This window comes from Finegoldia sp. P3-F-LR, from assembly GCF_052932165.1.
Genome location: NZ_JBRFJE010000008.1, coordinates 1 through 57,671 on the forward strand (window position 1 = coordinate 1; position 57,671 = coordinate 57,671).

General features: G+C 44.5%; 62 protein-coding genes and 1 tRNA gene (1 of these 63 running past the window's edge). 22 read left to right on the forward strand and 41 right to left on the reverse strand.

What is annotated here, in order from left to right; genetic code table 11:
• Positions 1-219 precede the first annotated feature (219 nt).
• A complete protein-coding gene (locus ACU68U_RS04270) occupies positions 220-1,131 on the forward strand; it encodes a DMT family transporter (protein WP_316524282.1) in 912 nt (303 codons plus the stop codon).
• A 62-nt stretch (positions 1,132-1,193) separates the two neighbouring features.
• On the opposite strand, the gene ACU68U_RS04275 is transcribed toward ACU68U_RS04270, so the two are convergent.
• Positions 1,194-1,283 (reverse strand) — tRNA-Ser (locus ACU68U_RS04275).
• 98 nt (positions 1,284-1,381) lie between these two features.
• Between ACU68U_RS04275 and ACU68U_RS04280 the strand changes: the two genes are divergently transcribed.
• Entirely contained in the window at positions 1,382-2,071 is a 690-nt protein-coding gene (locus ACU68U_RS04280; protein ID WP_446762816.1) for a gamma-glutamyl-gamma-aminobutyrate hydrolase family protein, read from the forward strand.
• Positions 2,072-2,143: 72 nt separating this feature from the next.
• Here the strand turns inward: ACU68U_RS04280 and ACU68U_RS04285 are convergent, their stop codons facing one another.
• Positions 2,144-2,482, reverse strand: a complete 339-nt coding sequence (locus tag ACU68U_RS04285; RefSeq protein ID WP_094206668.1) for an arsenic metallochaperone ArsD family protein — start codon at positions 2,480-2,482, stop codon at positions 2,144-2,146.
• Between the two features lie 83 nt (positions 2,483-2,565).
• Between ACU68U_RS04285 and ACU68U_RS04290 the strand changes: the two genes are divergently transcribed.
• Both ACU68U_RS04290 and ACU68U_RS04295 read left to right on the forward strand, forming a co-directional pair.
• Entirely contained in the window at positions 2,566-3,342 is a 777-nt protein-coding gene (locus ACU68U_RS04290; RefSeq protein WP_446762817.1) for a TraX family protein, read from the forward strand.
• Positions 3,343-3,401: 59 nt separating this feature from the next.
• Positions 3,402-4,550 (forward strand): CD0519/CD1768 family membrane protein, encoded by a 1,149-nt coding sequence (locus ACU68U_RS04295; protein WP_446762818.1) that lies wholly within the window; start codon positions 3,402-3,404, stop codon positions 4,548-4,550.
• A 43-nt stretch (positions 4,551-4,593) separates the two neighbouring features.
• Here the strand turns inward: ACU68U_RS04295 and ACU68U_RS04300 are convergent, their stop codons facing one another.
• From ACU68U_RS04300 to brnQ, 3 genes are all read right to left on the reverse strand, one after another.
• Positions 4,594-5,133, reverse strand: coding sequence for an isochorismatase family protein (locus tag ACU68U_RS04300; protein WP_094205123.1), 540 nt, complete (start codon positions 5,131-5,133; stop codon positions 4,594-4,596).
• Positions 5,134-5,209: 76 nt separating this feature from the next.
• Positions 5,210-5,563, reverse strand: coding sequence for a YkvA family protein (locus ACU68U_RS04305; protein WP_094205120.1), 354 nt, complete (start codon positions 5,561-5,563; stop codon positions 5,210-5,212).
• A gap of 65 nt (positions 5,564-5,628) precedes the next feature.
• Positions 5,629-6,906, reverse strand: coding sequence for a branched-chain amino acid transport system II carrier protein (gene brnQ / locus ACU68U_RS04310; protein ID WP_446762819.1), 1,278 nt, complete (start codon positions 6,904-6,906; stop codon positions 5,629-5,631).
• A gap of 138 nt (positions 6,907-7,044) precedes the next feature.
• Between brnQ and ACU68U_RS04315 the strand changes: the two genes are divergently transcribed.
• Both ACU68U_RS04315 and ACU68U_RS04320 read left to right on the forward strand, forming a co-directional pair.
• Positions 7,045-8,280, forward strand: coding sequence for a putative DNA modification/repair radical SAM protein (locus tag ACU68U_RS04315; RefSeq protein WP_446762820.1), 1,236 nt, complete (start codon positions 7,045-7,047; stop codon positions 8,278-8,280).
• Between the two features lie 2 nt (positions 8,281-8,282).
• Positions 8,283-9,026 (forward strand): TIGR03915 family putative DNA repair protein, encoded by a 744-nt coding sequence (locus ACU68U_RS04320; protein ID WP_446762821.1) that lies wholly within the window; start codon positions 8,283-8,285, stop codon positions 9,024-9,026.
• Positions 9,027-9,680: 654 nt separating this feature from the next.
• Here the strand turns inward: ACU68U_RS04320 and ACU68U_RS04325 are convergent.
• The 8 genes from ACU68U_RS04325 to ACU68U_RS04360 form a co-directional block, all read right to left on the reverse strand.
• Complete coding sequence (locus ACU68U_RS04325) at positions 9,681-9,986, reverse strand: hypothetical protein (RefSeq protein WP_002304425.1); 306 nt, start codon at positions 9,984-9,986, stop codon at positions 9,681-9,683.
• A gap of 85 nt (positions 9,987-10,071) precedes the next feature.
• On the reverse strand, positions 10,072-11,445 hold the full coding sequence (locus ACU68U_RS04330) for a site-specific integrase (protein WP_002304423.1): 1,374 nt from the start codon (positions 11,443-11,445) through the stop codon (positions 10,072-10,074).
• Between the two features lie 4 nt (positions 11,446-11,449).
• Positions 11,450-12,073, reverse strand: a complete 624-nt coding sequence (locus ACU68U_RS04335; RefSeq protein WP_002304420.1) for a helix-turn-helix domain-containing protein — start codon at positions 12,071-12,073, stop codon at positions 11,450-11,452.
• A 117-nt stretch (positions 12,074-12,190) separates the two neighbouring features.
• Entirely contained in the window at positions 12,191-12,427 is a 237-nt protein-coding gene (locus ACU68U_RS04340) for a helix-turn-helix domain-containing protein (protein WP_002304418.1), read from the reverse strand.
• 6 nt (positions 12,428-12,433) lie between these two features.
• Positions 12,434-12,841 carry a type II toxin-antitoxin system PemK/MazF family toxin gene (locus ACU68U_RS04345; protein WP_002578938.1) on the reverse strand — a complete coding sequence of 136 codons (408 nt, stop codon included), beginning with the start codon at positions 12,839-12,841 and terminating at the stop codon, positions 12,434-12,436.
• A 302-nt stretch (positions 12,842-13,143) separates the two neighbouring features.
• Positions 13,144-13,266, reverse strand: coding sequence for a hypothetical protein (locus ACU68U_RS04350; protein WP_275042113.1), 123 nt, complete (start codon positions 13,264-13,266; stop codon positions 13,144-13,146).
• 89 nt (positions 13,267-13,355) lie between these two features.
• On the reverse strand, positions 13,356-13,661 hold the full coding sequence (locus ACU68U_RS04355) for a helix-turn-helix transcriptional regulator (RefSeq protein WP_002304413.1): 306 nt from the start codon (positions 13,659-13,661) through the stop codon (positions 13,356-13,358).
• A 262-nt stretch (positions 13,662-13,923) separates the two neighbouring features.
• Entirely contained in the window at positions 13,924-14,487 is a 564-nt protein-coding gene (locus ACU68U_RS04360; RefSeq protein WP_002304412.1) for a hypothetical protein, read from the reverse strand.
• A 286-nt stretch (positions 14,488-14,773) separates the two neighbouring features.
• On the opposite strand from ACU68U_RS04360, the gene ACU68U_RS04365 reads away from it, so the two are divergent.
• Positions 14,774-15,223: a helix-turn-helix domain-containing protein gene (locus ACU68U_RS04365; RefSeq protein ID WP_002304411.1), complete on the forward strand. Its 450-nt coding sequence runs from the start codon at positions 14,774-14,776 to the stop codon at positions 15,221-15,223.
• A gap of 51 nt (positions 15,224-15,274) precedes the next feature.
• Entirely contained in the window at positions 15,275-15,829 is a 555-nt protein-coding gene (locus tag ACU68U_RS04370) for an ImmA/IrrE family metallo-endopeptidase (RefSeq protein WP_002304410.1), read from the forward strand.
• A gap of 162 nt (positions 15,830-15,991) precedes the next feature.
• On the opposite strand, the gene ACU68U_RS04375 is transcribed toward ACU68U_RS04370, so the two are convergent.
• Positions 15,992-16,369: a helix-turn-helix domain-containing protein gene (locus ACU68U_RS04375; protein ID WP_002578940.1), complete on the reverse strand. Its 378-nt coding sequence runs from the start codon at positions 16,367-16,369 to the stop codon at positions 15,992-15,994.
• Positions 16,370-16,629: 260 nt separating this feature from the next.
• On the reverse strand, positions 16,630-17,766 hold the full coding sequence (locus ACU68U_RS04380) for a tyrosine-type recombinase/integrase (RefSeq protein ID WP_002304408.1): 1,137 nt from the start codon (positions 17,764-17,766) through the stop codon (positions 16,630-16,632).
• A 222-nt stretch (positions 17,767-17,988) separates the two neighbouring features.
• On the opposite strand from ACU68U_RS04380, the gene ACU68U_RS04385 reads away from it, so the two are divergent.
• The 14 genes from ACU68U_RS04385 to ACU68U_RS04450 all read left to right on the forward strand — a co-directional run bounded on the left by ACU68U_RS04385 (position 17,989) and on the right by ACU68U_RS04450 (position 27,946).
• Positions 17,989-18,333 carry a helix-turn-helix domain-containing protein gene (locus ACU68U_RS04385; RefSeq protein WP_198957774.1) on the forward strand — a complete coding sequence of 115 codons (345 nt, stop codon included), beginning with the start codon at positions 17,989-17,991 and terminating at the stop codon, positions 18,331-18,333.
• Between the two features lie 4 nt (positions 18,334-18,337).
• Positions 18,338-19,105 carry a 23S rRNA (adenine(2058)-N(6))-methyltransferase Erm(B) gene (gene erm(B) / locus ACU68U_RS04390; RefSeq protein ID WP_255420040.1) on the forward strand — a complete coding sequence of 256 codons (768 nt, stop codon included), beginning with the start codon at positions 18,338-18,340 and terminating at the stop codon, positions 19,103-19,105.
• A gap of 145 nt (positions 19,106-19,250) precedes the next feature.
• The gene (locus ACU68U_RS04395; RefSeq protein ID WP_079746689.1) at positions 19,251-19,385 is read left to right on the forward strand and encodes a topoisomerase DNA-binding C4 zinc finger domain-containing protein; all 135 of its coding nucleotides are present in this window, start codon (positions 19,251-19,253) and stop codon (positions 19,383-19,385) included.
• A gap of 101 nt (positions 19,386-19,486) precedes the next feature.
• A complete protein-coding gene (locus tag ACU68U_RS04400; protein ID WP_002578771.1) occupies positions 19,487-20,737 on the forward strand; it encodes a Cfr family 23S rRNA (adenine(2503)-C(8))-methyltransferase in 1,251 nt (416 codons plus the stop codon).
• Positions 20,738-21,133: 396 nt separating this feature from the next.
• Complete coding sequence (locus ACU68U_RS04405) at positions 21,134-21,556, forward strand: RNA polymerase sigma factor (RefSeq protein WP_009896537.1); 423 nt, start codon at positions 21,134-21,136, stop codon at positions 21,554-21,556.
• Between the two features lie 330 nt (positions 21,557-21,886).
• Positions 21,887-22,087 (forward strand): hypothetical protein, encoded by a 201-nt coding sequence (locus ACU68U_RS04410; RefSeq protein ID WP_009896535.1) that lies wholly within the window; start codon positions 21,887-21,889, stop codon positions 22,085-22,087.
• Positions 22,088-22,220: 133 nt separating this feature from the next.
• The gene (locus tag ACU68U_RS04415) at positions 22,221-22,367 is read left to right on the forward strand and encodes a hypothetical protein (protein WP_009896533.1); all 147 of its coding nucleotides are present in this window, start codon (positions 22,221-22,223) and stop codon (positions 22,365-22,367) included.
• Between the two features lie 91 nt (positions 22,368-22,458).
• Positions 22,459-24,159 carry a recombinase family protein gene (locus tag ACU68U_RS04420; protein ID WP_009896532.1) on the forward strand — a complete coding sequence of 567 codons (1,701 nt, stop codon included), beginning with the start codon at positions 22,459-22,461 and terminating at the stop codon, positions 24,157-24,159.
• Positions 24,160-24,173: 14 nt separating this feature from the next.
• Positions 24,174-24,518 carry a recombinase family protein gene (locus ACU68U_RS04425; protein WP_009896530.1) on the forward strand — a complete coding sequence of 115 codons (345 nt, stop codon included), beginning with the start codon at positions 24,174-24,176 and terminating at the stop codon, positions 24,516-24,518.
• 86 nt (positions 24,519-24,604) lie between these two features.
• Complete coding sequence (locus ACU68U_RS04430; RefSeq protein ID WP_021386793.1) at positions 24,605-25,423, forward strand: hypothetical protein; 819 nt, start codon at positions 24,605-24,607, stop codon at positions 25,421-25,423.
• Positions 25,424-25,442: 19 nt separating this feature from the next.
• The gene (locus tag ACU68U_RS04435; protein WP_002304399.1) at positions 25,443-26,483 is read left to right on the forward strand and encodes a hypothetical protein; all 1,041 of its coding nucleotides are present in this window, start codon (positions 25,443-25,445) and stop codon (positions 26,481-26,483) included.
• A gap of 9 nt (positions 26,484-26,492) precedes the next feature.
• Complete coding sequence (locus ACU68U_RS04440) at positions 26,493-26,747, forward strand: hypothetical protein (protein WP_002588965.1); 255 nt, start codon at positions 26,493-26,495, stop codon at positions 26,745-26,747.
• A 16-nt stretch (positions 26,748-26,763) separates the two neighbouring features.
• A complete protein-coding gene (locus ACU68U_RS04445; protein WP_002304397.1) occupies positions 26,764-27,027 on the forward strand; it encodes a DUF1292 domain-containing protein in 264 nt (87 codons plus the stop codon).
• A 49-nt stretch (positions 27,028-27,076) separates the two neighbouring features.
• Complete coding sequence (locus ACU68U_RS04450) at positions 27,077-27,946, forward strand: zinc metalloprotease HtpX (RefSeq protein WP_002588966.1); 870 nt, start codon at positions 27,077-27,079, stop codon at positions 27,944-27,946.
• A 278-nt stretch (positions 27,947-28,224) separates the two neighbouring features.
• Here ACU68U_RS04450 and ACU68U_RS04455 read toward each other — a convergent pair whose 3' ends face one another.
• From ACU68U_RS04455 to ACU68U_RS04580, 26 genes are all read right to left on the reverse strand, one after another.
• Positions 28,225-29,643: a relaxase/mobilization nuclease domain-containing protein gene (locus ACU68U_RS04455; protein ID WP_002304392.1), complete on the reverse strand. Its 1,419-nt coding sequence runs from the start codon at positions 29,641-29,643 to the stop codon at positions 28,225-28,227.
• A gap of 56 nt (positions 29,644-29,699) precedes the next feature.
• A complete protein-coding gene (locus ACU68U_RS04460; protein ID WP_002578946.1) occupies positions 29,700-29,984 on the reverse strand; it encodes a hypothetical protein in 285 nt (94 codons plus the stop codon).
• A 116-nt stretch (positions 29,985-30,100) separates the two neighbouring features.
• Positions 30,101-30,433, reverse strand: coding sequence for a plasmid mobilization protein (locus tag ACU68U_RS04465; protein ID WP_002578947.1), 333 nt, complete (start codon positions 30,431-30,433; stop codon positions 30,101-30,103).
• Positions 30,433-38,763, reverse strand: coding sequence for an LPD11 domain-containing protein (locus ACU68U_RS04470; RefSeq protein ID WP_002304391.1), 8,331 nt, complete (start codon positions 38,761-38,763; stop codon positions 30,433-30,435). Before ACU68U_RS04470 ends, ACU68U_RS04465 begins: the two co-directional genes overlap by 1 nt.
• An 18-nt stretch (positions 38,764-38,781) precedes the next feature.
• Complete coding sequence (locus ACU68U_RS04475; RefSeq protein ID WP_002578948.1) at positions 38,782-38,988, reverse strand: transposon-transfer assisting family protein; 207 nt, start codon at positions 38,986-38,988, stop codon at positions 38,782-38,784.
• Positions 38,985-39,581: a YodL domain-containing protein gene (locus ACU68U_RS04480; protein ID WP_002304389.1), complete on the reverse strand. Its 597-nt coding sequence runs from the start codon at positions 39,579-39,581 to the stop codon at positions 38,985-38,987. Before ACU68U_RS04480 ends, ACU68U_RS04475 begins: the two co-directional genes overlap by 4 nt.
• A gap of 13 nt (positions 39,582-39,594) precedes the next feature.
• Positions 39,595-40,440: an LPD16 domain-containing protein gene (locus tag ACU68U_RS04485; protein WP_002304387.1), complete on the reverse strand. Its 846-nt coding sequence runs from the start codon at positions 40,438-40,440 to the stop codon at positions 39,595-39,597.
• Positions 40,437-42,512, reverse strand: a complete 2,076-nt coding sequence (locus ACU68U_RS04490) for a DNA topoisomerase 3 (protein WP_002578949.1) — start codon at positions 42,510-42,512, stop codon at positions 40,437-40,439. Before ACU68U_RS04490 ends, ACU68U_RS04485 begins: the two co-directional genes overlap by 4 nt.
• 177 nt (positions 42,513-42,689) lie before the next feature.
• On the reverse strand, positions 42,690-43,886 hold the full coding sequence (locus ACU68U_RS04495; protein WP_021386785.1) for an ATP-binding protein: 1,197 nt from the start codon (positions 43,884-43,886) through the stop codon (positions 42,690-42,692).
• A 187-nt stretch (positions 43,887-44,073) separates the two neighbouring features.
• Positions 44,074-44,757, reverse strand: coding sequence for a DUF4366 domain-containing protein (locus tag ACU68U_RS04500; protein WP_002578950.1), 684 nt, complete (start codon positions 44,755-44,757; stop codon positions 44,074-44,076).
• Positions 44,747-45,004, reverse strand: coding sequence for a DUF4315 family protein (locus tag ACU68U_RS04505; protein ID WP_002304378.1), 258 nt, complete (start codon positions 45,002-45,004; stop codon positions 44,747-44,749). The genes ACU68U_RS04500 and ACU68U_RS04505 overlap by 11 nt, the downstream gene beginning before the upstream one ends.
• 14 nt (positions 45,005-45,018) lie before the next feature.
• Complete coding sequence (locus tag ACU68U_RS04510) at positions 45,019-46,755, reverse strand: C40 family peptidase (protein WP_002304377.1); 1,737 nt, start codon at positions 46,753-46,755, stop codon at positions 45,019-45,021.
• A 3-nt stretch (positions 46,756-46,758) separates the two neighbouring features.
• On the reverse strand, positions 46,759-49,146 hold the full coding sequence (locus ACU68U_RS04515) for a VirB4-like conjugal transfer ATPase, CD1110 family (RefSeq protein ID WP_002588967.1): 2,388 nt from the start codon (positions 49,144-49,146) through the stop codon (positions 46,759-46,761).
• A complete protein-coding gene (locus ACU68U_RS04520; RefSeq protein WP_002304375.1) occupies positions 49,106-49,540 on the reverse strand; it encodes a PrgI family protein in 435 nt (144 codons plus the stop codon). Before ACU68U_RS04520 ends, ACU68U_RS04515 begins: the two co-directional genes overlap by 41 nt.
• Before the next feature lie 17 nt (positions 49,541-49,557).
• Positions 49,558-50,424, reverse strand: coding sequence for a VirB6/TrbL-like conjugal transfer protein, CD1112 family (locus tag ACU68U_RS04525; RefSeq protein WP_002304374.1), 867 nt, complete (start codon positions 50,422-50,424; stop codon positions 49,558-49,560).
• 25 nt (positions 50,425-50,449) lie between these two features.
• On the reverse strand, positions 50,450-50,665 hold the full coding sequence (locus ACU68U_RS04530; protein ID WP_002576404.1) for a Maff2 family mobile element protein: 216 nt from the start codon (positions 50,663-50,665) through the stop codon (positions 50,450-50,452).
• 83 nt (positions 50,666-50,748) lie between these two features.
• A complete protein-coding gene (locus tag ACU68U_RS04535) occupies positions 50,749-51,141 on the reverse strand; it encodes a helix-turn-helix domain-containing protein (RefSeq protein WP_002304334.1) in 393 nt (130 codons plus the stop codon).
• A 5-nt stretch (positions 51,142-51,146) separates the two neighbouring features.
• Complete coding sequence (locus tag ACU68U_RS04540; protein ID WP_002304332.1) at positions 51,147-51,467, reverse strand: hypothetical protein; 321 nt, start codon at positions 51,465-51,467, stop codon at positions 51,147-51,149.
• Positions 51,468-51,479: 12 nt separating this feature from the next.
• Complete coding sequence (locus ACU68U_RS04545; RefSeq protein ID WP_002588968.1) at positions 51,480-53,231, reverse strand: VirD4-like conjugal transfer protein, CD1115 family; 1,752 nt, start codon at positions 53,229-53,231, stop codon at positions 51,480-51,482.
• Positions 53,231-53,713: a PcfB family protein gene (locus tag ACU68U_RS04550; RefSeq protein WP_002304320.1), complete on the reverse strand. Its 483-nt coding sequence runs from the start codon at positions 53,711-53,713 to the stop codon at positions 53,231-53,233. Before ACU68U_RS04550 ends, ACU68U_RS04545 begins: the two co-directional genes overlap by 1 nt.
• Before the next feature lie 36 nt (positions 53,714-53,749).
• Complete coding sequence (locus ACU68U_RS04555) at positions 53,750-54,061, reverse strand: DUF5720 family protein (RefSeq protein ID WP_002304317.1); 312 nt, start codon at positions 54,059-54,061, stop codon at positions 53,750-53,752.
• 10 nt (positions 54,062-54,071) lie between these two features.
• Positions 54,072-54,713 carry a DUF3846 domain-containing protein gene (locus ACU68U_RS04560; protein WP_002588969.1) on the reverse strand — a complete coding sequence of 214 codons (642 nt, stop codon included), beginning with the start codon at positions 54,711-54,713 and terminating at the stop codon, positions 54,072-54,074.
• Positions 54,714-54,767: 54 nt separating this feature from the next.
• On the reverse strand, positions 54,768-55,295 hold the full coding sequence (locus tag ACU68U_RS04565; protein ID WP_002304315.1) for a hypothetical protein: 528 nt from the start codon (positions 55,293-55,295) through the stop codon (positions 54,768-54,770).
• A gap of 8 nt (positions 55,296-55,303) precedes the next feature.
• Entirely contained in the window at positions 55,304-56,230 is a 927-nt protein-coding gene (locus ACU68U_RS04570) for a ParB/RepB/Spo0J family partition protein (protein ID WP_002304314.1), read from the reverse strand.
• Positions 56,187-57,014: a ParA family protein gene (locus ACU68U_RS04575; protein ID WP_002304313.1), complete on the reverse strand. Its 828-nt coding sequence runs from the start codon at positions 57,012-57,014 to the stop codon at positions 56,187-56,189. The genes ACU68U_RS04570 and ACU68U_RS04575 overlap by 44 nt, the downstream gene beginning before the upstream one ends.
• 6 nt (positions 57,015-57,020) lie before the next feature.
• Positions 57,021-57,671, reverse strand: partial view of a DUF6017 domain-containing protein gene (locus tag ACU68U_RS04580; protein ID WP_002304312.1) — the 3' portion only. Its footprint extends 279 nt past the window's final position; only the last 651 of its 930 coding nucleotides appear in the window; the start codon falls outside the window, past its right edge — the gene reads right to left on this strand; it ends in the stop codon at positions 57,021-57,023.

Below are 57,671 nucleotides of genomic sequence, written 5' to 3' on the forward strand. Positions count from 1 at the left end.
AAAATTACACTAAAAAAACCGATTGATTACACTCGGTTTGTTTGCCATGCACTAATTTAATTACTCAAATAATCAAATAACCTGAAATTAATTTCAGGTTATGCTTGACTTTTGTTAGCAGGTTTTTGTGTGCAAATTAATTTATTGGGCTTTTTAGGTGTTTACAAATCATACGAAAACTGGGATAATATATCTGAAATTAAATAAGAGGAGGAAAAAATGGATAAAAAGAAAGCAAATTTACTTGCTAAATTAGCGTTATTAATAGTAGCTATCCTTTGGGGAAGTTCTTTGACTGTAGTTAAGCAATCTTCCAAAACATTCAATCCCAACTTTATTTTGGCGATAAGATTTACGTTGGCAGCTATTTTATTATCAATCATTTTCTGGAAGAGACTTCGCCAAGCAAAATATGACGACATAAAAAACGGACTTTTGATAGGAATATTTTTGTTCATGGCGTATTCATCACAAACTTTGGGGGTAAAATTCGCAGATCCTGGTAGAAGCGGATTCTTGTCTGCATCTTATTGCGTAATCGTGCCGTTTTTGGGTTGGATTGTATTCAAGCAAAGACCAGACAGATACAATTTGTCGGCGGCCGCTTTGTGTATAACTGGAATATTTTTCATATCGCTTTCAGGATCAAGCTCTCACGTGGATAATCCAATGGCATGGCTTGGGGATTTACTAGCTTTACTTAGCGGATTGTTGTTCGCATCGCACATCATCGCAGTAAGCGCCCTTGCAAGAGACCGTGATCCTATCGTTATGACGATATTGCAATTTATAATGGCGGCTGTGTTATCTTGGATAACTACAATTGTAGTAGAAGACAATTCAAATCTTGTCGTAACTTCAAGATCTGTGATGGAATTATTGTACTTAGCTGTAATGTGTACTGCCGTTGCACTTTTACTTCAAAACATCGGACAAAAATACACAAACCCATCTACTGCTGCAATTATTTTGGGATTCGAGTCAATATTTGGAATTTTAATTCCTGTACTTATCGGAATCGAATCATTGACAGTTTTCTCAGTAATCGGTTTTGTATTCATATTCGCAGCGATTCTTGTCAGCGAGACAAAACTTTCGTTCTTGAAAAAGAACACAATAACTGCACAATAAATAGTACTTTTTAAGTACCAATTAAAAAACAGATAGCTAATTACAGCTATCTGTCTTTGTTTTGGCGGAGAAAGTGGGATTCGAACCCACGTGGGAAATAATCCCAAACGCATTTCGAGTGCGCCCCGTTATGACCACTTCGATATTTCTCCAAATATAATAATATTATAGCACTTTTGTTGATTTAATCAAAAAATGTATTTTTGTTTTATCTTTGATATAATAATATTGAAATATAATTGGAGGAAATATGAAAATAATAGGACTTACACCACTTTATAACGTGGCAGAAAACAGACTTTTTATGCTTAGAAAATACATTGAACTTATCGAAAGAAACGGAGCTTACACAGTGATTCTTCCGTTCAATTCCGATAGGAAATTCTTAGAAGAAATCGTCGACAGGTTGGACGGAATCGTGTTTACAGGAGGACTTGATGTGGCTCCATCATATTACAATGAAGACAAGATTTTGGAATGTGGAATTTCATCAAATGTTAGGGACAAATTGGAGTTTAATCTGATGGATATTTGCTACAAAAAGGACATTCCAACATTGGGAATTTGCCGTGGACTACAAATAATGAATGTGTATTTGGGCGGAACTTTATACCAAGATTTGGAAAAACAAAAGGACATCTCCATCATTCACTCTCAAGACAAACCTTACAATGATTTGGTTCACGAGGTTACAAATTACGGAATGTTCAAAGAAAAATTTGGCGACAGATTTTATGTAAATAGCCTTCATCATCAAGCAATCAAAGATGTGGCAGAAAAGCTTGAAGTGTTACAAAAATCTTCTGATGATATAGTGGAAGCGGCCTACGTTAAGGACAAGAAGTTCTTCTTGGGAGTGCAATACCATCCCGAAATGGCGCTGGATACTTTGGCTCAAGGACACGAAATTGTCAAAATGTTTTTGGATTCAATAAAATAAATTAAAAAATATTATGTAAACCTGTGATTGTCACAGGTTTTTTGTTTTCCTAAAACTTAGGAACAAATCTTATCAGAATTTACGCTTATCGTTGACATAAGCTTGGTTGAAAATATTTCTGTCGATGTGAAGGAAATCCAATATTTCGTAGCTTTTTGGATATCTTCCCGAAAGCACAACTTTTCCATCTACAACTGTGATTGGAAGTTTCATTCCGTCATCAATTTTCTGTGCAATCCCCTGTTGTTCGAATATTTCGGGATTCTTGTTTAATTTGAACCTGTCGACAACGACCTTTTTTGTTTTTAATTTCTCCAAGAAAAATGACAACATCACAGAATTTCTATTATCCATTTCATTTTCGAACAAATTATTCTCATCTACTTTGTTCTCAAAAATCATCATTTTCATACTATCACCTTATTATAATTATATCAGATAATAATGTGCTTTATTTGTGATAAAATAGTTGTAACAAATTCAAGGAGATTATCATGCAACTTTTAACTGAAACCCAAAGGAAAAATTATTTGGATATTTGGCACAGAGACAAGGGAATATCAAGTTCTGGGCTTAAAGTAATCGCCTGTATATCCATGCTTATCAGTCACATTGTGCAATGCAATATGCTTCAAAAATTCAACATTTATCCTACGATGACACTCACATCATCTGACTGGAGAGTCATAGTAGGAGCGTTAATGCTTTTTATCGGAAGAATTGCGTTTCCGATTTTCGCATTTCTGATTGTAAATGGAATGTTTCTAACTAGAAGCGTAGAAAAATACATAATAAGGTTGTTTTCCTTTGCGATTATTTCAGAAATTCCTTTTGATTTGGCGATTAGTGGTGAAATGTTCGATTTTTATCACCAAAATGTGTTCTTCACGTTGGCACTTTCTGCGTGTCTTATATTTATCGTTGAAAAAATCGATAAGTTCGACCAATCAAATTTCGTGAAGGCGATTTTAAAATTAATTTCCGTAGCCATATTCTGTGTAATCGCCAATTACTACCACACAGATTATTCCATGCTTGGAATTTTAGCGGTGTTTTTGTTGTATTTGGGCTCATCTTCCAGAAGAAACACTTACATAGCGATATTGTTCGGATATTTTTTCGAAGCGTATATGTATTTGTTCGTGTATCTGTCGATTCCTATCATTCACTTTTACAACGGCAAAAAAGGCAACATCAACAAATGGGCATTCTACATTTTCTATCCAGCTCATTTGTTATTGATAAGTTTCGTTCGTGATTTCATTTTATAGTTTGAATTTTAAGCTGAAATACATTAGAATTATATATTATACTTTTAATGGAGAATTTTATGGAGAAAACTAAAAAACAAAGTGAAATTTCACTAGAATCTTTTGTGACAATCGCTGTCGTCTTCGGACTTTTCGGCTACATTGCAAAAGTTATGGGTCTTGGCAATATGTTTAATACTTTGATGAAAACGGCGCACGATTTGCTGCTTAATACTGTGTTTTTCATAATGGCAATCGCAGTTTTAACAGGTGCGTTATCCAAGCTTTTAAGCGAATTTGGAGTTATTGCACTGATCAACAAAATCATCAGCCCTATAATGAAACCACTTTACAATTTACCTGGGGCTGCGGCGCTTGGAATATTGACAACTTTTTTGTCGGATAATCCGGCAATAATTGGACTTGCAAAGGACAAAGGATTTGCAAAATATTTTAAGAATTATCAGCTTCCTACGTTGTGCAATTTGGGAACATCGTTCGGGATGGGATTTATCGTGTGGACTTTTATGTCTTCACTTGGAAATGGTACGGAATTTTTCAAGGCGGCATCCCTTGGAGTTTTGGGGGCAGTCGTGGGTTCTGTGGTTTCCGTAAGAATTATGATGCATTTCACGAAAAAATTCTACGCCGATACAGATGAACAAGTGGAATTTGAAGAAAAACAAATCGTCGAAGAAAAAGAAGATTCGACTTTGATGGAGAGAATTTTAAATTCAATGCTTGAGGGTGGAAAATCCGGTGTACAAGCTGGGATGGATATTATTCCTGGAGTTGTTGTGATTTGTACTTTGGTTATGATACTAACATCAACTGGAACTGTTGAAAATGGAACCGTAATCTATACTGGAGCTGCCTATGAAGGAGTCGGTTTGATTCCAAAACTTGGAGCATTGCTAAATCCCATTTTGAAACCATTGTTTGGGTTCACCTCATCAGAATGCATTGCATTTCCTCTTACAGCTTTGGGAAGTGTCGGAGCAGCGCTTGGACTCGTTCCAAAATTATTGGAGAAAAATTTAATCACAGGAAATGATATCGCAGTTTTCACAGCCCTTGGAATGTGTTGGTCGGGATATTTGTCCACACATGTTGGAATGATGGACACATTAAACGCTAGAAAACTCGCACCAAAAGCAATTCTTTCACACACAATTGGAGGAATCGCAGCTGGAATCAGCGCACACTTCTTGTATTTATTATTAGGATAAAAAAATCCAACTTTACCCTGAAAAGTAAAGTTGGATTTATTTTTTATTTGATTAGTTTGGACAAAGTCTTAAATTCAGGACTTCCCGCCCTTTTCAAAATATCGAAAATCAACGTTTCAGAATTGATTACCAAACAGTCCATCTCTCTAAAATTTTGAATAGCATTCATTTTATTTTCAACACGTCTGCCTGTAACGCAATCTTCAAGCACAATCATTTTATATTCGTCAATCAAATCACGTATCGTTTGGTAGACACAAATGTGAGCTTCCGCTCCGACAACTACGATTTGTTTCCTTCCAGTTTTTTCGATTTCATTCATAACATCATCAAGCTTTGCAGTAAAATCTACCTTGTCGAACACCTTCGTTTCGTATTGTTTCAAACATTCTACAGTATCTCCAAGTCCTTTCGGATATTGACGTGTCGTAATTACAGGAATGTCGTAAATTCTTGCCATCTCCAACACAGCCTTAGTGTGATTAAGCACGTATTCATTGTCGTGAAGAACAGGCACCAATTTTTCTTGTAAATCAATCAACAAAATTATCATATCGTCTTTATTCACATTAAACTTTTCCATATCTCACCTCAAAACTATCATACCATAAAAAAAGCACGCCTCACAGCGCGCTTTGATTTATTTAAAATTTCAATAACTATTTCACCACATTTTTGTAAATCAAAAAGCTTATCAATAGTAGTATCCCTACTCCTGCGACTATTCCAACTATTTTTAGTTTAGAGTTTAGTTGTTCTGCTTTTTCTTGGCTGGTGTCGATGATGTCTTCGGGGATGAATTTCTTTGCGACCATCATTAATGATGGAGCGAGGATTAAATCATCCAAGATTCCCAATCCAGCGACGAAATCTGGCACGAAATCCACTGGGCTTACTACGTAAAGCACTGACAATGCCAATGCTATTTTCGACAATAATGGTGTTTGTTTATTAAAAAATGCATACCACAATGTTGGTATTTCGTTCTTCAATCCTAATAATTTTTTAATCATTAACTCACCTCAAATATATTATACCATACATTGCATGATATATCGTATTACATAATAGTTACAATTTATTTTTTGATTTTTCCTATTAATCCTCCAATGACTGCTGGGATTATCCAAATAAAGCTTTTGACTTGCATTGGAAATACTGATTCGATTGTTTTCAACAAACCGAAATCTAATTTGAATCCGTTAAGTAATACTATAACCGCGTAAATCGACACTCCTATTATGGATCCTAATTTTACGTTTCGTGAAAATGTATTTTGCTTAAACAAATTCAAGAAAATCAAAACTATTGCGACAGGATATATCGCTGTCAAAAATGGTGCTGAGATTTTCAAGATTTTTTCGACGCCTACTACTGCGAAGAATGCACTGAAAACTGTGGAAATTATTATGATTAAATCATATGAGATAACTCCGTTTGTTTTCTCTTTTAGCATATCACTGAAGAATTGTCCGACTGTTGTTGTAAGCCCAATCGCTGTTGTGAGGCATGCCAATGCCATTGCAACGCAGATTAATACTTTTCCCAAAATCCCCAAATGTTGGTAGCAAATGTATAACAACAAATCAACTCTTTCGACATTTCCTAGGTTGAACTTGGATGTGGCAGCTCCGATATAAATCAATCCTCCGTAGACAAAGCAAAGTCCTATAGCTGCTATGATTGACGCTTTTATTGTGTATTGTTTGATTGTTTTGTCATCTGTAATTCCGTTTCCCATAAATCCTTTGGTAACTACAATAGCAAATACTAATGATGCCAACGCATCCATGGTTTGATATCCTTCTTCAAAGCTTGATTGGAAGACTTGAATTTGATATGTATTTACAGGCGTTGCAACGGGATATATTATTCCTTTGAAAATAATTACCACAAGAGTTGAAATCAACAACGGCGTCAAAATTTTTCCCAAATTATCTATTATGCTGCTTGGTTTTCTGACGAATAAATACACACAAGCAAAAAATACTACCGTGAGCAAAACAGAATTTGCTCCTTTGAAAAATCCTTTTTGAATTATTTCTACTGTTGTTGCTGCAGTCCTTGGAATTGCAAGTCCCGGTCCTATCGCAAGCATAATTATAGTTGAGAATATTAGTGAAAATCGCGGACTTATAGTGTTGCCGATTTTTTCAATTGTTCCGCCGCTTTTTGTCGCTGCGAGTAATCCCAAGAAAACCAGTCCTACTGCGCTTAGCAAAAATCCTAATGTCGCAATCAAATACTGATCTCCTACTTTATTACCCAAAAACGGTGGAAATATCAAATTTCCCGCTCCAAAAAACATCGAAAATAGTGCGAATCCACTAACAAATATTAATTTCCTGTTTTTCATAATTACCTCTGTATAAATATTTTAAATTTTTATTAGTTCTTACAATTCTACCACAATTTCTTCCAGATAACAACTTTTTTCTAAAAAACAAACTTGTGCGAATGTTTGTTTTATTATAAAATACGAATAGGTGATATTATGGAATTAAAACGCAAATTATCAATATTATCAGACGCTGCCAAGTACGATGTTAGTTGTTCTTCTAGTGGTTCAAAAAGGAAAAATACCTCTGACGGAATCGGCGCGGCGCAGAATTCTGGAATATGTCACAGCTGGTCTGAAGACGGAAGGTGCATTTCGCTACTTAAAATTTTACTCACAAACAAATGCATTTACAGTTGTGAATACTGCGTCAACAGAAAAGAAAACAACATCGAAAGAGCAGAATTTACCCCAGAAGAAGTGGCTGATTTGACTATAAATTTTTACAAAAGAAATTACATAGAAGGATTATTCCTGTCGAGTGGAGTTGTAAAAAGTCCAGACCACACGATGATAAAGCTTATAAGAGTTGCGGAAATTCTTCGCAATGAGAAAAAATTCAACGGATACATTCACATGAAGGCAATTCCTGGAGCAAGTGAAGAATTAATCGAAAGACTTGGAAGACTTATCGATCGTATGAGTATCAACATAGAACTTCCAACGAAGCCAAGCTTGAAGATGCTTGCTCCACAGAAAACTTATGAGTCCATCGAAAAACCGATGGATTTTATCAACGAATCCATCACTCAGTACAAAATAGACAGGAAAACAATAAGAAAGACACCTTTGTTCTTACCAGCTGGTCAATCCACTCAAATGATAGTAGGAGCAGGAAGAGAATCGGATCTTACAATTATCAACAAAGCAAGTAGCTTATACGAAGATTACAAACTCAAAAGAGTTTTCTATTCTGGATTTGTCCCTGTAATCAAATCGAAATACACAGATGGTATCAAAAAAGTTCCCATGCTACGTGAACACAGGTTGTACCAAGCCGATTGGCTGATGCGATTTTACAAATTCAAATCAAACGAAATTTTGAACGAACAAAATCCGTTTTTTGATTTGACGTTGGATCCCAAATCATTCTGGGCAGTGCAAAACGTAGCTAACTTCCCAATAGAAATAAATCGCGCATCTTATGAAGAACTTTTGCGTGTTCCAGGATTCGGTCCAACATATGCTATGAGAATAATAAATGCGAGAAAATTTGCCAACCTCAGCTACGACGATTTGACCTCTCTCAAAATCTCCCTGAAAAAAGCGAAGAACTTCATAGTCGTAAATGGAGTTTATCGCGGACAAAAATACAGCACACAAGACGATTTGTTGGATATTTTAAGAATGCAAGAAGGAAAAAACGTCACACAACTAAGTTTTTTGGAGTAGATATGAGATACAGTTATGATAACAGCTTAGATGGCTTGTTCACGGTGATTTTTGAACAGTACAACCACATCGAAAATTCGATTATCATTGTAAAAACTGAGCAATTGGATTTTTTGAATGACGACATATACATTGAGACAGACGTTGATAAATCATCGCGTGTGAAAAAATCTTTAATAGACACATTCGGATTCAACTTTTATCGTGGCATCAACTACGCATTTGTCTCAGAAAATCCCGACAAATCAACCATTATCGCTAAGACAATCAAAAATATGTACAAATACGGCTACAACTTCATCAACTCATCTGACAAAATTGCTGTAGCATTCAATAGTCTGTGCAAATATTCCACAAGAGAACTTCACGCATACAAAGGCCTTCTCAGATTCAAAGAAATCCAAGATAATTTCTTGTTCGCAGAATTCGAACCTAACAACGACATTTTGGAACTACTCACATATCATTTCAAAAACAGATTGAGAAACGAAAAGTTTGTGATTTACGATAAGAGAAGAAACAAGTGCGCGATTTATGTGGACAAAGATTTGGCGTTTTATGATGTACAAGAAATCTTCAAAGAAGAATCTGATGATGAGAAAATGTTTGAAGATTGCTGGATAGAATTTTACAATTCAGTCGGGATAAAAGAACGCCACAACCTCAAACTTATGCAGAATAATATGCCGAAAAGATATTGGAAATATTTACCAGAGAAAAATAAAATTTACGAGAATGAAAAATAATTGTTGCATTTACACTTAATATTTTTGAAAGAATAAGTGTAAATGCAACAATGTGAATTCGAAAAAATTCATTAGTGATGCTTTTTATATTTGTTGCCAGTTTGTTGCCAGTTTGTTACCCTTTGTCAAGAATCTTAGCGAATTGTGAGTGCTATCTGTAAAATTTAATAAAATAAAAATAAGCCTAGAACGTGTATATTCTAGGCTTTTCGCTTGGTACTCCCACCCGGATTCGAACCGGGGATGCCCCCTTAGGAGTAGACCCGATACGACATCGGGAAGTGGCATCTAATGCTTAAAAATGCTTGGAAATACAAGGTTTTTCAGCATTTCAAATCCCATCTGATACTACGCTGTGATAGCTAATTCAGAGGGATTTTACACCGTCCGATTGGCTCGAAATTAGCAAGTCTTTCGATTTTTGGTGGACGTTGCAAGTGCAAGTAAATGTCACTATGTAACTTCTCGTGATGCGAAATGATAGGAAATCCTATTCATTCTCGTGTGAGGGTGCGGGTGTCCTTAGACACAGATTTCAGTCTGTTTTATATATCATTTCAAAATGAATTTTTCAACCAGAATTATTAAGAATTTCAAAGGTTTTTCAGACTCAATGATTCTATGTAATTTAGACCCGCCGAAGCAGGTCTTTTTTTATTTCAGCATAATCTCTCTATCCTCAGCGCCGAGCATATAAGCACCCTTGGCAAAAGCATCCCTTGCAAGAAGCTCTGCTACATCAACCCTATCGAACAGCATCCATATTTCTTTCTCTTTCGGAGTCAGTTCATGGCTATGGTCAAACAAATGCTCAAGTCCCAATCCTTCAAGCAATGCCGACTTTGCTGCTTTGTATTCCTCAGCTCTGCCAACATATTCGTCGTTCCTTTCCTTGGAAAATGCCTCGATATTGTCAGCTCTCAGATGCTCGTAATACTCGTCCATAAAGATTCTATCCATACTCGTTGACCTCCATAACAAAAAAATAAGGGCAGACCCTTTTACAGCTATTGTAGCTATGTAAAAGGATCTGCCCTTGCAGTTACTATAATGTTTTTGCCAGCGACTTCAGGAGTGCTGCCATTTCCGGATTTTGCAGAAGCTTCAGAAGAAGTTCTTTATCATCAGCGGAGCTTTCCGTTGCGGCTGGTTGAACCGGCTCAGGCGTTGCCTGTCTGCCTGAGTAGAACGCAGCTTCCATTCTTTCAGCGTTCAGTCTGCGGTCATCGTCGATGATATGGGAGTAAACATCCGCTACCATCTTGACCTGTGCATGACCGGAATCGCCTTGAACGGATTTCATATCGCCGCCGTTCAGCTTCAGCTTGTAAGTGATACTGGAATGTCGGAGACTATGGAAAACCACTTTCGGCAGTCCCTTCTCCTCAATCAGCTTATTGAAAGCACGGTTGATAACCTGCCCCTCAATCGGCTTGCCATTGGAAGAACAGAAAACCAGATTGAAGTCTACGAACTCGTCACCGAAAAGGTCTTTCAGTTCTTCGATGTCAGCCTTTCGCTGTACCAACATTTCCGCTACGGTTTTCGGTAAGAACACCTTGCGGACACTTGTTTTGGTCTTAGGAGTTTTGAGAACCAATGCGGTATGCGTACTGGCGAAGGTCGGTGGGAACTTGAACATGATGTCCTTACCGTCCAGATCTGCCATCGCTTCACGATTTACTCTCTGCAACTCCTTTTCAACGAAGATGCTTGCCTGACCAAGTTCAATACTGGTGGGGGAAATGTCAATACAGTCCCAGGTAAGCCCCAGAAGCTCGCCCATTCGCAGGGAACAGGAGAAGGCAAGGTTAATAGCCAGACGAAGAATATCATCGTCACAGGCTTCCAGAGCCTTCTGGAGCACTTCTGCTGTCCAGATATCCCTGGTCTTGTGTTCTTCTTTCGGCAGCGTAGCGTGCTCCACAGGGTTTCTGGTCATCAATTCCCACTTGACCGCTTGATTGAAAGCATTTCGCAATGTCTTGTGAACCTCTCGGACAGTATGCGGAGTCAGATATTCTGTACGGGCTTTTACATACTTAGAAGAAACCGCTTTGACAGAAAGCAAATCTCGGTAATACTTGTCCATGATTCTCGGCGTGACATCCTCCAGCTTCATATCACCGATGAGGGGACGAATATAGTTTGCAATCAGGCTCTTTCTGCTTTCATAGGTAGACATCGCCCAGGTGTTCACACCATAGATTGACATATACTCATCCAAAAGATCATTGACGGTTTTAGCAGAAGGGGGAATAAAGGTTCCGGACTCCTGCTCATATTCAACCTGCAACTTCCTTTTCTTTGCTTCGGCATTCGTTTCAAAGGTTTCCCACTTCTGACGCTTGTTGCCGTTCTCATCGGTGTATGTATAAACCACAGAATACTTCTTTTTTCTCTTAACGATAGATGCCATGTAATCAGCTCCTTTCCTGTCTATCTTCCGCTAACTGGTAGCGGGTCTGATTGTGATACCATTTTTCAAAGCTCTCTTTGGTAGCTCGCTTATACCTGCCAACCTTGATAAGCTCAAAATCTTCATTGGCAACGATATAGTAAATGGTCTGACGATGTACCCCAAGCATTCTTGCCATTTCCGGCAGACCGTAGGTGGATGCCATAATATCTGCATCCAGTTCCTGATCCTCTACCGTGCGGTAATCGGTTTGAGAAGCATACCATCTTTCAAAGCTCTCCTTTGTCACTCTGCGCTTGCCCAGGACATCGACCACATCAAAATGCCCTTTGGCAACCAGTTCGTAAGCAGTCGCTTCTTTCAGCCCAAGGCGCTGTCCAAGCTCCTCCATTGAATATGTAGTTTTCTTCAATTCCTCGCCGGGAGGGGTTCCATCGACCTTCTGGTATTTGAACTGATTGGCATACCATTCTTCAAAGCTGTCGATCATCACCCTCATGGTGTTGCCGACAAGAATGGTTTTGAAGTAATTCTTCTTAATGAGCCAGTATGACTCCGTTTTACCAAGACCGAGCATCCTGCCCATTTCCAGAACAGACATACTCGTGCGTTTTCTCATTTCCGCCATCGTACAACCTCCTATGTAAAAAATGTAGCCATGTGTTTCTTGTCATGGCTACATTTTATCGAACTCTCAATATGTTTTGAAGTTTGTCGCCGGGTTGTACGACGCCCTTGACAAATCTTACATTTGATGATCCAACCACTCATCAAAACTCTTTTTGGAGATTCTGATACTGCCACCGATGCGGACGCTATGGAAAACTTTCTTTTTCACAAGGTTGTATGCGCTGGTTCTGCTGATGCCCAGAATATCCTGAATCTCATCAACCGTATAGGTTCTCTTATCAAACTGAACTGCGTTAGCAGCCATCGCTTCTTCGGTGCGCTGATTCATGGCAGCGATTCTTTCTTCAAACATTTATGTTCACTCCTTCGCTCTCTTTGCTTTATGTTTTGGGGAACGCTTTTTCAGCTGTTCCATTGCCAGGCTGACAGATAAGGCTTTCTCAATCGCTACCATTTCACGGGGCGTTACCTTACCTAAGTAATTATCAATCCTGCTTTTATCAATGGTACGAATCTGTTCCAGCTGAACAACGGACGCTTCTTTGAATGCAGGATTGTCGTAAATAACAAAGTGCGTCGGCATATTCGCTTTCTTATGGATTCTGGTGGTGACCGTTGCCACAATCAATGTGGGAGCGTGTTTATTACCGGTATCGTTCTGAATGACGATAACCGGACGGATGCCGCCTTGTTCCGACCCAACTACCGGGTCCAGCTTGGCGCAATAAATATCACCACGGCAATATACCCAATTTTCTTTCATCATGTGCCATGACCTCCTTTCGTTGGCTATGTAATAACTGACTGCCAGAAAGGAATCAGGCAGTCAGTCCAAAAGTCTATGTGTCCCATATTTGCCACGCACCCCTGGGAAAGAGGGCTTACGCCCTCAGGGAATCACCGAACGACTGATTGCGAATCAGTTCCATAGGAATCTAACCTCTGCCGGGTTCTCCGCCAGCTCCGTAGAGAAGTATCTTTAATCCTGTTGCTTTCATGGCCGTATTGGGAGCAACCCAATATTTACAAGCCAGTATTGATCGCTGGCATCGGGAGAGAGACAAGCGCTTAATTTATAGAAGAAAGTCGTTCTGTTTCTCTATCCGATACGTCTCGGCGTACCGCTGATGTGGCTGATGCTCTCGCACCGGCAACAGGAACGTATTCGATGACTGTGTATTCAGTTTTCAAGGATCAAGCAGCCGATTTTCTTTGGCTGTATCTAAATTGTACCTGTTCCTCATGCAAGTTTTTATTGCCTCGTAGGTATAGTTTTGAGGTTATTCACGACCTAAAAATATGTAATCAAGGGTTGTCTCAAAGCGCACAACCAGTTCGATTGCCAAATCAATAGAGATACCTCTGTTGCCGGTTTCAATTCGTGCAATGGTGTTTGCGGCAACACCTAACTGCTCCGCAAGCTGTTCCTGTGTAAGCCCATGTTCCTTTCTCAAGGCTTTAATTCTTTTTCCGCTTTCAACCAAGTCGTAATACATTTTCGTTCCTCCGTGTTTTTGAATTTGTGAAGTTGCAAAATCAAAAACAGCGGGAGGAGATCGTGCCCGATTCTCAATACCCTTTGCCATCTGCCTGTCCTCCTTGCAGGCATAAAAAAAGAGCCGGAGTAAATTACTCCAAGCTCTCGTTCATGCCTTTGTGTTAATTATGGGGGAAAATAGGCAGGTATAAAAAAAGCCCCGTACCCATTACAGGCACGAGGCGTAACTCTCTCTATTCAATTTTATGCCGCTATCTCCCAGCATAGCCATTTTAACACTGGACAAGTCGGACTTTCAGTAGGGGAACCGTCGTATTTTCATCGGATTTTAGTCGGACTAAAATCCTGTCTTAGCATTCACAATAACACAATGCTTCTTCCTCCCGGGCACTTTCCAGGAAATCTTTCAATTTAGGAATGGCTGTTCCCCAAAGTGACAGACCAAATAACAGTATCGCTTCTTTCTTTCGGTCATAGTAGGTGCTGCGTTCCATATTCAAAACCTCCAGCATTTCTGATTCCCTGTACTTGAAGCGGTTGAGATATGCCTTTGAGATAATCTCACAGTACAGAGCGCCTTTATCTGGATATTCTCTGATTTTCAACATAGCCATATCTACCAGTTCAATGATCCACTTTGTCTCAAATAAGCTGCGAATGCGTTCTTCAAATCGTTCTCTCGCTTCATCCGGAGCAAAGTTCTCCAGATAAATCAATGCACCATCTAAGCTGTCACCGTAAGTACAAATAAGGGTATCACATACATCATTCGCACGATCAATGGTAGACCAGCACACCTCTCGATATATGGATAAAATCAGCTTTGCTCTTTCATACAGAACCTTCTCGTCAATGTTCTGCATCCGGCAAAGCATTCGAATACTGCTTAATACCTGTGTATTATATCTGCTCATTCAGAATCTCCTTTCAGCCTAATCCATAAAATAAGAATTCCTTTCTAACTCCTGTCACTTGGCTAAAGGGAAACAAATACCATGGGACAAGAATGACTATAACTTCCGATATTTGATTAAAATAACAGAAGTGAAATCGGAAGTTCTTGACTTTATAAAAGTTCCGATATATAATTAAGTGGAATTAAAACTTCTATTATGATTCTTATTATAGCATTTTCCAGAAGTTTGTCAACAAATAATCGGAAGTTACGAATAAATATTTTTTGAAAGGAAGGATACTACCATGACATTTGGAGAAAAAATTAAAGAAGCTCGTTTGGCTATGAACCTATCTCAAACGGAGCTTGCCCAGATGACCGGCATTTCCGAAAGATCCCTTTACACCTATGAGCAGCTCGGAACACTCCCCAGAAAAAGCAACATCAGAAAACTTGCTGAAGCACTGCATATCTCTGTGTCCTATCTTTTGGACGAATCTGAAACGGATAGCCAGAGCCATATAGATCAGGATATGTTTATTTTAGAGGCAAAGGAAAACTTCGGTTCAAAAGGAGCAAAAGAAGCTCAGGAAGTGTTGGGTCGTGTAAATTCTCTGTTTGCCGGTGGAGAATTGGACGAGGACGCAAAAGATGTATTCTTCCAGGCGATTATGTCAGTTTATATGGACTCTAAGAAAACAGCACGGGAAAAGTACACTCCGAAGAAATACAGAAAGCATAAAGATAAAGAGTAAAATCCTCAAGCACAGAATATGTTTTCTGTGTGCGATTCGGAGGTGAAGCAAATGAAAACGGCAGAGCATATCATTGAAACTGTCGATAAGCTTGTGCGAAAATATCACACCAGAGACCCTTACGAGCTATGTCAGCTGTTAGGTATCAAAATCCACTATTACGATTTACAGAAGAAATTGAAGGGCTTCTTCTATTACCAGTCCAGACAAAAGAATATCGTGATAGATCACAATGTGAACGGTATCCTGGAGCGTATATTAGTCGCACATGAATTAGGACACGCTGTCCTGCATACAAAAATCGCTATGATGCACGGCTTTCAAGAAATGGAAGTTTTTGATGATAGATCAATCGAAGAAAATGAAGCAAACTTCTTTGCGGCGGAGCTTCTGTTAGAAGATGGGAAAGTCCTGGAATGCCTTTCGGAACACACATTTTTTGAAACGGCTAAAATGCTCTATGTACCGGCAGCATTATTAGACTACAAATTCAGCCTGCTCCACGAAAAAGGAGAGCTGGTAAATTCGATGTATATTCGTAAAGCAGATTTCCTGAAAGAAGATCTTCATGCCTACGATAACGACATTGGTTATGGCGATATATGAATATCTATTTTTATATCTTTACAGAAAAAGTCCACCAGTACGATGCGTAGTGCATCATGACTGGTGGACTTTTTGCTTCTTAAAGAATCAGTATATTGTGCTGCAAAAAAGAACCCCATAGCAGTTCACTCTGTACCGTCAATGGGCTTCTTTTTCATTATATCAATCAAGCTCCGCTTTTTTTATCATCTCTTGCTGGTCAATCAAGACATCAATCAACTTTCCTACGGTTATCAATGTTGTTACATTACACTTTTTCAGTTTTGCAGCAATCTCATTATCAATGATGCTGTCGCATTTTGCATATGGGGTATCCAGTAAAAAATAGTCAAAGTTCTTTTCCAAGACGAATGCCAGTTTTAGAAGCATTGCCAAAGAAACTTTCGTCTGTCCAACTTCAACATGGCTCATATGATTGTTCGAGCAACCAACCAACGCACCCAAATCAGCCTGACTATAACCCTTTTCCAGTCGGGCAGCTCTAATGCGCTGACCAATCTTAACGTAATCAATTTCCGGTTGCGTTTCAATCACCTCCATGCTGTGTATGATTCTGCTATACATTATAAAATGTACCAAAAATCTCAACAACCAACATCGGGTGCAAGTTGCATTTATAAATGCAATATGATAAAATTTTATAGGCAGATTGCATTAAATGATAGAATGAAAAGAACCCCAAGACGACAATATGAGCTATCTTGAGGTTCTTTAAAATAAAAAATTCGTAGAGTACATTACTCCACGAAAAAACACCGCCAAACACTGAAAACTCAGCATTATTTGACGGTGTTGACAATTTATTTGACGGCTAATAAATCAGAAAGCCGTTGCATATTTTCTCTTTTTAAATCCATGGATGGGTGTACATAGCGATTCATTGTAATATTCACGCTGGCATGACCCAATATTTCGCTGAGACTTTTTACATCGAATCCAAGCTCTATGCACCTTGTAGCAAATGTATGACGTAACGAGTGATAATTTGCGGAGGTGATTCCGCTGTTTTTCAATACCTTCTTAAAATGATTTTGCATGGTTCTTGGTTCTAATGGATTCTGATCGCTATTGGTTAGGATGTAGCCAGTAGAAGAAGCTTTGTGTGCTGTAAGAATAGTCATTAAGCCATGGGGTACTGGAATAGTACGGATGGAGCAAGCACTTTTTGGTGTGGTAACAACAATCCTTGTCTTGTATTCACTGTTGGTTCTATCTTGGATTCTCTGGAGCGTTTGATGCACGTGGATTGTGTAATCTGAGAATGAAACATCTTCCCATCGTAACGCACAAATTTCACCTACTCTGAGACCAGTGAATAAACATACTAATATACCAATATTGCAGGAATCAAGATTAGAATACAAGTATTGGCATAATTTTTCCTGTTCAGCACGACTCAAAACTCTCATTTCCTTCGTTTGACGTTTTATCTGTATAGATCGTGCGTCACAAGAAATGGCTTTCCCGTTTCGGGTGGCAAATTGTAAGACATTTCGAATTAGAGATAAAATATCTGAAACAGTTTTAGAGGAAAGTCCATTCTCCTTTAATCCACCAGAAACAAGGAAAAAATTACACTGCGTTTCAATAAACTCGTGTGTTATATCACGCAATTGTTTGCTTCCGAACACAGGAAGTATATACGAGCTGAGAAGATTCCTATATTTGTTGCTTGTAGATTCCTTCACTTTAGGACATATAGCTTGAAACCATTCCATAGCAACCTGTTCAAATTGATCTGAGCTAATTTCTGGATCGACAGTGACAGAATTACTCGTGCACGAACTTTGACTGATAAGTTTTGCCTTGACTTCTCGATATGACTTTGCATAAACATAACCGTAATTGGCTTTGCCTGTAGAAGATCGGGACTTAATGTATCTTCCTTCCCATCTGCCGTCTTTCCTTTTGTAAATATTTTCTCCTTTTCGTGCCATAAGGTACACCTCCTTCAATATGACTATAATTCTGACGGCAAATTGTGACTTTGGAACTTTCTAAGATGGATTTTTGTGCAAAACCTCGTGTTTTATGTCCCTAACATATTGACAAACAGTGCGACAATTTGTAAAATAAAGATATAAACTAAAAAAAACAGAGAAGAATGCGATTCGTGGAGTAATGTACTCTACGAAAGAGTATACCCAGGAGGAGATTTATTGATTCAATTTGTAGGGCGAGATGCTTATAAGCAGTTTTGGAATTTTAGTAAAGATGAGAAAGAGAACTTGGCCACTCAATTGGCGATTGAGTTACCCGCACTCAGAGGAAAAGTTGGTGCATCACAAGAAGAAATTGCTTCGGCTGTTGGTATTTCACGACAAACTTATAGTGCCTACGAAAATCGGACACGCCCAATTCCATGGAGTTTATATCTAGCACTATTGTTTTATTTTGATTACATTCCAAGTACACATTATATGATTCGCCAGCTTGAATTATTCCCAAATGAATTAGACGAATGTTGGTTAGCTGGTAGAGTTTTTATTGAGGAAGAAAAATGAGCGAATATTCACAGCAAATAAAAAGGGATATTACATGAACAAAAATATAAAATATTCTCAAAACTTTTTAACGAGTGAAAAAGTACTCAACCAAATAATAAAACAATTGAATTTAAAAGAAACCGATACCGTTTACGAAATTGGAACAGGTAAAGGGCATTTAACGACGAAACTGGCTAAAATAAGTAAACAGGTAACGTCTATTGAATTAGACAGTCATCTATTCAACTTATCGTCAGAAAAATTAAAACTGAATACTCGTGTCACTTTAATTCACCAAGATATTCTACAGTTTCAATTCCCTAACAAACAGAGGTATAAAATTGTTGGGAGTATTCCTTACCATTTAAGCACACAAATTATTAAAAAAGTGGTTTTTGAAAGCCATGCGTCTGACATCTATCTGATTGTTGAAGAAGGATTCTACAAGCGTACCTTGGATATTCACCGAACACTAGGGTTGCTCTTGCACACTCAAGTCTCGATTCAGCAATTGCTTAAGCTGCCAGCGGAATGCTTTCATCCTAAACCAAAAGTAAACAGTGTCTTAATAAAACTTACCCGCCATACCACAGATGTTCCAGATAAATATTGGAAGCTATATACGTACTTTGTTTCAAAATGGGTCAATCGAGAATATCGTCAACTGTTTACTAAAAATCAGTTTCATCAAGCAATGAAACACGCCAAAGTAAACAATTTAAGTACCGTTACTTATGAGCAAGTATTGTCTATTTTTAATAGTTATCTATTATTTAACGGGAGGAAATAATTCTATGAGTCGCTTTTGTAAATTTGGAAAGTTACACGTTACTAAAGGGAATGTAGATAAATTATTAGGTATACTACTGACAGCTTCCAAGGAGCTAAAGAGGTCCCTAGCGCCTACGGGGAATTTGTATCGATAAGGGGTACAAATTCCCACTAAGCGCTCGGGACCCCTTGTAGGAAAATGTCCTAAGTGTGGCAACAATATTGTATTAAAAAAATCGTTTTATGGTTGTTCAAATTATCCTGAATGTACCTTCACTTTAGCTGAACATTTTGAATGAAAAATATAATTGTCGCTTGATCGAGAAACTTTATCGCATTATGGACGAGGTGAACCAAGACAGGAAAGATTGCGATTAAATAAGAAGGAGAAAATATAATTATGTCCAAGTATAAAAAAATGAAACAGCTCATAGCGGATATGCGCTTACCTGAGTATCGTTATAAGCAACTGCTTGATGCTGTGTTCCTACAAGGAATTATGCGTTTTGAAGATATGAAGTTGCTTCCAAAAACGCTGCGCGAAAAGTTGGTGGAGCAGTTTGGTGAAACTGTTGTGGAGATCAAGGCGATCCATCATGAGAAATCAATGCAAACTGACAAGGTGCTGTTTGAACTGTCGGACGGAAACCGTGTGGAAACGGTGGGTCTGTTTTATAAAGAGGGCTGGAACTCCTTTTGCATTTCATCTCAAAGCGGTTGCGGCTTCGGTTGTAAGTTTTGCGCAACAGGGACTTTGGGATTACGCAGAAACTTGACTGTGGATGAAATTACCGACCAAATCCTATATTTTATGCAACAAGGATGCAGTATCAACAGTATCTCTTTTATGGGAATGGGAGAGCCGTTCGCTAATCCACAAGTTTTTGAAGCCCTGCATGATCTGACCGCCCCGGAACTGTTCGGGCTGTCCCAGCGACGCATCACCATTTCGACTATCGGTATCGTGCCGGGTATTCAAAAATTGACAAGAGAATATCCGCAAGTCAATCTGGCCTATTCCCTCCACGCACCTACTGACCGTCTGAGGGAAACGCTCATGCCAATAACTAAAACATACCCCCTTGGTCAGGTACTGGATACATTAGATCAGCACATTCGGCAAACAAATCGCAAGGTGTTTTTGGCATACATCATGCTAAAGGATGTCAATGACAGCGACAGACACGCAGAGCAACTTACCAAGTTGTTATTCAAACACAAAAAGTATTTGCCACTATACCATTTAGATTTAATCCCATACAATCAAACGACAGTTACGGAAACTATGGTGCCCTCAAGCCACACACGAATAAAGGCCTTTTGCCGTATCATTCATAATGCAGGAATTAGCGTCAATATCCGAACGCAATTTGGCTCCGATATTAACGCTGCTTGTGGCCAGTTGGCGGGGGCCTACCGTGACGATCAAAAACAAGGAGAGAGAACAATGTCCGCTATACAAGAACAGTCTTTTGAATGGCTCTTGTGTCCTGTGTGCAAGAGCAAAACACGACTTAAAATCCGAAAGGACACGATACTTGACAATTTCCCACTCTTTTGTCCCAAATGCAAAAGTGAAATGCTTATCTGTGTCAAACAATTTCATATATCTATTATCAAAGAGCCAGACGCACAGACGCAGAGCCGATAATCCGTAGCCCTTGGGTGCGAGTTATCGGCTCTTTTGTTTTTTGGGGCGGGTATCAATCAAAGTTACCGCCTTATACGATGACTTTAGGAGGAACACGGCGGTTTCCATGGAGGGATCGTCGTGTTCATTTTGCTTTTTCACACTACCCGTGATTTTCACCTGCTAAAAAAAGCGTAGTTCTCCCTCCGGGATCGTCCGATCATGAACATGAAATATTCCAGTACATATATGTAAATAAAAACTCGTGCGTCCGCATAGCGTCATGCTGTGCGGGCGTTTTTATATATTCTTACCTTGGGACAAGTTGTCCCAAAGCTGGCAGCCCCGGCTGTCGATCCCCGCCCCCTCTCCGTTCAGAACGCCATCCACCCAGCTATCTGAACGGAGGAAAATATAATGGCTATCATCAATTTGAAAGAGTTTTACCCGTGGTACACCCACGATGAATATATCGAAGTTTCCGATGAAGTGGCCGCCGAACTGCGGGCGGACAAGCTGTACGAGGCTGCCCACCAGCGGCGGATCGTCCGCAACAAAGCGCAGTATTCCCTCGATTGCAATGATGGGATCGAATACTCTGCCTGTCTGCACGAGCCGACCCCGCAGGAGCTGTTGGAACGCATGGATCAGTTCTGCACTCTCTGGAACGCTCTCAACACCCTGCCGGAGATCCAAGGCCGCCGAGTGGATGCCTGTGTTATCCTCGGCAAGAGCTATTGCGAGGTTGCCAAGGCCGAGGGCGTAAATGAAAGTGCTGTGCGGCGTTCCGTAGAGCGTGGTTTGAAGCAGATGAAAAAACATCTTAAAGACACTCTGTAAGCCAGTCCGAATTGATGTGTTTGCTGTCCTTGGTATATAGAGAGGATTGATCCTCTCGACAACTGAATAGCGGCGGCTCCCGGCTTTGCCGGGGAGCCGAGCGGTGGGTACGCTGTGACTTCTCCCACGGGAGGACGAGCGATCCATACCAACACCGCAAGTGGGGCATCGCCACCCCACGGCCACGATCCGGCGTGGACAGGCTGGCCGCCTGTCCCGACCGGCCGCCGCACCCCAGCGGGAGCGTCATGTCGAGTATCGCTGTCTTATGACGGGCCAAGGAAATGAGCGTGGCGCTCCCAAAATCTTTATCAAGGAGGAAAACCTATTATGAGTTGCGATCCTGTATTGGCGGCTATGCTGGCCCGGCCGTGGAACAACAATGCCTGCCGGGGCTATGTCATCTACGCTATGGAAAACTGTGGCTTTTCTCCCACGGACATCCGGCGTGTGGTGGCAGAACTCCACGAGGTTTTTGACTTCTGCGGGCTGGAGGAGGCCCAGCAGCACTTTGAGAACGGCCCCTATTGACCTTGGGACAACCTGTCCCAAGGTGGAGCAAGGCAAGAGGGCGGCACCGCCGAGGTGCCGCCTTTCTGCGTTTCCCCACGGGACAAGGGGAACTGTCGGTCATTGTTTCTCGCTGCGCCGAAAGGAGGCCCACATGGAAGTTCCCGTACCAACCAAGGAGGAATACACTTATCAAGTCGGAAAAATCCAATTTATTGTCACGCCCGTCTACAAGGACAAAGGCGAGTCTATGCGTGACATTCTCTTGAAACTGATGTTGGCTGATTTGGAGCCAGCTTAACTTTTCATCCACATCCTTAACACGGGCGGTCAACGGAGGTATAATATAAATAGGATAAAACCTCTTGTTTGACTGCTGGAAGGAGGATATTTTGAAACAGTCAAGCAAGAAAACCGCCCTCGGCACAGCCGCCCTTTACTGCCGACTGAGCCGTGATGATAATATGGACAACGAGTCCAACAGCATCAGCAATCAGAAAAAGATACTGCAAAAAGCCGCCAAGGACAAGGGCTATACGGACACCATCTTTTTCGTGGATGACGGTATCACCGGCACCACCATGAAGCGCCCCGGCTTTCAGAAAATGATCGCCGCAATCGAGGCCGGGTATATCTCGGCGGTGTTCGTCAAAGACCTGTCCCGGCTGGGCCGCAACTACATTGAGGTGGGTAAGCTCACCGAGGAGTTTTTCCCGCTTCATGATGTGCGGCTGGTGGCCGTGTCCGATGGCGTGGACAGCGACGAGGGCGAGGATGACTTCACCCCGTTCAAAAACATAATGAATGAGTACTACGCCAAGGACATCTCCAAGAAGCGCCGGATCGTCAATAAGATGAAAGGCAACGCCGGGATTCCGCTGTCCCCACCGCCCTATGGCTATATCAAAAACCCGGACGATCCCCGGTTTTGGGTGGTCGATCCCGTGGCCGCCGATGTGGTGCGCCGTATCTACCGCATGGCGCTGGAGGGGTACGGGCTGGCCGAAACTGCCGCCGCTCTCGGCGCTGATGGTATCGTCAACCCCACCTACTACTGGCGCAGCAAGGGTACAAGCCGGGGCGGTTCCAAAAGTACCTTGGAGCCTACCAAGTGGGGCCATACCACGATCAAGAAAATCCTTACCACGCAGGAGTATTGCGGCGATGTCATCAACTTCAAAAGCTACTCCAAATCCTACAAGATGAAGCGCCGGATCGAAAACCCGGAGGAAAACCGGGCGATCTTCCTCAATGTTCACGAGGCTATTATTGATCGGCCCACTTGGGAAAAGGTACAGGCGCTGAAGGCCGGAACCCGGCGCAAGCGCCCCACCGTCACCCAAGAGCCAAGCGCCTTTTCCGGCGTGATGAAGTGTCCCGAGTGCGGCGGCAATCTGAACTTCCACTTTAATCAGAACAACCACGACATCAAGTTTTTCAGTTGCCAAAACCATAATTCGGGGCTGCGTAAATGCTCGTCCACCCACTATATTCGGCTGGACTTCTTGGAGCAGGTCGTTCTCTACGAGGTGCATCGGCTGGCCTGTTTCGCCAACGAGTACGAAAACGACTTTATCAAAGCGATGGTGGGCCGCTCGGCAAAGGTAGCCGAAAATGAGCGGGTACGCAAAAAGCGGGAGCTGGATGGGCTGCTGGCCCGTGACCGGGAGTTGGACACACTCTTTGAGCGGCTGTATGAGGACAATGTTTCCGGCAAGATCGACGATGCCCGGTTTGCGAAAATGGCAAAGCGCTATGAGCAGGAGCAGGGCGAGAACGCCGGACGCATCAAGGCCCTGCGGCTGGAAGTGAAAAAGCTGGAAGAAAAGCGGATGGATGTAGATGACTTCTTGGAAACGGTACGCCACTACACCAACGCCGCCAAGATCACCAAACGAATGGTAGCCGAGCTGATTGACCACATCGAGGTCTATCCTGCGGTCAAGGAGGACGGTGTAACCAACCAGCGGGTGACGATCCACTACAACTGTATCGGGGCCTTTGAGGTGCCGGATCGCCGCAAAATCCCCGAGCGGGACATCCTGCTGGAAACGAGAAAAGGCGTAGCATTAAGCTACGCCCCGGCGGTGTAAAGGTGGTGTGGGATATGAGAGTTTTCATTTACTGCCGTGTGGCCCGTGACGATACCTTTGCATTGGAACACCAGCGGTTCTTGCTCCAGCTTTACGCAAAGCGGGCGGGATATACCATTATCGGCGCTGCGGACGAATACGGCAGCGGGTTGACCCTTGACCGTCCGGGCATGGGAAAGGTCACACAGGCCGTTCTCGCTGGCGAGGTGGATGTGGTGTTAGTCCATAGTCTGACCCGGATAGGCCGGGAATGGGGGATGACCCAAAGCTATATCGACCAGCTCACCCGGCACAAGGTCAAGCTCCTTTGTATCAAAGAACGCTGCTTGTTCAGCGAAAAAGGCGTGATCCATTTTTGAGCATAAAAATGGACGTTATGCTGAAATGTGGAAACATTATACAGAGGCGATTGATTTGAAAGTTCAAACAAAGGTGGTGCAGTAAAATGAAAAAATTAAAAGAAATATTATTTTTATCAGATAAAGGCTATACTGATTTGAAAAAAGCAATAGGTGCTGGATGGCAAGATAAAAAATACAACGAGTTGGGCGTGGTTGTAAGAGACTGCAACAAGGCTCTCAATGACATATTGGTAATTATGCTTCAAGCAGAAAAATATGTGGCTTTACTCGCCAAGAGCCTTAGTGAATACGAAAGTGTTCAACTAGGATCTACAAATGGAATATCTGCAAGCACACCTCAGACCAGTAGTTTTGCTGTTACACCATCAAGTGCAGATACAACCACCTTTGAGTCAAATACCTTTGGTTCTAATCTTGCATTTGTTCAAGACAGACTATCAGCTGAACGATATTTTTCCCGTGGAAATCACTATGAAGAATATCGAGATTATTGGGAGAACGGGAACTATACCTTTTCTCGAAATGAAAATCCAGAACTCGTATACGTTAGAGCAAGGGATATTGAAGGAGTTTATCTCAGTGACCGAGAACTTGGGAACCCGGAAGGATTTTGGACACGGAATGGTCGAGAGGGATGGTCGAGAGAAAACATTCTAAGGCGAGCTTCGCACATCCAAGATGTTCGTCAAAATACTGAGTCAGGAATGTCTTTGGATGAGCTTTCACAAAACCCAGTGTTAGATGATACCATTCGTAGCTATTACAATAATCCTGTCCAGGTTGCGCAGGTAGGTTCTTATTATGTATTTCAGAGTGATGGGCGACATCGAACACTTGCAGCTCAATCGCTTGATACATATATCCCGGTTTTAGTAACAGGTAGCTACACTCGAAATGATTAACAAATGAGGAGGTGAGTGTTTGAGCAACGTAAATGCTGATGCAACTCAATTACTGACAATACTGAAAAATATGCGGACCTCCATTTCTTCTATCGAAACTACAAGAAGTTCTGTGAAGATGAAATATCAGCAATTGGGAATCGGATGGAATGACAAGAAGTACGATGAGCTGGGAACTATCGTAAAAGATTGCAACAAAGCCCTGAATGATATTTTACAGATTATGCTTCAGGCCGAAAAATACGTTGCTTCACTTGCCAAAAGTGTACAAGAATATGATAATGTTAATTTGGACACTCCTTCTGCACGAAATTCTTTCCTCCAGGGTCTGCAAACACCTAATGTTGGTAATTCGTCTTATCAGTATTGCCTTGGCGTGCTAACCCAAGGTAGCACACCAGACGGATATATCGCTGTTATATCACAACGCCATGAAAATGCAGAGCAGAATGTCAGAGAAGTGTTTGACCATTTCGCTGGTAAACTGATGATACAAGATTCTGAATATCCACCGGATCAGACAGCACATTACTCACCGGGAAATTATATAGGGCATTCACGAGGAGTCTACTACAATGCAGCTTCTGATATGACAAATCCAAGAGGTGCAGGAACAACTTATTTCCACGAGCTTGCTCACATGATCGACCATGCTTCGTGCAACTATCGGAGCAATCTATCCAATACTCCAGAATTTGCTGAGGCACTGGTTGAGGACGGACAAAGAATCCTGAGCTTATATAACAATCTTCCAGTGGAAAAGCAAACTGCTTTTCTGACCCGTATTAGGCAGGATTCAGCTCACTCCTTCTCGGACTTAATTGATGCGACAACAAATGGTCAATTGCACGGAAATTATGGTCACTCAAGGAACTATTGGACGAGACCGGGCAATCTACAAGCAGAAGCCTTTGCCCACTTTTTTGAAGCGTCTATGGGAGACCAAGGCAAATTAGAGCTATTAGCAAATTTCTTTCCTACAGCGTTTGGTATTTTTTCTTCAATGATTGATTCTATTAGACCAGATAATCATGTTAGGGTCTTGAGCAGAGAAAGGTAGGTGCATACAATGGACAAAAACAAGAGCGTTGCAGATTTTATGAATAGCTTCCTTAATACACCTGAACCGAAAATTGATAATGAGTATTATGAAATCGAAGAACAGTATTTTCGGCAATTCGGTCATGGTGTCCCAAGGGAAATGTTGCCTGATAGCATTTCAACGGAACAAATTAAACAAGCCATGAAAAAATGCATTCTTTCCAAAAAGGATAATCTCTTTGAACTATTAGGCATCATTATCAACGATAATTATTTATATTAAGAAAAGGAACGACGACATGGATGAAGACAACATTATAACTTTGAATGATGAGAATGGGAACGAAGTTGAATTTGAATTTCTTGACTTAATACCGTATCGCCAGAACGAATATGTTGTCCTGCTTCCTATTGGAGATTCGGATGGGCAAGTTGTTATTTTGCAGCTGAAAGAAATTGACGATGAAACAGAAGAATATGTTGGTGTTGAAAACGAATTTGTGTTAGAGACTGTCTTTGCTCTGTTCAAAGAGCGAAACAAAGATTTCTTTACATTTGAGTAATTAAACAATGCAAGCTCAAACCAACAACACGATAAAAGGGGGGTGCATTATGGATATTTGGCATCGTGTAGGCAGAATTGTTCGCTTCTCAAACTTAGGAACTCTTCTGTTCTTTACTCTTAATATTCTGCTGATTGTTGCTGTGTTCGGTTCGTCAGGAAGCATTGTTGAACTGATTTGTATTTACTTTTTCACAGTAGCTATCAGCTTATCCCCATTAGGCGAAATGTGCCTGGCTGCCTTCGCAGGAGCAAGCGATATAAAAAGAGTAGATATAAAACTTCGAGTTGTCCCGCTGGTTCAATATGTTTTAGATAAAGCAAAAGAGAACACATCATACTGTCCTAAAAAAGTGAAAGTGAAGATTATCCATGATCCTGCTCCAAATGCATTTGCTCTAGGTAGGCAAACACTATGCATAACTGACGGATTGCTTTTACTCTCCGATGATATGATACTTGGAATTCTCGCCCATGAGATCGGACATCTCTCATACGGACATACTGTTATCCAATTATTGATTGGCGGGGGCAATATATTTATATCCGGGTGCCTCCTGTTAATCAAAATATCCTACTGGATTTTTTCTGCAATCATGGGGCTGTTCGCAATATGCTCTCGTAGTGGTGTAATGGGTATAATTACCGCAGTTTTCGCAGGAATATCAACAGCACTTTCTTGGTTATGGGTAAAGTTCTGTATGCTTTTTCTGATGTGGTCTATGAGACAAAATGAGTATCTGGCTGATGAATTTGCTTATAAAATTGGTTTTGGTCTTGAATTAGCGACGGTATTAGACCAACATATCTCAGATGTTCCGCATGATGGTTTTCTCAGTGCAATATACTCAACTCATCCATGCAACGATGATAGGGTTGCAGCATTGCAAAATTTAGGTGTACCCTATTCTCGATACTAAATTCATAATCTCACAAATTGGCAAGCAGTGTAAACCTGTACAGGTTCACTCATTTTCTCGATTTTCCCTTCGGTGCAATCTTCGCAAATTTGCTTGTTGGGGAAGCATCCCCAATCCCCTTTGAACATCATCTGCCGATGATGGCTACACGATTTTCAATCGTTTCTCAAAGAACAGTAGAATAAAAATTTGCCCATGGTTGAAAGCACCGAAATCGAAAAGCAAAAAAGCAGCCACGATCCGCACCCTTTGGGGAGTGCAGACCGTGGCTTTTTGCTTTAACGGAAGTTCTTCTTTTCCTCTTTCTCTTTCTCTTTTTCCTGCTCTTTCTGCCTGTCGATATTCAAAATCGTTTCAACCGTCCGTTTGGCAATCAGCAGTTCTTCTTTCTCTTTTCTGATCTGACGGTACTCAGCGTAGTCCTGCTTTTTCTGGACTGCCAGCTGATGAAACTCCTCATACAATGATTGCATGGACGGGAGCTTTGTAATCTGCAATTCATCAAAGGCTTGCTTCGCCGCTTTATGAATTGTGATTTCCTGACGGTGTTCTTCAAAGAATTTTTTGCTATATCCAGACTTGCGGTACTCGATATAAATTTGCCTTGTGTTGCGATAATTTTTGATGTGCTGCTGCAACGCCTGAACCTCAACCATACGTTTCTCTGCGACCTTGATAGAATCAGAAAGCGCATCGAACCGGGCAGACAGATTTTCAATATGAGCAGTCAGATCGTCGTAGTTGCCCAAGCCTTTTTCTTTCAGTAGGATTACCGTTCGGGCAGCTTCTTTTCGGTTGAACTTCTTCGCCCACTTTTCATAACCGACCGTCTTGCCCTCGGCCATCTTTGCCTGAATATCAATCAGCATCTGGAACTGCTTCGGGGCAGGAGCCTTGGCAGAGCCGCCTTTTGATTTGTGCAGGTTCTTGCCGGAGATAACCGCTTGAATTTCCTCTTTGCTATATCCTTCGCCCAGGGAACGCAGCCGAATGAAACGCTTCTGATTCTCGCCCTTGAACGCAGGCTGCTTTCCATCCTTGAACTCAAATCCCATGTCAGCCAGAGCCTGAACAAAGCCATCAAAGCTCTTTGGTTTCTGCTTCAGCACCGCATCAATCGCATCACATAATTCGTCACGCTGGGTACGCTTCTTGGGATAAACAGTTCTTTTCTGGCGCTCCCGATACGGCTTCGGTGTAATAATGGACAGCCCGTGTTCCAGGCAAACCATATCACTGAGTCTTTGCACCGCCAGACCGGAAAGAAAGAAGTTTTTGAATTTCCGTGTGGCATCCAGCGAGGTCGAATTATAAATGATATGATTGTGAATGTGGGATTTGTCGATGTGGGTCGCAACGATGAAAGCGTGTTTTCCCTTTGTCCATCGCATCGCTGTTTCATAGCCGACTTGGTTCGCTTCTTCCGGGGTGATTTCTCCCGGCTTAAAGGACTGGCGTATCTGGTATGCGATGATATTGTTCTTCTGCTGTCTGCCGGTAATATGCTGATACTGCCGTTTGGAAAGCAGAAATTCCTCATCTGCTGTCTTTGGATCACACTCATAGGAACTGATAAATTCGCCATCATTGGTTTTTGCGGCATTTTGTGAGTAGTCGGTTCTGTCTGCCAAACATTGAGCGACCGTCTTTCCCTTATTCACATGGAGTGCAATCAATCTTGTCGCTGCCATTCCCATCACTTCCTTCCCAAAAAGAAAAAGCCACCGGTCGGTGACTTTTCTCTGATATTATCTTATGACCTGATAAATGCTCCCAGACTTTCTCCAATATTCTCGACTTTCATAACAGCCCAGACGAGCAAGAACACCGCTGCTATTGTCGCAATTCCAAGAACCACAAGAATAAGCAGGGACTGCCACAAAGCCTTTACAATGCAGTAAATCGCAGATCCGCCAATGACCAAGAGCAATAAACCAATTACATAGGACACAACATTTGTAAGCAGATTTCCAAGAATGCAAATCACTTTTACAACGAACAGCACCGGCAGTGCCAATATCTTCAATACCAGCTTCATAGGCTCAACCCCTTTCTTTTAATTATATTGTACAAGGGTATCTGCCATAACGCAATGATGTCAACCCTTATGTAAAAGCCGCAGCCGAAACTGCGACTTCCCAACAAGTTGTCGGATTACTGGATTGAGGACAGGCGAACAAGAACTTCTCTCATGTCCGTCCAGATCTCCTCCAGCCGTTTTTGCAAATCCTCAATGTCAGCACGATAGATGCTGCCTGTTTCGTTCGCTCGCTTTGCGTACTGGTTCAGGTTGTTGGAGCAGATTCGCAGGAGCGAAACCAGGGCTTTCACATCCTGCAAATCCAGTCTGATACAGTAACCATCCAGAGCCATTTTCCGCAGATAGGCTCCCATGCTGCGGATGCCAAGCTCGTCCATCTTCTCATGGATTCGCTCGACCTCCTCCTTGGATGCAAGGAAATGAACATCCTGATCTCGCTTTGCCATTACAACACCTCCTCACGGGTTTCAGAGTATTTTGCAGGCGGGATATGCTCCGCTTTGGATTTCAGATCAGCCAACACAGAAGGACGCTCTGACTCGCTTCTTTCGTCACGATTTTCCACAGAGTCCTCCATATTCAGGGCTGCATCCAGTTCTGCCAGTCGCTGACTTTTGGCTGTCAGCTCTGCTTCCTGCGGGAACGGTTTTCCAACCTCCGCCTTGGCTGCTTCCTGCTGATTGTAGAGATTATTCAACTGCTCATTGGCTCGTTCTAAGCGCTCAAGGATGCCTGCAAGGGCATTGTCCAGTCGGGTGATATTTCCTCGTGCGTCCGTTCCAAGGGCTACTCTGTGGCTCACAGCGCCCTTCAGGGTCACATCGAACTCGTTCCGGAAACTGTCAAACGAAAGCTCCATCTGAAAGCCACGGTAACTGCCAAGAGGAACCGGATCGGCACTTTTCGTGTCCTTACAAGCCGCAAGGAGGATTTCACCGGCATCTGCCTTTTCGGTGTAGGCTTTGCCCATGATTTCCATGCCGCAAAAGCCATCGGCAATCTGCGGGTGTGCTTCCACGGTTTTAATATCAGCTTCAAAGCCATGAATATAGCCTGTCTGCTTTTCAATCTCAGCCGGGAAGTATTTCAGAAGCTTATCTTCCATACGGTACTGCTGGCTCTGGTGGTCAGCTTTCAGCACCTTCAGCCTTGCCACATCAATGTCCAAGTCCATCTTTTCCTTGATAAGCGGATTGCCGGCACACAGCGCCTTGATCTCCGCATAGGACAGCGCCTGCTCATCCACATCGTCACAGGAGCGAACCGGTGATTTGGAGGTCATAATCTGAGAAATAAACTTCTGCTTGTTTTCCAAGGTCTGATACAGGTAGGCATCGAAGGTTCCCTCGGTCACATACTGATACACCTGAACCTCTTTGTTCCGGTTGCCCTGACGGATGATACGACCGTTTCTCTGGGTCATATCAGACGGACGCCAACCCACATCCAAGTGGTGAACTGCCACCAATTTGTCCTGGACGTTGGTTCCTGCACCCATCTTTTGCGTACTGCCAAGAAGCACTCGCACCTGCCCGGTACGAACCTTGGCAAAGAGGTCTTTTTTCTTTGCCTCGGTATCTGCATCATGGATAAAGGCAACTTCTTCCGCAGGCACACCGTTTGCAATCAGCTTGGTTTTGACATCATCATAGACATTGAAGGTTCCATCATTTTTCGGTGTGCTAAGGTCGCAGAACACCAACTGGGTCAATTTGTCAGCCTGACCGTCCTGCCAGATACGCAGGATATTTCCCACGCAGGCATTGAGCTTGCTGTCAGGGTCATCGGGTAACAGGGTGTTCATTAGCCGCTGATCCAGTCCCAATTTTCGTCCGTCGCTGGTAATCTTGAGCATATTATCGACGGACGGGTCTACAATACCGGCATGAACATCTGCTGCTCTCTCTGAAAGGGAAGCCACCATATCCTTCTGGTACTCAGAGGGCTGAACCACAACCGTTTCAAACTTTGCTTCGGGAACAGGGAGATGCAACTGGTCAGAGGTCTTGATGTCGGCAACCTCCTTGAACATATTCATCAGTTCAGGCAGGTTGAAGAACTTCGCAAATCGGGTTCTGGCACGATAGCCGGTTCCCTCCGGTGCAAGCTCAATCGCAGTTGTTGTTTCTCCGAAGGTCGATGCCCAGGAATCAAAATGGGTCAGGTTCTTTTGCTGGAGCGTACTGTACTGGAGATAGCGCATGACCGTATAAAGCTCGGTCATCGAGTTACTTACTGGAGTACCGGTTGCAAAGATCACACCACGCCCGCCGGTCAGCTCATCCATATAGCGGCACTTCATAAACATATCCGAAGATTTCTGGGCTTCGGAGGTGGACAGACCTGCCACATTTCGCATTTTTGTGTAGAGGAACAAATTCTTGAACGCATGGCTTTCGTCCACAAACAGCCGGTCTACACCCAACTGCTCAAAGGTAATGACATCATCTTTCTTGTCAGCGGCAAGGAGCTTGTCCAGTCTGGCTTCCAATGATTTTCGTGTTTTCTCCATCTGCTTGATCGTGAAGTTTTCGCCACGCTGCCATTTCAGCTCCGCAATCGCACCCTCGATCTCATCAATCTGCTCCCGCAGCTGCCGTTCCTGTCGTTCGGCAGAAAGCGGGATTTTTTCAAACTGGCTGTGACCGATGATGACTGCATCATAGTCACCCGTTGCGATACGAGCGCAGAACTTCTTACGGTTTGCTGTTTCAAAATCCTTCTTGGTGGCAACAAGGAGCTTGGCACTCGGATAGAGGTGCAGGAACTCGTTTGCCCACTGTAAGGTCAAGTGATTCGGCACAACGAACAGGGATTTCTGGCTCAATCCAAGCCGTTTACTCTCCATAGCCGATGCAGCCATCTCGAAGGTCTTGCCCGCACCAACTTCGTGTGCAAGCAGCGTATTTCCACCATATAGCACATGAGCGATAGCATTTCTCTGGTGTTCACGGAGGGTAATATCCGGGTTCATGCCGCCGAAACGGATATGAGAGCCATCATACTCACGAGGTCTGGTGGAGTTAAAAAGTTCGTTGTACTTGGTGGAAAGGGTTTCTCGTCTGTGCGGATCTCTCCAAATCCAATCTCGGAACGCATCCTTGATTGCCTGCTGTTTCTGCTGTGCCAGGGTAGTTTCTTTTTTATTGAGGACACGCTTCTGCTTACCATCTGCATCTTCAATCGTATCATAGATACGAATATCCTTCAGATTCAGCGTTTCCTCCAGAATCCGATATGCGTTGGCTCGCTCTGTACCGTAGGTGACATACGCCGCCACATCGTTGTAGTTGGGAGAACTCTTACCGTTGATGCGCCACTCTGCGGTCAGCTCGGAGAACTTGACCTCAATGGAACGGCGCAAGTAATACGGCGTTTCAAAGGTTTCCTCCATGAACTGCTGAATATAATCGGCATCAATCCATGTTGCACCCAAACGCACATCAATCTCGGACGCATCCAAGTCCTTCGGCTGTGCTTTCTGCAAGGCTTCCACATTGATGTGGAAGGAAGAATCCCTGTCTGCCGCCATCTGTGCGACACGCAGCTTGCTTCTTACATCACCGGAAAGGTAATCATCGGCAGTCTGCCATCCAACTTCCACAGCATCGGGAGCCATCGGGTCTTTGAAGATCACCCCTCGAAGCTCTGCCTGAATCGCATCGTATTCTCCAGGTGTTCCAAGCAGCTGTGCCATAAACGGCAAATCCACCTTGCCACGCTCACCGATAGAGATTGCCAGAGCTTCGGACGGCGTATCCACGCTCGTCACTCTGCGTTCCGGCTTGATGGTTCGCTTGGTGAACATATCCGCCTTGCTTTTCAGATTGCCGTCCTCATCCACATTTTCCAGAGAACACAGGAGATAGTAGGAGGAATCGTCAGCAAATGCCTGACCATTGGCTCGATTATTGATAAGCCCGTTCTTTGCGGCAAACGCATCGTAGGCATCATTCAGTTCTGCCTGTTTCTGAGTAATCATTTCATCCGGGTAATCCTCAAGCTGATATTCGATCAGCTCGTTGACGATACCACGAAGTTCCACCATGCCCATCACACGGTCTTTTGCTTTCTCATTCAGGTCTACACGGCGCATCAGGGAGTTTTCACGGAAGTACACATTGCCATCCACCACGGTATAAGAGAAATTCTTTACATCCGGGGTTGCAGGAATGGTTTCGATTTCCTTACCCTTGTCAGCTTCGGGAAGCTCCACAGCCTGATAGGTTCCTTGGATGTGGGAAACTGCTTCTTTCAGAAGTTCGGACAGTTCCATGCCCTCAATGGGACGCACTGTAATGTCCATGCCGTAGGCGGTACTTTCTTCCACCGTATCGCCCAGAACCATTTCAGGATGAGCGACAAAGTAGCTGTTCATGGTGTGTCCTTCTTCGGTGCGGTCAAGGTTTACCCATTCCGGTACAATGTCAATCGGATGGTCACGCTTTTGCAGGAACAGGATGTCGGACACGACTTCCGTGCCTGCGTTTTTCTTAAAGGCATCGTTTGGCAGACGGATTGCACCAAGCAGTTCCGCCCTCTGCGCCATATATCGCCTTGCGTCAGAGTTCTTGGAATCCATGGTGTAACGGCTTGTCACAAAAGCGACCACACCACCGGGACGAACCTGATCCAAAGCCTTGGCAAAGAAATAGTTGTGAATGGAGAATCCCAGCTTGTCATACGGCTTGTCGGACACTTTGTAGTTGCCGAAAGGGACATTACCCACAGCCAGATCGTAAAAGTCTCGGCGGTCTGTCGTTTCAAAACCGGCTACTTTGATTTCTGCGTTGGGATAGAGCTTCTGAGCAATTCTGCCGGTGATGGAATCCAGTTCCACACCATACAAACGGCTGCTCTGCATTTCAGGAGGGAGCATACCAAAGAAGTTGCCGATACCCATAGCAGGCTCCAGAATATTTCCTGTTTCAAAGCCCATCTGTCCGACCGCATCGTAGATGGAGCGAATGACCGTAGGGCTGGTGTAATGTGCGTTCAGGGTGGAAGCTCTTGCCGCAGCATATTCATCTTCGGAAAGCAGGTTTTTCAGTGTCTGATACTCCTTCGCCCAATTTCCCTTGTCCGGGTCAAAGGCATCTGCCAGACCGCCCCAACCGACATAATTCGACAAAATCTCCTGTTCTTCGGTAGTGGCGTTCCTGTTCTCGCTTTCCAGTTTGAACAGAGTTTCAATGGCTGCGATGTTTCTTGCGAATTTCTGCTTCGGTCCACCTTCACCGATGTTGTCATCCGTGATGTGGAAGTTCACCGCAGGAACAGGTGGGATTTCTCTGGTGGTGATGGACTGCTCAAGCTGAGCGATAATGTCCATGACTTCGGCATTCTGCCATCCGTCCACCTGGGCATAATCCTGAATGATGGTGTCCTTTCCATCTACGCACTGTACGAAGTCCAGACTACCCGGCAGATCTCTGGTATTCATTGCACCCAGGGCTTTTCTCTGCGTGTCAGGAAGTGCATAGTAGGCTCGCAGGGCATCATCAAAGGAACTGTATTCCTTGATGTCCAGCGCACCCCGCTTCTGAATGTCCTCGGCAACATAAAAATGATCGATGAAGTGTTCCGGTTCCTGCTGTTCGGGTTCCGCACTGGCTCTGACCTGTGCGTGTGCCTTTTCGTCAGGGTAGTCCCCATAGATACGGATGCACTTATGCTCCTGCTGATCGTAAACGGCAGCACCATCGTACTTGAATCCGTCATCCTCCATGGTTCCGTCCACATAGCCCTGGGCAGCTTTTTCCGCTTCTTCCAGAGTGTAGTAGTCCAGTTTATCATCGAAGCCGTTTTCAAAGTGATGGTAGGCGGCAACCAGATAGCGGGGAGCCATGCGCTCCTCGTAGCTGTTAATCATCTCAGGTGTCAGCCATTCTGGTTTGTCGGGAATCATTTCATACAGCTCACGCATCTTGGCAATCTGTGCATGGCGGTTGCCTGCCCACAGATGCTTTTCGCTGTGCTGTCCTGCACCAAGGAAGTATTCGCAGTCCATACGCAGACGGTCTAACAGCTGATACTCAGGGGTGTAGTCCCTCGGTTCGGTTTTGCCCAGAAAATCCTCTGTAACGGGCTTTTCTTCGGTTTGGGCATCAACCCTTACCGCATGGTTTCTTTCGTCCTGAGAGAGCATACGCTCGAAATTCTCACGATTCTCGGCACGGAAGATGGGATAAGCAAGCGTAGGGTCACGCAGCTGAACTTCTCTGTCCGTGATCTGCTCCACACGGAAAGCTGTATCGTCCAGATATACCGTGTCACCGACCTGATAATTCCATTTCGGTTCCTCGGAAGCAGATGCTTCCACAACTTCGGCAGGCTCTGCCACAGGCGCTTCTGGCTGAACCGACTCCATCGCAGCTACGGACTGACGAACTTCCTCCAAATAGTCATTGGCAAGCCATTCGTCCGTGAAGTATTCCGTAACGCCTTCCGGGTCTACATAGTAGTCATCGGTCTGATTATCCCAGATCGCATACTCGCCATCCTCGGTATCAATCACTGCGAAACGGTCATAAACATCTTCCAACGGATCAGTTTTAGCTTCTTCGATAGCCTGTCGTTCCGCTTCTTCCTCCGGGCTGAGGTAGCGTCCCTTTCGTATCAGACCGTCGATTCTCTGCACCACCTGCGCCCAGGACATCTGCAATTTATCGCAACCGCTCTTGGTGTAAGCAACACCCTTGGCATCGTGATCCTGACCGCTGTGCGTTGCACCAGAGCAGGCATGGGAATGACCACCGGTTCCGTATTCATGCTTCAGGAAGTCCATCTTTTCCTTGGCAGAATGATTCTCCTGCCAGTAGTTATAAATACGGGCTTTACCACCGGAAAAGCCGCTTCCACGGGTCAAGTCTGCATTGACTTCATCATCCGTAATGAACTGGCGGACAAGGGGCATCTGCATCATATCGGTCTGATACTCACGCAAAGGCATATTCAACTCATACAGCTGTTTCTGAATGAGATTCAGCTTGTGATAGTGAAAACGAAGCAGATCGGGATTTTCCGCAAGGGTTTTTCTAAATTCCGAATACTGCTGTACCAAGGTTGCGTGGAAACGAGGGTCATCCAACTTTTCAGCCAAGTCTGCGGTTTCGTCAGGGAAACCACGAAACGGTTCCTGATGAAGAATTGCCAGATAGTTGCTGGAACGGGCTTCTTCACTCAAATCGTGATAAAGATGCCACAGGGATTCTGCCAACTTCTGACGCTCATATCCGGATGCTTCTACCAGTTCCACATTAGTTGCGAACCGACCATTTTCAAGCAGTTCTCCAATGCGCTCGGCAACCGTTTCCCAAGAAACGATCTGCGCTCTGGGGCTGTCAATGGCAGAGGAACCTTTGGCAAGGTGGATACCGTCCTCGGCATACCACGCACAGATATTCCCGCTATCTTCTTTCAGACCATAGCCGCCGTGATAGACCTGCTTTAAGGTCTGAACGATTTCTTCCAACGGCTTCTGCTTCATATATTCCAGCGCTACGACTTTTCGGGCTTCATCGGTATTGCTACCAAGCAGAAGGAAGTGGTCGATTTCTTCCTGGGCAAAAGAAAAAGCAGAGGGCGTAAAGCTCTCTGCTCGGTCGATAAAACTGATTTGTTCATTTTCGGAGAGGAAAAGGTTCAGACTCAGCTGTTGATAAGCTCCGTCATCACGACTTCCTCCGCCTGTGCTTTCAGGCTGTTCATGTGCTGCACCCACGCCATCTGCTGCGTTTCCTTGTCCGGTGCGGGGCTGTCCTTCAGGTACTGCTCCATCAGAAACTCCACTCTGGCTTTCGCTGTTTCCTCGATCTCCCACAGGTGCGGGAACAGGCTCTCCGTCAGAATCATGTCGTTCAGGAGCATCGGATTGTTCTGTTCCAAAAATGCTCGACGCATCCTGCCGTACTTGCCCAGAGGTTTCTCTCCCTCGTTCTCCAACTGAAGGTTCGGAATCTGATAATCTCCGGCCTGTCTGTAAGTCATCTCGCTCATAATCTGTACTCCTTTCGGTAGCTTTAATCTGCTCATGTTCTCCAATCGCTTTTTCGATTTCCTGAAACATCCTTGTGCTGATGGCATTCACCGCAGTACCAAGGGCATTTACCGTCTGTCTGGTGTTAAAATCAAACACCTTCTGGAAATCCTCATGCTCGAAGTAGTTGTCGGGACTTTCCACGAACCGGCAATACATCGTATAGGATACGCTGTTTGCCACCGCATTTTTGAAAGCTACTTCGATGTTGAGTTCATCATACTCCTCAAGGAAGCTGTTGGCAACGATGTCGAGGAACTGCTTTTTGTAATCGTCCCAATACTCAGCCGCCAGTGCGGATGCAATATCTTCAAGCTGTGCTTCCAGTACCCCGTCAGCGGCAACACCGAAGGTACGCTCCATCGCTTCCATGACATAGGAGCGGTTTTCAGGCGTCACCTCCCACGGTTTCAGTTCCGGGGAAGAACGGCGAACGCCGGTATCCGCCACATCAAACACATAGCGCAGATACGGTTTATCCCTGTTCATCACAAACAGAGCAATGCCGGTAGAGCCACGCTTTACATATCTGCGGTAATTTTCAGCGTTCCAGTCCTCATAGGGCTTGCAAAAGGTCGCATTGGGGCGCTGAGCATAAATCATCACCTGTTCCGGATAGGTGAACTCATAGTTGCGGGACATCGTTCTCAAAAACGAAGTCCAGTTATCTGTGTTCGAGGTGATTTTCCCAATCGTTTCTTTTGCTAATCCGGAATAAAATCGCTCTTTTGCGTTCATTGTATCCCTCCAATCCTATCAATCCGGATAAAGGTTCAGCTTCTCAAAGGCGGCATCGTCCATGGCTGAAACTTTACGGAGAACCGAGTCTGCCAAAGCAAAAAGCTCTGACTCGTCCTCCGAAAGCTGTTCCTTCATCAGTGTCAGTGCTTCACACAGCCCTGACCTTGTGCCAGGGCTGTAAAGCATCATCATGTTCCGCTCATCCTGTGTGAAATCCATCATTCAATCTCCCTTTCCGGGTGGCTCTTGGGCGGCTTATGGGAAACATCCGGCACGGGCTTTTCCTTTAACTGCTCCAACACCGAAGGACGTTCCTCTAATCCGGACGCTTTTCCGTTATTGATGATACCGTCAATCATCCCATAATCATCTTCCATTGCCATCTCTGCGTTTTTCAGGTAGTTTTCGGACTTCATAAAGTTTTCCAGCTTCTGAAACCCAACAGAATCTACATAGTGAAAGGATACCTCACCGACTACCTTTAAGGCTACGATGTCGCTGACCGACATACTGTGACCACGGAAATCATCCGGGTGGTCAATATTGAACTTTACATACAAATCTTCCAGCTGCCGATTCACATCCTCGGACATAGAAATGGAGCCATGATAGACCACCTCGTAACGGTCAATCTCAGGCTCCATTTCTTTCTTCTGAAGGTAGCTGTAATTTGCAAACATGAGCGGGATATTATCGTCTACATCTTCCCGCAGCTGAAGAATCGCATAGGAATCCGTGGGGCTTTCCAGAAAAGCAACCATTCTGTCATCCGGGGTGGTATTTCCGTGAACATCATCCCATTTTTCGTTTTTCATATCCGTGTCCTCCTTATCGTTCAGGCTCTTTGCGTTTGGGAGAGGGACTGGCAGGCGCAGCTTTTTCTGCGGCCTGTGCCAGTTTTTCCATGACCGACTCACGCTTCGGAGAGTCGAGCTTATCCAGCTGACTTTTCAGCACTTTGGCAACCTCAACCGCAGTTTCCTCACGGGCTTCTTCAATGGCTGTATTCAGGAACTCACGATACGGAGCCGTATTACCAGCGGCAAGATCTGCCTTGATTTCTTGGATATGCGCCTGCACATCATCGACCTGATCCATATATTCATAGGGGTCGAAGTTCTCTGCAAAACGGTCGAGCTTAAAAGCAAGCTCAGCGATAGGGTCATTGACCACCACCGCCTGTCTGCCGACTTCAAAAGCCTGCTCCATGACATCCTCATAGAACATTGCCCGCAGTTCCCGGCGCTCCAGCCCGAAGGATTCCAGAATATCCCGGCGGACTTCGAGCATGGACAGTTCAGGGTTATCAACCTGACCGCCATCAATCTCGTTGTAGTTTTCATCCAACAGGGTGTAGTCGTAACCATCTTCGCAGGTCTGCACCGCAAGGATTCTATCCTTTCCGACCTTCCATGCGGCTTCATCGCCCATAATCTCAGGCTCCGGCATATAGCTTGCGCCGTTGCGCTCCATAATTTCTGCAAACTGGCAGATATGAAACACATTGTATCCGATCTGCGTATGATACTCGTCAATGAAGGTGCAGGGCTTCACAACCATTTCATCCGGGTAGTGAATCTGCACACAGCTGCCATCGGGGATATGAAACAAATCCTTATAATGGCTGTCGATAAATCGGATTTCCTTACCATCCGGGTTGTACTCATTTGTCATTTGCGCTTTCCTCCATTTTCAAATTCCATACTGAACTTCGTTTTGCCATCATCTGATACCTCCATAAAGACGGTGGCATCAAAGGTGTTGCCCGTTCTTTCGGACTTGCAATTCTTGAGCTTTACCTTGCCGGAACCAAGCAATTTCTGCGCCGTGGCAGAAGTCATGCTCTTGCCGATGCTCGCAAAGTAGCGATTGTTTTTCCAGAGGGCAAATTTGCAAGCTCTGTTGGAACAGAAAAATGCCTTGGCTTTGTCCTCTACAGCACTGCCGCAGAGCGGGCATTTGCCGATAGAATTGGCTTCTTTCGACATCATAACCTCGGAATCACGGATTACTTCATAGTTCTGAATCAGACCGGCAATCACATCTTTGATCTCGTCCATAAAGTCCTCGCTGGCATATTCGCCTTTCTCAATGAGCAACAATTTTTCTTCCCAATCCGCCGTCATGGATGGGGACTGAATCTGTTCCGGCATGACTGTTACCAGAGCCGTACCCTTGTGGGTCGGAATCAGGTGTTTGGTTTTCTTATCACCCTTACGCTCCAGAAAACCGATGCGAACCAGCTTCTCAATGATACCGGCACGGGTCGCAGGCGTTCCCAAACCTTTGCGCTCCACCTCATCAGGCATTTCGTCCGCACCGGCAGTTTCCATAGCAGAAAGCAGAGTATCCTCGGTAAAGTGTTTAGGGGGAGATGTTTTCCCTTCCTTGATTTCCGTGCCGCTGACGGTCATTTCGTCACCAACGGAAACAGAAGGGAGTGTCTGCACGTTTTCGTCGGATTTTGTCGAATCATTTTTCTGAACCAGAGCTTTCCATCCATCCTGCACAACAGTTTTGCCTTTGGTGGAAAACACGGTACCGCCACAGTCCAGCTCAATAACTGTCTCTGCGTATCGGTGCGGATCGCCAACAGCTACGCACAACCGATTCGAGATCAGTTGCAAAATTGCAAGTTCACCCTTGGGAAGTTCGCTCAGATTGCATTTCTGCAATTCTCTGGTCGGAATGATGGCATGGTGATCTGTGACCTTTTTGTTATTCACAACCTGCTCTGCATGAACTGGTATGTTATCCACATCCTCCACGGGGAATGTGTGGAAAGCCAGCTTTACGAGGTCGGTCAGGCTATGTGCCATATCTTCCGTCAGAAACCTGCTGTCGGTACGGGGATAAGTGACCAGTTTCTTTTCATAGAGGTTCTGCGTGTAGTCCAAGGTCTGCTGTGCCGTGTAGCCAAGCACACGGTTGGCTTCTCTCTGTAAACTGGTCAGGTCATAGAGCGCAGGCGGCTTTTCTGTTTTCTCCTTACATTCAGCTTTCTGAACGATTGCCACCGAACAGCTTTGTTTGACAGCTTCGGCTGCTGCCTTGGTTTTGAAGCGTTCGCTTGCAGCCGTAAAACCATCCAATCCAATCTGAACTGTGTAGAACAGTTCAGGCTTGAATGCGGAAATGGCAGCTTCTCGCATAACAGCCATAGCAAGGGTAGGGGTCATAACACGACCAACATTCAGGGTCTGCCCGTAAAGGGTCGAAAAAAGTCGAGTAGCGTTAATACCAACAATCCAGTCGGCTCGTTCTCGACACAGTGCTGCTTCATACAAAGCATCATATTCCGTTCCAGACCTGAGATTTTCAAAGCCCTCCTTGATTGCTACATCTTCCATCGAGGAAATCCAAAGCCGCTCAAACGGCTTTCTGCACCCGGCTTTGTGGTACACCAACCGAAAGATCAGCTCGCCCTCACGACCGGCATCTGTTGCACACACAAGACTCGCAACATCTTCTCTGGCCATGAGCTTTTTCAGAATCCCAAACTGTTTTTTCGTACCGGCAGAAACCTCATACTGCCAGTCCATCGGGAAGATAGGAAGGTCTGCATAAGCCCATTTGCTGTACTTCGCATCATAGACTTCCGGCTGTGCCAGCTCCACCAAATGCCCTACACACCAGCTGACCACATATCCGTTTCCCTCTAAGTAGCCATCCTCACGCTTGGCAGCACCTAACACTTTGGCAATACTCTGTGCAACCGAAGGCTTTTCAGCCAAAACTAATTTCATTTGCATCTGCTCCTTTCACAAAAAAATAAGCAGCCACACACCGTAGTGCATGACTGCTATGTAAAAAGTTCGGAAAGGATTTTTGCAACCTGATACAATTTTCTGTTCTACAATCTCCGTCATAATAAAAATATCTCCATCATTTCAAAAGAGAATGACGGAGATATTTCACCTTGCTTATTCTTGTAGCAACCAATCGGCTATATCGTGAATTTCGATTCCTTCATAGCTATATTGGGGATGTTTGGTTCTGGCAATAATCATTTTCGGATAAGCGTCTCGAATCTGAAGCAGAGGAGAGCATTCTCTCTCAAATGTTTCCTGCCCGGAAATGTTGTCGCTGACCTGAATATAAATCTTTTCGCTACCTCTCTGAGCAACAAAGTCGATTTCCTTTTGATAGAGCTTGCCGACATAGACATCATATCCACGGCGAAGAAGCTCGATACAAACAACGTTTTCATATACTCTGCCATAGTCTATATTTCTGCTTCCCAGTATTGCATATCGAATACCGCTGTCACACAAATAGAACTTTTCAGAGCTTTCAAGGTATTTCTTACCTCGGATGTCATATCTCTTAATATCATAAAATACAAAAGCATTGCACAAATACTTAATGTACTTGCCGACGGTTACATGATTGGTTGGAGTCTCATTTGCTGTCAGTAGCTGACTGACCTTATTCGGAGAAGTCAGGTTGCTGATATTATCCATAAGGAACTCGCTCAGACGTTGTAAAACCAAAGTGTCCGGGAGAGTATATTTCTGTACCAAATCCCTTGTAACAATCGTTTCGTAGACCTCTTTGATATAGTTTGTTCTGTCTTTTTCGGTTCTATAAGCATAGGAACCTGCTAAACCGCCCTTGATAGCGTACTCATCAAAGAGCTTATCTTTGTCACTAATATCATCATAATACTGGCAATATTCCTGGAAGCTGAAAGGAAACACATGAATTTCAATATAGCGTCCGGTAAACAGAGTTGCCAGATCTGCACTCAACAGGAAAGCATTAGAGCCTGTTACATAGATGTCGTATTTTCCCTTAGAGTACAGGCTATTGATTGCCAACTCAAACTTGGGACACATCTGAACCTCGTCTACAAACAGGTAGTTCGTTTTTCCTTCCTGATAATGTTCTTCCACATAGGCGTGTAAGGCATGGTATTCCTTGATTTCTTCATACGCCAAATCCATGAAGTCGATGAAGATAATATTGATGTTTTCAAAATTGCTTTTCAGATACGCAATATACGCCTGCATCAATTTGGACTTACCAGATCGACGAATGCCCGTGATGATCTTGATGTCAGGAGTACCATTCAGTTCAATGATTCTATCGAGATATTTTGCTCTCGTGATTGTTTTCATATAGTCACCCGCTTTCAAAAATTGAAGTTTTTTCATTTCTCGAAACCGCTTCGCTGTACTTATTATACTGTCTGCTAATAGTATATGCAAGATGTCACTTTCAAAAACGCAAATTTTTTTATTTTTTGAAAGCGGAAACTATGTAAAGGCAACCCGAAGGCTGCCCCAGGCATCAAGCCTATCCTGTTTACACAGGTTCATTATCATCTTCATCGACGGAGCTATCTTCATCGTCGTCCTCAAACTCCGGATCGTACCCATAGTCCTCGTCATCGTCCACATAATCAGCATCTGGGTCAGGCTTTGCCGCTTCCTGTGCCTTCTTCTTTTCCTGGACTTTCTTAAATACGAAGAATCCACCACCACAGGCAAGCACAATCAGAGTAAGAATCGCCGGGAGCATATTTGTGGATTTCGGCTTTTCCTCCGGTGTCGGTTCTGTAATTTCAGGAACTGTTTCAACTACTTCCGGCTTTGTTTCCTCAACCGGCTTGGTGAACTCTGCAACTTCTTCCTCGTCCATCAGCTTGAGCAGGTCGGCTTCATCCACCTGATTCAGAAAATGCACGGTTTCCTCGCCCTTATCATCACGGTCAATGATGATATAGAAGTAGTTTCCGTTTTTGGTTACAGCGGTAATGAACTGCTTTCCGCTTTTCGTAGGCGAGCCAGCGTCATCAACCAAAGTCAGATTGCCGTCGGGAGTAAGCGGTAGCATCGGCTCCTCCGGCTCTGTTTCGGGAACTTTTTCTTCGACCGCAGGTTCTTCAGTCGCTACGCTTTCATCTACATAGGCAAATGCCGTTGTAGAAAACACGCCAAAACACATTGCACACGCCAGCAATGCGGCTCCAATTTTCTTAAATCTCATTCTGCGTTTCCTCCTCATTCATAGTATTGATCGTATCAGGCTTCGGAGCCATATCCGCAGCAAACATACGGAGCAGCTCGGAAAGCTGTTCGGGATTCAGGTTCGCAGCATGAACCATCTCATGGATTTCGGAATTTTCCTCCTCACGGTATCTGCGTTCCAGGTCTTTCACCTTAGCATCCCATTCTGCCCGTTTCTTACGGGCTTTTTCAAGGTCTGCACCTATTCTGTCTAACTTGGCACTCAATCGCCATCCCTCCTTTAGTTTCTGATTCTGCCGAAGCAGTAAAAATGCTGTTGCCAGTAATTCGATTCGATAGAAGCGTAGGAAATGGGGTTTCCGCAGTGGATCATCATACCATTGCCAACATAGATACCAACGTGTGATGCACCGGAGGTATCATAAGTGCCTTGGAAGAAAATCAAATCTCCCGGTTTGGCAGAGCTTTTCGGGATAATGTCGCATACGCCCATCAAACCGTTTGCGGTCAAACGACCAACACTCCAACCGTTTCCGCAGTGATTGATTACATAGGAAACAAATCCGGAGCAGTCAAAGGAGGTAGACGGGCTGCTGCCGCCCCACACATACGGGTATCCCAGATATTTTTCAGCTTCCCGAATCATATTGGCAAATCTTGTGTCTGTCAGCGCTTCGCCCGGAATATCATAATCGGTGTACTCGCCGCCAGGGGTGGCGTAAATGTCATTTCCGAAAATATCCGGTCTGTTGCCCCTTGTCTGAAGCAAAATTCTATATCGCTCCATATCATCTTCCGACAAGCCGGAATTTGAAATCACACTGTTCAAGCCCTTATTTCTGAGCTTCACATTCAGAATATAATATTCGTAATCTTCTTCCTCTGTTGTTGTCTCTCCCGTTTCGGGATCAGTAGAAGATGTTGTTCGTGTACGAATCTCTACTACTTCCGTCAGGGTCAGCTCATATTGTTGCTCAAATAGCCATTGCAGGGTAGCCTGCACCTCATCTCTGGTGTAATCCTCAAACTTCACCGTCAAATACGCCGCCAGCTCATAAGGATTGTGGTTGATTTCATCAAGGTCATACCGGTACTCGTCATATCCGCTATGAGTACGCTCGATATTATTGATTTTATTGCGGAGCGCAGCTTCCAAAGCCTTGTAATCATTGTCCGCACCAATAATATCTTCCTCTTTTGCAGTAAAAGAAGTTCCCAGAATGATCTGTGTGCCGCCTTGGAACATAGCCGAACAAGACGAGAACATCCCTGAGAGTATCATAAAAAGCAGTCCGGCAATCAAAACAAACAGAATCGTTTTAGAGTGTGTGGTGCAGAACTCCGTTACTCTTTCTGTGATGTTCTTGGCTCCCTGAGCTGCTTTGCCCGTTGCCTTGCCTGCACCCTTAGATGCAGAAGCCGTTGTCGAAGCGGTATTCTTACCGGCTTTGGCGGCAGCATATTCTTTCTTGATTGCCCTTTTCTGTTGCCAACGGGAAAAGGGATTGGAACCGGCATCGGGGTTGTCCTTTTTGAACTTCTCATACAGGGCATTTACATTTGCTTTATCTGACTTCTCAACCAGCTTTTCCGCCTTGTCGTAGGCTTTCAGCTTGTGACTGTAAACGGCATGATCGACGGTATAGACAGTGGATTCAACAGCCTTGGTCGTTTCCTGCACAGCCTGAACGCCGATATTATCATCCTCATATTCTGACACCGCCCGATGTGCTTTGGATGTGAGCGTGACTGCGGCACCACGGCTTGCCATGTGCTTTGCCACAGATGGGCGCTCGATTTCCGTAAACTCCGCTTTTTCAAAACGGAGCTTTGCTTTACGGGAACCGGCTGCATCTGTTTCCAGCTTTAGCTTCGGCTTTGCCTTTTTAGAAGCCAATTTGTCTGCCGCTTTTTCAGCCCTATCAACCGCCTTATCTGCACGGTCGGCAGCTTTCTTCACATGAGAATCTGCAAGGTCATCTTCGGTAAAACGGAGTCGTGTAGGTCTTTTCGCCATACATTACGCCTCCTTTTCCTGTGCCACCTCGTTTAACTTCGTGGTCATAATGCGATACAGTTCCAGATCTGTCGGGAATCGGTCAATGAACGGCAGAATCACATTGCCATAGAACAGAAGTCCTTCGCCCTCACCGGAGTTGGTTACATAGGACAGCTGATGCGGCGAAATGTTCAACCGCTGTGCCAGAATACTTCGGTCATCGCTTGCCTGATTCAGCATATAGATGAAATCAGAGTTTTCGAGGATGTTGGCAATCTCCGGGGAACGAAGCAGGTCTTTGACATTCTGAGTAATACCGGTCGGCAAGCCGCCCCATTTACGGAATCGCTTCCAGATTTCTACGGAATAGGTTGCCGTCTGTTCTTCCTTCAGAAGCAGATGGAACTCGTCAATATAATATCTGGTCGATTTACCGGCAGAACGGTTGGCAGTTACACGCCCCCAGACCTGATCCTGAACGATCAGCATACCGATTTTTTTCAGCTGATTGCCCAGCTCCTTAATGTCGAAGCACACCAGACGATTCTGAATATCCACATTGGTTCTGTTGTTAAACAGTTTCAGAGAACCCTTAACATAGATTTCCAAGGCGGTCGCTACATGGTGGGCTTCCTTTTCGTCCTGTTTCAGAAGGGCATCATACAAATCCTCAAGGATCGGCATATTCTCAGGGGCAGGATTGTCGAAATATCTCTGGTAAATCTGATGCACACAACGGTCGATAACCGTCTTTTCGATAGGCTGCAAGCCATCCTTACTGCCCATAATCAACTCACAGAGGGACAGGATAAAATCAGCTTTCAGTGCTACCGGGTTGTCATCCTCAGAGTAGTTCAGGTTGATGTCCATAGGGTTGATATAGTTGGTACTGGAGGAGCTGATTTTTACCACCTGACCATTGAACTTGTGAACCAGAGCCGCATATTCCGCTTCGGGGTCGCAGATGATAATATCGTCATCCGTAACCAGGAACGCATTGGTGATTTCACGCTTTGCGGAAAAGGATTTACCGGAACCGGGAGTACCCAGAATCAGTCCGTTGGGGTTCTTGAGCTTCTTTCTGTCCACCATGATAAGGTTGTTCGACAGAGCATTCAGCCCGTAATAGAGCGTTTCTCCACCATTCTGGAACAGCTCCTGCGTGGTGAAAGGCACAAAAATAGCCGTGGAACTGGTAGTCAGGCCACGACGAATCTCAATCAGGTTTTGTGCCAAAGGCAGGCTGCTCATCAGTCCGGATTCCTGCTGAAAATCCAAACGACGCAGATTGCAGTTATGCTTCTGGGCGATGCTCTGTGCCTGGAACACATTGTTCTCCAGTTCCTGCTCGGTGCGCCCGGTGTTCAGCACCAGAAATGTCACCATGAACATTCGCTCATTCTGGCTCTGCAATTCTTTCAGAAGTGACTTCGCATCTTTACCATAGGTAGCAAGGTCAGATGGGATAATGTCCATGTCATAGCCAGAACGCACAGCCTTTTTCTGTTCCTCGATTTTGGAACGGTCAAGCTCGGTGATGATTCTCTTGATGGTCTTAATCGCCGCAGTCTGGTCAACCGACTGGATGTGCATGGTCACGATCTGCGTGGATTCCATATCCAGAAAATCCGCCAGCATACGATCAGACAGGTCTGATGCCGTAATTGCCAGATAAGACATCGAACCGAAGATACTGCCCATCTGGAAGGTGCGGTTGGTCTTAAAGGCAAACGCCGTCGGAGCAATGAAGTCCTTTACGGACAGCCCGGATTCCACAAGATACTTCCAATCGAAGAAGAACTTATCATTATCACCCATGTGGAACATAGAGTGCATCAGATGCAGCCGCTCTTTGCCGTTCATGGTAGTGGCAATGACACCCAAACGCCGAAAGTTATTGAGCAGATCGTTTTCGATATGGTTGAGTCTCGGCTTTGCCTGCCGCATGGATTCGGCTTCAATGCCGAATGTCAGGTACTTGGTTTTGGTCAAGCCGTTGTTGCCCTGCGCCAACTGCTTTTTCAGCATCTGGCTATACTCGGCACGGACGGGATTGAAGCTGTCCTTCTTGAACGGGATACGGATACTCTTTTCAAAGCTTTCAGCATCGGTACTCAGGTTCATAAAGGAAAGCTCAAAGTGAATGGAGCTGTCAAAGAAATTCAGGAAACTGCACCACTCATCGAAGATGGCAGTCTTATCTTCCTGCTGTGCCAGCTGATAGTTGATGTCCTGAAACTGAATGGTCTTGGTGTAATAACTGTCAGTGACACGGCAGATGCCATCCGGGAACATTCTCTGAAAGGGAATGGACTGCTGTGCAGTCTGCGGAATACCGTTGTCCTTCTTTGCCCGTTCCACAACAGCTTTAATTTCTCGCTGCTGCTTCCGATTCAGATTTGCAGGCATTTTGATGTTTCTTGCCTGTGGCTTCTTTTTGAAAAACAATTCGTTCAACCTCCTTTTCCAGTTTGTACTGACGCATCAAAGCGTCATAATAGTTGTCCGTCTGATAAGGGCGAACCTTGGGACGAACGAATTTGGTCTGAATGAAGTGTTCTACAACCACTTCCAACGGCTGACTATCCTTTTCATACATTGCCAGAAAGAACAACGGTAACATGACGATCATCATGGACAGTGCTGCAAGGCTCACATTTCCGGTTGCTTTGACCAGAAAGAAAATCGGCACTCCGATGAGCGCCGCCGCACCAAAGCAAAGTAACTGCCGTTTCGTCAGATTGAAGAACACTTTTGTTTTTACCCTCGTCAGGTCACGAGGTACGGGAATATACGCTGCCAAACAATTTCCTCCTTCCCTTAGTGAGCGCTGAATACACCCTTCGCAAGCGAACCAGTCTTAAACAGGGTGAAGCACAAAAGGACGGTGTAGCCCATAACACCCCAGATAGAACCGATGATGTCATCACTGAATGCGATAGACTGAATCAGCACCGCATAAATGCCCACGCAGATCATAATCAGGAATCCCTGGAATCCGATTGCAAACAGCGAACGCAGATAATTCTGTCCGATATTGCTCTGTTCTCTGTTTCCAAAAGTGGAAAGCGGAATCGGGGCAAGGCTGACCATCAGATAAATTTCAATCATTCGACCGTAGACGATCACAAAGATGATGATTGCCAAAGCGGACATCGTGACCTGCACGATAAAGGATTGCAGGAACAAGCCGAGCAAAGGACCCAAATCCATTGCCATCAGCGTTTCTTCCATTGTTTCCAATGCCGAAGCATCTATGGCAGTATTTCCGGATATGATACCGGCGCTTGCGTTTATAACGTGCTGTGTCACATCAAACACAGCCATCGTGATATTGAATGTGTTTGTGATTAACATGACCGCAACAAAAGTCTTGAACACCCATTTGAAGAAGATCCAGGTTTCAAAATTTGCCAGATTGTTGTGGTCAATAATCATCTGAATTAGCTCATAACAGGCAATGAAGGTCAGAATCAAGCCTGCGATTGGGATAATCACTGACTCGGAGATGTTTCGTACCATGGCAAAGACACCCGGCGAAAAATTCGCCGGGGTCATGCCAACGGAGGTTGCTATCTCGCCAACCTGGTTGTTGACGGACTCAAACATCCCCGACAGATTTCCCATAATAGCTGAAACGAGCATTTCTTTCAGCCAGTCTGTGATCTGTTGGAGTATGCTGTCCAAAGGCGATTACCTCCTTGTTTTGTGATTAACCGAACAGTCCGGAGAGCAGAGGTACAAGGGTGGTGCCGATGAGGGCAACACCGCCGCCAGCCATGAGCTGCTTCATGCCCTGGGACTTTGCGCCGGGGTTATCGTTGCCGTAGCCCTCAAGCAGATTGATTGCACCCCAGATGCCAAGACCTGCGCCCAGAGCGATAACGAGAGTCTGAAGAACGGTTACTGCGCTATTGAAAAATGCCATAATATTTTCCTCCTAAAATTTGAAATTGTTTTGAGAATAGAAAAAGCCCTCCGTACTACCGGCATCAAAACCGGACGGAAGGCTTAGTTTACGAGAATCTTTTCAAGGAACTCCTCGACGGTTATCACGCCAAGTTTCTGTTCCATTCTGCTTCTTGCATATTCAGTTTCACAATCATATATATCACCACCACCTTTCATAAGAAACAGCCAATACATTGACTGCAACAAATCTTCACGAGAAGCACAGATTGTCGGTGAAAAAACGACAGGTGAAACCTTCAGAACCTCTGCGAGTTTCGCTGTGGTTTCTGCATTAGGGGTTCGAGCGTTTTTCTCATACTGAGCAATACGGACATCCGCTGTTTTCTCGGAATACCCCATCAGGAGTCCAAGCTCTTTCTGGGTAAGGCGGCGAAATCGTCTAACGAACTTCAATCGCTGCCCAATAGAGGTATCCGTGATCCACCAAGTCATTTTTTTTACACCTCGCTTTCTGCAAATTCTCGATATACAACCTCATTTTTTGCTCTGCGCTTGCCTACGGCTTCACTGGGAGCAAGGTCAGGGTAGGTTGCCTGCACTTTCTGTCTGCTTCTGCGGACAGTTTCAAACCCCGGAAAGCTGCGTCTATCCAGTTCCTTCAAAAACACAGGAACCGTCATGGCATGAATGTCGATGCCACGCAGACCGGAATAGTGTTCCAGTACCATCAGGTACAAATGATTGTCGGTATTTCTTGCCTTGTGGTCGTGTTCCAAGATGTTCTTAACCAGGGCAGATACCGTTTTCAGATTTTCCAAACAGAAACCTCCTTAATCCGCATCGACTACCACAAACTCATCACCTGCCTTGAGCTTCAACCTTCGACTCAGAAACTGCTCAATGTTGAACTCATTTCTCTTATCAAAGTCTGATGTGTACTTATAATTGGGGTGCTGCGTCAGATCGTACTTGTCAGAAAGAAACGGTCTGACACCACGCAACTGCAAAATACACTTGCTGCCATCCAGAACCGCAAGCTCATCTACGCTCGCAAGGTCTTTGCCTAACTTCTGATAATTCAAGCCGTAAGACGGGCTGTTACCTCTGGTGTTGGAGGTGTTGTAGGTGTCGATAGTTTCTTTTCCCAATGCCTGATTCAGTTCTTTGAGCGTGGTTGGCTCAGAACCACCCAGGAAAATTCGGGAATCCATGTTGCCGATGATGGTATCGGCATTGTCTTTATAAATGGCTTTCAGCTGTGATTGTGCCTGGAGAACAAGGCAAGCCGATATTTCACGGCTTCGGATTGTCGCTACCAGTTTTTCCAGATTGGGAATCTGACCGATGTTTGCCATCTCATCAATCAAGCAGCGCACATGAACCGGCAGTCTGCCGCCGTACACATCATCTGCTTTCTCGCACAACAAGTTGAACAGCTGTGTGTAAATCATGGAGATCAAAAAATTAAACGTCGCATCCGTATCTGACATAATCAGAAAGAGCGCCGTTTTCTTATCTCCGAGAGTATCCAACTGCAACTCGTCATAGGCAGTCACATCTCTGACCTCCTGAATATCAAAAGGAGCCAGACGAGCGCCGCAGGAAATCAAAATCGACTTAGCGGTCTTGCCGGCAGCCAGCTTGTATTTTTTATACTGACGGACTGCAAAGTGATTCGGCTTTTTCTTTTCCAGGGCTTCAAACATCAGATCCACCGGGTTCTGGAACTCCTCATCATCTTCCCGCACCTCCATTGCGTTCAGGAACTCAATCAGGGTGGAGAAATTCTGTTCCTCAACCGGAGCTTCATAGTGGATATATCCGATCAAGGCACAGTAGAGCAGCGTTTCCGCCTTCGTCCAGAACTCATCACCGGCTTTTCCATCACCCTTTGTGTTGGCAATCAGCGTTGTCACCAGTTTCAGAATGTCTTTTTCTGAATGGATATAGGCAAATGGGTTATAGTGCATCGACTTCTGAAAGTTGATGGTGTTGAAAATCTTGATGGTGTAGCCATGCTTCAAAAGGGCGTTGCCGCACTCAATCACGATGCTGCCTTTCGGGTCAGTGACCACATAGGAACTGTGCATCTGGAGAAGGTTTGGCTTCAACCAAAAGCGAGTTTTACCGGAACCCGAACCGCCGATAATCAGAACATTCTTATTTCGGGCATTGGCAGGATTCTTCGGGCGATTGCTCATCATCAGCCGCTCCGTTTTCGTCAGGATCACATTGTCCTCGAACTTTGGTGCAATAAACGGCTCAATATCTTTTGCCGTTCCCCAACGAGCAGAACCGTACTCAACATTGTGTCGGTACTTCTTTGCGTTTTTGCCTTTTAGATAGACAGCCAGCCGAAGTCCTGCGCCGCAGAGAATACCAATCAGCAAATCCAACGGGTGAAAGCTGGGAAACGGATTGTTCAGGGCTATCGGAAGGGCATGAAAAAAGCTGAGGATTTTCGCAGATGAATCTGCCCCCTCAGCCAATCTCCATGCTTCTCCTAAATTCGTAGCGAACAACCCTACCAGAAAATACGGTAAATTCAGAATCAGGAGCTTTTTCATTTTTCTCTTATCCATCACAGATCACGCTCCTGTTTCTTCTCTCGAACCTTCTTCGGAATCGCTGCGACAATTTCCTTGAACTTCTTCAGCTGCGCCAGAACGCTCGGCTTTTCATTCTTGGTTAATGCCCTTGCCTGATGTTCCTTGCAGATTGCATCCAAAGCATCTGCATCTTTAGAACGGACAAAAACAAGAAACCGGGGAGGATCAACGGACTTATCTTTTCTTACGGCAAAGTCCACGCCATACTTCTTGGCGAGCTTTTCAAAATCACGGATACTCTCTTTGTCGATCTCAACATTCGTAGCACCCTGATTCTGTCCCAAAAGCTGTTTCACGGATTGCTTTCCATGAACGGCAGGGTCTCGTGCCTTTTTCATCTTCACTTTTTCCCGGTGCTGCAAATACTTGCGGATACCGGCAATGATAGTGCGCCCCGTCAGCTTGGTTGTGCTGATCGCCAGGTTTACTGTTCTGTTTTCAACTTCTTCCTGCATGATTCATCACCTCCTGCAAGCAGTAGAGTGAACAGATTATCGTGCCATATCTCTGTGGTCGTAATACAGATTGCCCTTGGCAACTGCGGCATGGCTGATAATCTTGATATTGCCAGCTTTCTGGTTATCCAGAGCCTTCTGATAACCCACATCGCTCAAATACAGGCGATTTCTTTCGCCTTTCCAACCGACAGGCGATTCATCGGTCAGCACATCGAAAATAATCATGTGCTTGGTGGCGTCATCAAATCGTGCCAAGTCCATATAGGTATGTCCCTGGTACTCCTTGGCACCATCCTGAATCCGCTTTCGCTCCATCAGCTCTCCAATCGTCGAATTTCTTTGCATAAGAACCTCCTTACAGAACATCTCGGTCAGGGTTACTTTTGTGGGGAACCGAATCAGCTTTGACAGGTGCATCTTCTTTCTTCACCATGTCATCCGGCAGGGGAAGCGCCATAATGCTGCGCCCCATGCGTACAAAAGTCTCAGGCTGATGAAAGTGTTCCTCAAACTGCTTCATCAGTTCCGGGGACAGAGAACAAAAATCATCCTCGCCCAATCCCACAACCAGAAAATCACCGGCGATAATGTCATAAATATCGCCGTCATCATCACGCAGCGCACGGTTCAGTTCTTTGCCTACGAGTTTACCTTCGTCGTGCATCACCAGTGCAACCGGCTCATTGAACGGATAAGTTGCCTCAATATCGCCACCTACGGCTTTCTGCAAATCCTCCAGCTCACAGCCGATCTGCACAGCCTGCGGATACATGAACGGCTTTACCAGCAACACATTCATGGTATCTGCCTGTTCTTTCTGAACCTCCCGTTCCTCGGTCGTGCCGAACGCAACACCGGTAAAGTTTTCGGAGTCCAGAATGTACTCCGAATTGTAATAAGCGGCTCTAACCTGTTCCTCTGCCGCATCGTGAGATTCTGCTTGCACCGTAACCGTTTTCTCCAAGGTTTCGGTGATCTTCACATCGTATTCTTTCAAGTTTCGATACCTCCGTTTCTTTGGAAATAAGAAAAGCGACCATCCATGAACCTGTTACAGTTCATAAATAGTCGCATCCACATCGGCTAAAAGCTCGAACAAGCAAATATCGTCCAGTTCGCAAATCAGGGAACCCATGTCGAAGAAAATATCGTCCTCGCATTCCACCGTAGTAACCACGCTGCGGTGTTCGTTAAGACAAATGGCTTCTTCCTTGTCCATCGTGATCGTAGACATACAGGACACCACATAGAATGTCATATCTTCTGCTAACCACAGCTCCTTGCTCTGAATCGTGCGAACTTTTTCATCGCCGCTCATATCTTCTACATAGGACAGAAGCCGCACGGCTCTGCTGTTCAGAAGTACCTTTCCCTGATAGTCGATACCCTCACCAGCAGAGGACAATACTCGATACTCGCTAATCATCTCGGCATTTTTCTGAAACGACTTTGCCAGAAGCGCAGGAGAAATATCATCGAACTCCTCACTGTAGTTTACGAGCATATCTACCATATAATCAGGATCGCAAAGGTCGTAGAGTTCTTCCAAAGCGCCCTGAATGTTTTTGGGTGTAAACATTTTTTACCTTACCTTTCCATTGATTTTTCTCTTTTTTTCTGCCATTGCTCCAAAAGCTGAATGATTTTATCCTCCATCTGCTTGTTGGTATAGGACTTCGGGAAGTATTTTCGCAACGAATCCGTTTTGAAGGTTACTCTGTCCAGCTCTCCCTTCTTGATTTCATTCATAATCTCGCACATCGCATCCAGCGTACACTCGCCCTCCTGTGCGAGCTTTTTAATTCGCTGTGCTTGCGAAAGGGAAGGAGCTGCTTGAGCATAATCCATTGCAGAAAGAAAATCCTTCTGTTCTTCACTTGCCAGATAGGAAAGCTCCACCGCAGGATTGAATTTGATCTGACCCGTATCTACCATATCCAGCAGTTCCGGAATCAGTTCGGTCAGACGGATATAACGGTGTACCTGATTTCTGCTTTCTCCTGCCTCCTGACCGACTATATCCATTGCCTGCAACTTCATCCCAACTTGGGATGAAGTTAAATCGGTGCGTTGACCTTGATGTTTAATCGCATCCAGCTTCATCTTATAAGCAAATGCTCTTTCACTCGGCAGGATACTCTCCCTCTGCAAATTCGCATCAACCATCAAAATAATGGCTGCATCATCGTCCAGGTCACGAACAATCGCAGGCATGGTTTCCTTACCCGCAAGCTCCGATGCCCGGTGCCGCCTGTGACCAGAAACGATTTCATAACCACCGTCGGGGTCAGGACGGACAATCGCAGGAGTGAGAACTCCGAAATCTCGGACGCTCTCTGCCGTTTTCATCATTTCTTCATCATCAACCACACGGAAGGGGTGTCCCTCAAAGGGGTGTAGCTCAGAAAGCGGAATTTCCTGCACACGCTCCTGCTGGGCTTCAGCTCTGGATTGATCGGTGGAGAAAATATCATCGTACCCCTTCAAGCTGATGTTTGCGCCTTTTTTCTGCATTGTTTAACACCTCCTTCGTCAGAATTTTATAGGCTTCGGCAACTTTGCCTTTGGGATCATGCTTGAAGATACTGGTTCCCTCTGCGCTGATTTCCTCTGCACGGACAGAGCGGGGAATGTCGGTCTTGTAAACCTTCAGCTTTCCGCCGTAGCTCTCCCGAATCAGATTGCTGATGTCTTTGGAGTAGTTGGTGCGGCTGTCCACCATCGTCAGAAGAATCCCTTCAATCCTCAGTTTCGGGTTGATTTGCCTCTTGACCTTGTTGATGGTTCCAAGCAGCTGTTCCAGACCCTTTGCAGGAAGGTATGCTGCCTGAACCGGTATCAGCACATTGTCGGCAGCTGCCAACGCATTGACGGTCAGCATACCCAAAGACGGCATACAGTCAAGAAGAATGTAATCATAATTCTGTTTGACTGTATCCAGGTATTGCCGGAGAATGGTTTCCCGGCTCATGGCATTGACCAGTGCTACCTCCATACCTGAGAGTTCGATGTTGGACGGCACCAAATCAACGCCCTCCGGATGATGAAGAATCCCTTCATCGGGAGTAATAGGGTTTTCCATCATAATCTTTCCCATCAGATCGGAAAGTGTCGGAGACAGATCATCCGGGCAGGGATTGCCCAAACTGACCGTCAGGGAAGCCTGGGGATCGGTGTCTACCAGAAGCACCTTTTTTCCTTCAAGAGCCAAGCCAACGCCCAGATTCTCGGTGGTGGTGGTCTTTCCAGTGCCTCCTTTCTGATTGACCACCGCAATGATGGTTGCTTTTTTCGACATTTATCGTCACTCTCCTTCCTCTCGCTTCATTTTCAATTTCTTAAATCCTCCTTCCAAATATCCGTGTGACATATCGTGCCGAACAAGAGCATCGTAGTAGGTGTCTATTGTCGTCGGCGCATTGTATATCGTAGTCAGCATATACTGACGGATATTTCTAATCTTTGTGGTGTTCTCCTTGAAGCAGTCCATAACATATCGAATGTGTTCGGCATTCAGTTTCATAAACCGACTGCGGACAATTTCTGCCGGACGCTCCTCTGCACCAATGCGAATCAACGGTCGCTTCGTGCAAACTGTTTCAACGATCAACTCCAGAATGTTATCCAGCATTTCGGAATCGTAAGGGTAATCCTTCTTCAACAAATCCATACTAAGCTGATCCGAGAAATAATCAAAGTATTCTTGATACCGGTCATTCTCGTCCATCATTCCACCATTTCCGGAAGGAAAGATAGAATCAGTATCACTAAATTCAGTATTTTTAATATCAGTATTATTACATTGTGATTTCGGAAGTTCTTGAGTTGTGATTTCCATTGTTCCAGAATTGTGATTTTCACAATTCAAGAGTTGTGAATCCACAGCAGAGATAAAGTTCTTCACATAGATCAGGTTGGGCTTTCCCAAACCCTGGCGCTTACGTTCAATCAATCC

Coding starts and splice junctions, on each gene's coding strand:
- ACU68U_RS04500 (WP_002578950.1), bottom strand. CDS start 44,757: ATGAGATTTAAGAAAATTGGAGCCGCATTGCTGGCGTGTGCAATGTGT.
- ACU68U_RS04370 (WP_002304410.1), top strand. CDS start 15,275: ATGAAAACGGCAGAGCATATCATTGAAACTGTCGATAAGCTTGTGCGA.
- ACU68U_RS04555 (WP_002304317.1), bottom strand. CDS start 54,061: ATGCAAAGAAATTCGACGATTGGAGAGCTGATGGAGCGAAAGCGGATT.
- ACU68U_RS04510 (WP_002304377.1), bottom strand. CDS start 46,755: ATGGCGAAAAGACCTACACGACTCCGTTTTACCGAAGATGACCTTGCA.
- ACU68U_RS04270 (WP_316524282.1), top strand. CDS start 220: ATGGATAAAAAGAAAGCAAATTTACTTGCTAAATTAGCGTTATTAATA.
- ACU68U_RS04325 (WP_002304425.1), bottom strand. CDS start 9,986: ATGGATAGAATCTTTATGGACGAGTATTACGAGCATCTGAGAGCTGAC.
- ACU68U_RS04355 (WP_002304413.1), bottom strand. CDS start 13,661: ATGGCAAAGGGTATTGAGAATCGGGCACGATCTCCTCCCGCTGTTTTT.
- ACU68U_RS04535 (WP_002304334.1), bottom strand. CDS start 51,141: ATGACTTGGTGGATCACGGATACCTCTATTGGGCAGCGATTGAAGTTC.
- ACU68U_RS04545 (WP_002588968.1), bottom strand. CDS start 53,231: ATGGATAAGAGAAAAATGAAAAAGCTCCTGATTCTGAATTTACCGTAT.
- ACU68U_RS04575 (WP_002304313.1), bottom strand. CDS start 57,014: ATGTCGAAAAAAGCAACCATCATTGCGGTGGTCAATCAGAAAGGAGGC.
- ACU68U_RS04485 (WP_002304387.1), bottom strand. CDS start 40,440: ATGACAAATGAGTACAACCCGGATGGTAAGGAAATCCGATTTATCGAC.
- ACU68U_RS04465 (WP_002578947.1), bottom strand. CDS start 30,433: ATGGCAAAGCGAGATCAGGATGTTCATTTCCTTGCATCCAAGGAGGAG.
- ACU68U_RS04380 (WP_002304408.1), bottom strand. CDS start 17,766: ATGGCACGAAAAGGAGAAAATATTTACAAAAGGAAAGACGGCAGATGG.
- ACU68U_RS04280 (WP_446762816.1), top strand. CDS start 1,382: ATGAAAATAATAGGACTTACACCACTTTATAACGTGGCAGAAAACAGA.
- ACU68U_RS04455 (WP_002304392.1), bottom strand. CDS start 29,643: ATGGGAATGGCAGCGACAAGATTGATTGCACTCCATGTGAATAAGGGA.
- brnQ (WP_446762819.1), bottom strand. CDS start 6,906: ATGAAAAACAGGAAATTAATATTTGTTAGTGGATTCGCACTATTTTCG.
- ACU68U_RS04515 (WP_002588967.1), bottom strand. CDS start 49,146: ATGCCTGCAAATCTGAATCGGAAGCAGCAGCGAGAAATTAAAGCTGTT.
- ACU68U_RS04400 (WP_002578771.1), top strand. CDS start 19,487: ATGTCCAAGTATAAAAAAATGAAACAGCTCATAGCGGATATGCGCTTA.
- ACU68U_RS04295 (WP_446762818.1), top strand. CDS start 3,402: ATGGAGAAAACTAAAAAACAAAGTGAAATTTCACTAGAATCTTTTGTG.
- ACU68U_RS04345 (WP_002578938.1), bottom strand. CDS start 12,841: ATGATGAAAGAAAATTGGGTATATTGCCGTGGTGATATTTATTGCGCC.
- ACU68U_RS04530 (WP_002576404.1), bottom strand. CDS start 50,665: ATGGCATTTTTCAATAGCGCAGTAACCGTTCTTCAGACTCTCGTTATC.
- ACU68U_RS04300 (WP_094205123.1), bottom strand. CDS start 5,133: ATGGAAAAGTTTAATGTGAATAAAGACGATATGATAATTTTGTTGATT.
- ACU68U_RS04450 (WP_002588966.1), top strand. CDS start 27,077: ATGGATATTTGGCATCGTGTAGGCAGAATTGTTCGCTTCTCAAACTTA.
- ACU68U_RS04565 (WP_002304315.1), bottom strand. CDS start 55,295: ATGTTTACACCCAAAAACATTCAGGGCGCTTTGGAAGAACTCTACGAC.
- ACU68U_RS04405 (WP_009896537.1), top strand. CDS start 21,134: ATGGCTATCATCAATTTGAAAGAGTTTTACCCGTGGTACACCCACGAT.
- ACU68U_RS04375 (WP_002578940.1), bottom strand. CDS start 16,369: ATGGAGGTGATTGAAACGCAACCGGAAATTGATTACGTTAAGATTGGT.
- ACU68U_RS04570 (WP_002304314.1), bottom strand. CDS start 56,230: ATGCAGAAAAAAGGCGCAAACATCAGCTTGAAGGGGTACGATGATATT.
- ACU68U_RS04425 (WP_009896530.1), top strand. CDS start 24,174: ATGAGAGTTTTCATTTACTGCCGTGTGGCCCGTGACGATACCTTTGCA.
- ACU68U_RS04445 (WP_002304397.1), top strand. CDS start 26,764: ATGGATGAAGACAACATTATAACTTTGAATGATGAGAATGGGAACGAA.
- ACU68U_RS04470 (WP_002304391.1), bottom strand. CDS start 38,763: ATGAACGCAAAAGAGCGATTTTATTCCGGATTAGCAAAAGAAACGATT.
- ACU68U_RS04475 (WP_002578948.1), bottom strand. CDS start 38,988: ATGATGGATTTCACACAGGATGAGCGGAACATGATGATGCTTTACAGC.
- ACU68U_RS04360 (WP_002304412.1), bottom strand. CDS start 14,487: ATGAGCAGATATAATACACAGGTATTAAGCAGTATTCGAATGCTTTGC.
- ACU68U_RS04365 (WP_002304411.1), top strand. CDS start 14,774: ATGACATTTGGAGAAAAAATTAAAGAAGCTCGTTTGGCTATGAACCTA.
- ACU68U_RS04320 (WP_446762821.1), top strand. CDS start 8,283: ATGAGATACAGTTATGATAACAGCTTAGATGGCTTGTTCACGGTGATT.
- ACU68U_RS04335 (WP_002304420.1), bottom strand. CDS start 12,073: ATGGCGGAAATGAGAAAACGCACGAGTATGTCTGTTCTGGAAATGGGC.
- ACU68U_RS04410 (WP_009896535.1), top strand. CDS start 21,887: ATGAGTTGCGATCCTGTATTGGCGGCTATGCTGGCCCGGCCGTGGAAC.
- ACU68U_RS04460 (WP_002578946.1), bottom strand. CDS start 29,984: ATGAAGCTGGTATTGAAGATATTGGCACTGCCGGTGCTGTTCGTTGTA.
- ACU68U_RS04490 (WP_002578949.1), bottom strand. CDS start 42,512: ATGAAATTAGTTTTGGCTGAAAAGCCTTCGGTTGCACAGAGTATTGCC.
- ACU68U_RS04440 (WP_002588965.1), top strand. CDS start 26,493: ATGGACAAAAACAAGAGCGTTGCAGATTTTATGAATAGCTTCCTTAAT.
- ACU68U_RS04285 (WP_094206668.1), bottom strand. CDS start 2,482: ATGAAAATGATGATTTTTGAGAACAAAGTAGATGAGAATAATTTGTTC.
- ACU68U_RS04315 (WP_446762820.1), top strand. CDS start 7,045: ATGGAATTAAAACGCAAATTATCAATATTATCAGACGCTGCCAAGTAC.
- ACU68U_RS04305 (WP_094205120.1), bottom strand. CDS start 5,563: ATGATTAAAAAATTATTAGGATTGAAGAACGAAATACCAACATTGTGG.
- ACU68U_RS04330 (WP_002304423.1), bottom strand. CDS start 11,445: ATGGCATCTATCGTTAAGAGAAAAAAGAAGTATTCTGTGGTTTATACA.
- ACU68U_RS04290 (WP_446762817.1), top strand. CDS start 2,566: ATGCAACTTTTAACTGAAACCCAAAGGAAAAATTATTTGGATATTTGG.
- ACU68U_RS04340 (WP_002304418.1), bottom strand. CDS start 12,427: ATGTTTGAAGAAAGAATCGCTGCCATGAATCAGCGCACCGAAGAAGCG.
- ACU68U_RS04480 (WP_002304389.1), bottom strand. CDS start 39,581: ATGAAAAACGAAAAATGGGATGATGTTCACGGAAATACCACCCCGGAT.
- ACU68U_RS04495 (WP_021386785.1), bottom strand. CDS start 43,886: ATGAAAACAATCACGAGAGCAAAATATCTCGATAGAATCATTGAACTG.
- ACU68U_RS04430 (WP_021386793.1), top strand. CDS start 24,605: ATGAAAAAATTAAAAGAAATATTATTTTTATCAGATAAAGGCTATACT.
- ACU68U_RS04415 (WP_009896533.1), top strand. CDS start 22,221: ATGGAAGTTCCCGTACCAACCAAGGAGGAATACACTTATCAAGTCGGA.
- ACU68U_RS04550 (WP_002304320.1), bottom strand. CDS start 53,713: ATGCAGGAAGAAGTTGAAAACAGAACAGTAAACCTGGCGATCAGCACA.